The 49,316-nt window shown below is 60.9% G+C and carries 48 protein-coding genes (1 of these 48 only partly in view); 17 read left to right on the forward strand and 31 right to left on the reverse strand.

The features are described from left to right. From glmU to rpmH, 19 genes are all read right to left on the reverse strand, one after another. Positions 1-73: the 5' portion of a bifunctional UDP-N-acetylglucosamine diphosphorylase/glucosamine-1-phosphate N-acetyltransferase GlmU gene (gene glmU, locus HU720_RS04415; protein ID WP_186517572.1), read on the reverse strand. It extends 1,295 nt beyond the left edge of the window; the window shows 73 of its 1,368 coding nt (coding positions 1-73); its start codon is at positions 71-73; its stop codon lies beyond the left edge, outside the window. 123 nt (positions 74-196) lie between these two features. Continuing rightward, positions 197-616 carry a F0F1 ATP synthase subunit epsilon gene (locus HU720_RS04420; RefSeq protein WP_110994045.1) on the reverse strand — a complete coding sequence of 140 codons (420 nt, stop codon included), beginning with the start codon at positions 614-616 and terminating at the stop codon, positions 197-199. Between the two features lie 44 nt (positions 617-660). Then, a complete protein-coding gene (gene atpD, locus HU720_RS04425) occupies positions 661-2,037 on the reverse strand; it encodes a F0F1 ATP synthase subunit beta (RefSeq protein WP_186517574.1) in 1,377 nt (458 codons plus the stop codon). Between the two features lie 27 nt (positions 2,038-2,064). Then, positions 2,065-2,925 (reverse strand): F0F1 ATP synthase subunit gamma, encoded by an 861-nt coding sequence (gene atpG / locus HU720_RS04430; RefSeq protein WP_186517576.1) that lies wholly within the window; start codon positions 2,923-2,925, stop codon positions 2,065-2,067. Positions 2,926-2,973: 48 nt separating this feature from the next. Further along, a complete protein-coding gene (gene atpA, locus HU720_RS04435; protein WP_186517578.1) occupies positions 2,974-4,518 on the reverse strand; it encodes a F0F1 ATP synthase subunit alpha in 1,545 nt (514 codons plus the stop codon). Positions 4,519-4,539: 21 nt separating this feature from the next. Continuing rightward, on the reverse strand, positions 4,540-5,076 hold the full coding sequence (locus HU720_RS04440) for a F0F1 ATP synthase subunit delta (protein WP_186517580.1): 537 nt from the start codon (positions 5,074-5,076) through the stop codon (positions 4,540-4,542). 12 nt (positions 5,077-5,088) lie between these two features. Further along, the gene (locus HU720_RS04445) at positions 5,089-5,559 is read right to left on the reverse strand and encodes a F0F1 ATP synthase subunit B (RefSeq protein WP_186517582.1); all 471 of its coding nucleotides are present in this window, start codon (positions 5,557-5,559) and stop codon (positions 5,089-5,091) included. Positions 5,560-5,617: 58 nt separating this feature from the next. Continuing rightward, complete coding sequence (atpE, locus tag HU720_RS04450; RefSeq protein WP_003097235.1) at positions 5,618-5,875, reverse strand: F0F1 ATP synthase subunit C; 258 nt, start codon at positions 5,873-5,875, stop codon at positions 5,618-5,620. A 146-nt stretch (positions 5,876-6,021) separates the two neighbouring features. After that, entirely contained in the window at positions 6,022-6,891 is an 870-nt protein-coding gene (gene atpB / locus HU720_RS04455; RefSeq protein ID WP_186517584.1) for a F0F1 ATP synthase subunit A, read from the reverse strand. 16 nt (positions 6,892-6,907) lie between these two features. Beyond that, positions 6,908-7,315 carry a F0F1 ATP synthase subunit I gene (locus HU720_RS04460; protein ID WP_186517586.1) on the reverse strand — a complete coding sequence of 136 codons (408 nt, stop codon included), beginning with the start codon at positions 7,313-7,315 and terminating at the stop codon, positions 6,908-6,910. Between the two features lie 149 nt (positions 7,316-7,464). Then, positions 7,465-8,337 carry a ParB/RepB/Spo0J family partition protein gene (locus HU720_RS04465; protein ID WP_186517588.1) on the reverse strand — a complete coding sequence of 291 codons (873 nt, stop codon included), beginning with the start codon at positions 8,335-8,337 and terminating at the stop codon, positions 7,465-7,467. A 9-nt stretch (positions 8,338-8,346) separates the two neighbouring features. Further along, positions 8,347-9,138 carry a ParA family protein gene (locus HU720_RS04470; RefSeq protein WP_186517590.1) on the reverse strand — a complete coding sequence of 264 codons (792 nt, stop codon included), beginning with the start codon at positions 9,136-9,138 and terminating at the stop codon, positions 8,347-8,349. 18 nt (positions 9,139-9,156) lie between these two features. After that, positions 9,157-9,807 (reverse strand): 16S rRNA (guanine(527)-N(7))-methyltransferase RsmG, encoded by a 651-nt coding sequence (gene rsmG / locus HU720_RS04475; protein WP_186517593.1) that lies wholly within the window; start codon positions 9,805-9,807, stop codon positions 9,157-9,159. Further along, the gene (gene mnmG / locus HU720_RS04480; RefSeq protein ID WP_186517595.1) at positions 9,804-11,696 is read right to left on the reverse strand and encodes a tRNA uridine-5-carboxymethylaminomethyl(34) synthesis enzyme MnmG; all 1,893 of its coding nucleotides are present in this window, start codon (positions 11,694-11,696) and stop codon (positions 9,804-9,806) included. The genes rsmG and mnmG overlap by 4 nt, the downstream gene beginning before the upstream one ends. A gap of 496 nt (positions 11,697-12,192) precedes the next feature. Beyond that, positions 12,193-13,563: a tRNA uridine-5-carboxymethylaminomethyl(34) synthesis GTPase MnmE gene (mnmE, locus tag HU720_RS04485; RefSeq protein WP_186517598.1), complete on the reverse strand. Its 1,371-nt coding sequence runs from the start codon at positions 13,561-13,563 to the stop codon at positions 12,193-12,195. A gap of 84 nt (positions 13,564-13,647) precedes the next feature. Further along, positions 13,648-15,321: a membrane protein insertase YidC gene (gene yidC, locus HU720_RS04490; RefSeq protein ID WP_186517600.1), complete on the reverse strand. Its 1,674-nt coding sequence runs from the start codon at positions 15,319-15,321 to the stop codon at positions 13,648-13,650. 2 nt (positions 15,322-15,323) lie between these two features. Then, entirely contained in the window at positions 15,324-15,569 is a 246-nt protein-coding gene (gene yidD, locus HU720_RS04495) for a membrane protein insertion efficiency factor YidD (RefSeq protein WP_078477749.1), read from the reverse strand. Then, complete coding sequence (gene rnpA / locus HU720_RS04500) at positions 15,562-15,966, reverse strand: ribonuclease P protein component (protein WP_186517662.1); 405 nt, start codon at positions 15,964-15,966, stop codon at positions 15,562-15,564. Before rnpA ends, yidD begins: the two co-directional genes overlap by 8 nt. 13 nt (positions 15,967-15,979) lie before the next feature. Beyond that, positions 15,980-16,114 carry a 50S ribosomal protein L34 gene (rpmH, locus tag HU720_RS04505; protein WP_003253163.1) on the reverse strand — a complete coding sequence of 45 codons (135 nt, stop codon included), beginning with the start codon at positions 16,112-16,114 and terminating at the stop codon, positions 15,980-15,982. Positions 16,115-16,723: 609 nt separating this feature from the next. Between rpmH and dnaA the strand changes: the two genes are divergently transcribed. The 9 genes from dnaA (at position 16,724) to HU720_RS04550 (ending at position 27,176) form a co-directional block, all read left to right on the forward strand. Beyond that, the gene (gene dnaA, locus HU720_RS04510) at positions 16,724-18,256 is read left to right on the forward strand and encodes a chromosomal replication initiator protein DnaA (protein ID WP_186517602.1); all 1,533 of its coding nucleotides are present in this window, start codon (positions 16,724-16,726) and stop codon (positions 18,254-18,256) included. A gap of 40 nt (positions 18,257-18,296) precedes the next feature. Next, positions 18,297-19,400 (forward strand): DNA polymerase III subunit beta, encoded by a 1,104-nt coding sequence (gene dnaN, locus HU720_RS04515; protein WP_186517604.1) that lies wholly within the window; start codon positions 18,297-18,299, stop codon positions 19,398-19,400. A gap of 15 nt (positions 19,401-19,415) precedes the next feature. Further along, positions 19,416-20,519, forward strand: a complete 1,104-nt coding sequence (recF, locus tag HU720_RS04520) for a DNA replication/repair protein RecF (protein WP_186517606.1) — start codon at positions 19,416-19,418, stop codon at positions 20,517-20,519. A 4-nt stretch (positions 20,520-20,523) separates the two neighbouring features. Further along, entirely contained in the window at positions 20,524-22,944 is a 2,421-nt protein-coding gene (gene gyrB / locus HU720_RS04525; RefSeq protein ID WP_186517608.1) for a DNA topoisomerase (ATP-hydrolyzing) subunit B, read from the forward strand. Between the two features lie 159 nt (positions 22,945-23,103). Beyond that, positions 23,104-23,874: a MarR family transcriptional regulator gene (locus HU720_RS04530; protein ID WP_186517610.1), complete on the forward strand. Its 771-nt coding sequence runs from the start codon at positions 23,104-23,106 to the stop codon at positions 23,872-23,874. Between the two features lies 1 nt (position 23,875). Then, positions 23,876-24,577, forward strand: coding sequence for a hypothetical protein (locus tag HU720_RS04535; protein WP_186517613.1), 702 nt, complete (start codon positions 23,876-23,878; stop codon positions 24,575-24,577). Between the two features lie 20 nt (positions 24,578-24,597). Continuing rightward, positions 24,598-25,245: a serine/threonine protein phosphatase gene (locus HU720_RS04540; RefSeq protein WP_238337619.1), complete on the forward strand. Its 648-nt coding sequence runs from the start codon at positions 24,598-24,600 to the stop codon at positions 25,243-25,245. 181 nt (positions 25,246-25,426) lie between these two features. Continuing rightward, on the forward strand, positions 25,427-26,311 hold the full coding sequence (locus tag HU720_RS04545) for an MBL fold metallo-hydrolase (RefSeq protein ID WP_186517617.1): 885 nt from the start codon (positions 25,427-25,429) through the stop codon (positions 26,309-26,311). A gap of 46 nt (positions 26,312-26,357) precedes the next feature. Further along, a complete protein-coding gene (locus tag HU720_RS04550) occupies positions 26,358-27,176 on the forward strand; it encodes a sulfite exporter TauE/SafE family protein (protein ID WP_186517619.1) in 819 nt (272 codons plus the stop codon). Here HU720_RS04550 and HU720_RS04555 read toward each other — a convergent pair. Then, the gene (locus HU720_RS04555) at positions 27,165-28,052 is read right to left on the reverse strand and encodes a LysR family transcriptional regulator (protein ID WP_186517621.1); all 888 of its coding nucleotides are present in this window, start codon (positions 28,050-28,052) and stop codon (positions 27,165-27,167) included. The genes HU720_RS04550 and HU720_RS04555 overlap by 12 nt on opposite strands. A 170-nt stretch (positions 28,053-28,222) precedes the next feature. Between HU720_RS04555 and HU720_RS04560 the strand changes: the two genes are divergently transcribed. Together HU720_RS04560 and HU720_RS04565 are read left to right on the forward strand one after the other, a co-directional pair. Continuing rightward, positions 28,223-29,872: a GMC family oxidoreductase N-terminal domain-containing protein gene (locus HU720_RS04560; protein ID WP_186517623.1), complete on the forward strand. Its 1,650-nt coding sequence runs from the start codon at positions 28,223-28,225 to the stop codon at positions 29,870-29,872. 97 nt (positions 29,873-29,969) lie between these two features. Then, positions 29,970-31,589 carry an MFS transporter gene (locus tag HU720_RS04565; RefSeq protein ID WP_186517625.1) on the forward strand — a complete coding sequence of 540 codons (1,620 nt, stop codon included), beginning with the start codon at positions 29,970-29,972 and terminating at the stop codon, positions 31,587-31,589. Between the two features lie 285 nt (positions 31,590-31,874). Here HU720_RS04565 and HU720_RS04570 read toward each other — a convergent pair whose 3' ends face one another. The 4 genes from HU720_RS04570 to glyQ all read right to left on the reverse strand — a co-directional run bounded on the left by HU720_RS04570 (position 31,875) and on the right by glyQ (position 36,240). Then, entirely contained in the window at positions 31,875-32,645 is a 771-nt protein-coding gene (locus HU720_RS04570) for a lysophospholipid acyltransferase family protein (protein ID WP_186517627.1), read from the reverse strand. A 65-nt stretch (positions 32,646-32,710) separates the two neighbouring features. Next, positions 32,711-33,238: a D-glycero-beta-D-manno-heptose 1,7-bisphosphate 7-phosphatase gene (gene gmhB, locus HU720_RS04575; protein ID WP_186517629.1), complete on the reverse strand. Its 528-nt coding sequence runs from the start codon at positions 33,236-33,238 to the stop codon at positions 32,711-32,713. 3 nt (positions 33,239-33,241) lie between these two features. Further along, the gene (gene glyS, locus HU720_RS04580) at positions 33,242-35,296 is read right to left on the reverse strand and encodes a glycine--tRNA ligase subunit beta (protein ID WP_186517631.1); all 2,055 of its coding nucleotides are present in this window, start codon (positions 35,294-35,296) and stop codon (positions 33,242-33,244) included. Continuing rightward, complete coding sequence (glyQ, locus tag HU720_RS04585; RefSeq protein WP_043198565.1) at positions 35,293-36,240, reverse strand: glycine--tRNA ligase subunit alpha; 948 nt, start codon at positions 36,238-36,240, stop codon at positions 35,293-35,295. The genes glyS and glyQ overlap by 4 nt, the downstream gene beginning before the upstream one ends. Positions 36,241-36,323: 83 nt before the next feature. Between glyQ and HU720_RS04590 the strand changes: the two genes are divergently transcribed. Together HU720_RS04590 and HU720_RS04595 are read left to right on the forward strand one after the other, a co-directional pair. Next, the gene (locus HU720_RS04590) at positions 36,324-36,875 is read left to right on the forward strand and encodes a DNA-3-methyladenine glycosylase I (RefSeq protein ID WP_186517633.1); all 552 of its coding nucleotides are present in this window, start codon (positions 36,324-36,326) and stop codon (positions 36,873-36,875) included. Between the two features lie 40 nt (positions 36,876-36,915). Continuing rightward, a complete protein-coding gene (locus HU720_RS04595; RefSeq protein ID WP_186517635.1) occupies positions 36,916-37,803 on the forward strand; it encodes a lysophospholipid acyltransferase in 888 nt (295 codons plus the stop codon). Positions 37,804-37,920: 117 nt separating this feature from the next. Here the strand turns inward: HU720_RS04595 and HU720_RS04600 are convergent, their stop codons facing one another. From HU720_RS04600 to def, 5 genes are read right to left on the reverse strand one after another with little or no spacing between them, the layout of a single operon-like run. Further along, positions 37,921-38,229 carry a tetratricopeptide repeat protein gene (locus HU720_RS04600; protein WP_186517637.1) on the reverse strand — a complete coding sequence of 103 codons (309 nt, stop codon included), beginning with the start codon at positions 38,227-38,229 and terminating at the stop codon, positions 37,921-37,923. Positions 38,230-38,240: 11 nt separating this feature from the next. Next, positions 38,241-39,614 (reverse strand): Trk system potassium transporter TrkA, encoded by a 1,374-nt coding sequence (gene trkA, locus HU720_RS04605; RefSeq protein ID WP_186517639.1) that lies wholly within the window; start codon positions 39,612-39,614, stop codon positions 38,241-38,243. Positions 39,615-39,624: 10 nt separating this feature from the next. After that, positions 39,625-40,935, reverse strand: coding sequence for a 16S rRNA (cytosine(967)-C(5))-methyltransferase RsmB (gene rsmB / locus HU720_RS04610; protein WP_186517641.1), 1,311 nt, complete (start codon positions 40,933-40,935; stop codon positions 39,625-39,627). Further along, complete coding sequence (fmt, locus tag HU720_RS04615; protein WP_186517643.1) at positions 40,932-41,864, reverse strand: methionyl-tRNA formyltransferase; 933 nt, start codon at positions 41,862-41,864, stop codon at positions 40,932-40,934. The genes rsmB and fmt overlap by 4 nt, the downstream gene beginning before the upstream one ends. A 60-nt stretch (positions 41,865-41,924) precedes the next feature. Then, the gene (def, locus tag HU720_RS04620; RefSeq protein ID WP_186517645.1) at positions 41,925-42,431 is read right to left on the reverse strand and encodes a peptide deformylase; all 507 of its coding nucleotides are present in this window, start codon (positions 42,429-42,431) and stop codon (positions 41,925-41,927) included. A 207-nt stretch (positions 42,432-42,638) separates the two neighbouring features. On the opposite strand from def, the gene dprA reads away from it, so the two are divergent. Further along, positions 42,639-43,736 carry a DNA-processing protein DprA gene (gene dprA / locus HU720_RS04625; RefSeq protein ID WP_186517647.1) on the forward strand — a complete coding sequence of 366 codons (1,098 nt, stop codon included), beginning with the start codon at positions 42,639-42,641 and terminating at the stop codon, positions 43,734-43,736. 40 nt (positions 43,737-43,776) lie between these two features. Further along, entirely contained in the window at positions 43,777-44,334 is a 558-nt protein-coding gene (locus HU720_RS04630; protein ID WP_186517648.1) for a Sua5/YciO/YrdC/YwlC family protein, read from the forward strand. 207 nt (positions 44,335-44,541) lie between these two features. Here the strand turns inward: HU720_RS04630 and HU720_RS04635 are convergent, their stop codons facing one another. Next, positions 44,542-45,519: an NADPH:quinone reductase gene (locus HU720_RS04635; protein WP_186517649.1), complete on the reverse strand. Its 978-nt coding sequence runs from the start codon at positions 45,517-45,519 to the stop codon at positions 44,542-44,544. A gap of 133 nt (positions 45,520-45,652) precedes the next feature. Here HU720_RS04635 and hemF point away from each other — a divergent pair, with 133 nt between their 5' ends. Together hemF and aroE are read left to right on the forward strand one after the other, a co-directional pair. Continuing rightward, complete coding sequence (hemF, locus tag HU720_RS04640) at positions 45,653-46,564, forward strand: oxygen-dependent coproporphyrinogen oxidase (protein ID WP_186517650.1); 912 nt, start codon at positions 45,653-45,655, stop codon at positions 46,562-46,564. A gap of 25 nt (positions 46,565-46,589) precedes the next feature. Then, the gene (gene aroE / locus HU720_RS04645; RefSeq protein WP_186517651.1) at positions 46,590-47,414 is read left to right on the forward strand and encodes a shikimate dehydrogenase; all 825 of its coding nucleotides are present in this window, start codon (positions 46,590-46,592) and stop codon (positions 47,412-47,414) included. Positions 47,415-47,642: 228 nt separating this feature from the next. On the opposite strand, the gene HU720_RS04650 is transcribed toward aroE, so the two are convergent. After that, positions 47,643-49,208 (reverse strand): SulP family inorganic anion transporter, encoded by a 1,566-nt coding sequence (locus HU720_RS04650; RefSeq protein WP_186517652.1) that lies wholly within the window; start codon positions 49,206-49,208, stop codon positions 47,643-47,645. Positions 49,209-49,316 lie beyond the last annotated feature (108 nt).

Here is a 49,316-nt window from a genome sequence, read left to right on the forward strand (position 1 = left end):
GCAGCACCTTGGGCAACGCCGAGCGCATGCGGGTGCCTTGGCCTGCGGCGAGAATGACGATATCGAGAGACATTGACTGGCTACCAATCCGGGGCGGTCAGGGGGGTGACCGAGGAATAAAATTCGGAAAAAGAAAAAGGGTAGCCGAGGCTACCCTTTAACTCAATCGCAACGCAGGTTACCGGCCAAAGCCAGATTACTTGCCTTTGCGCATTTGCTGGACAGTGCGCAGCTGAGCTGCAGCTTCGGCCAGGCGTGCCGCAGCAGCACCGTAGTCGAAGTCCGAGCCTTTCGTGTTCAGGGCGTTTTCGGCAGCCTTGAGGGCTTCCTGCGCCTGAGCTTCGTCCAGGTCGGCAGCACGCTGCACGGTGTCGGCAAGAACCTTGACCATGTTCGGCTGCACTTCGAGGAAGCCACCGGAGATGTAGAACACCTCTTGAGTGCCACCCTGCTTGGTCAGCGTGATCGGACCCGGCTTGAGATTGGTGATCAGCGGGGCGTGGCCTGGAGCGATACCAAGATCGCCCAGGTTGCCGTGCGCTACTACCATCTCGACCAGGCCGGAGAAGATCTCTCCTTCCGCGCTGACGATATCGCAATGGACTGTCATAGCCATCTGCTTGCCTCAACCTGATTAGCGCCCCTTGCGGGGCGCCGGGATTACAGTTTCTTGGCTTTCTCGATCGCTTCGTCGATGCTGCCGACCATGTAGAACGCTTGTTCTGGCAAGTGGTCGTAGTCACCTTTGAGGATGCCGCTGAAGCCAGCGATGGTGTCTTTCAGGGAAACGTACTTGCCTGGCGAACCGGTGAAGACTTCGGCCACGAAGAACGGCTGCGACAGGAAGCGCTGGATCTTACGAGCGCGGGCTACCAGTTGCTTGTCGGTCTCGGACAGTTCGTCCATACCCAGGATCGCAATGATGTCCTTCAGCTCTTTGTAGCGCTGCAGAACATACTGGACCTGACGGGCAGTGTCGTAGTGCTCGTTGCCGATCACGTTCGGGTCCAGCTGGCGCGAAGTCGAGTCCAGTGGATCGACCGCTGGGTAGATACCCAGGGAGGCGATGTCACGGGACAGAACGACGGTGGCGTCCAAGTGGGCGAAGGTGGTAGCAGGCGACGGGTCGGTCAAGTCGTCCGCAGGCACGTATACGGCCTGGATCGAGGTGATCGAGCCTTCTTTGGTCGAAGTGATACGTTCTTGCAGAACGCCCATCTCTTCGGCCAGAGTCGGCTGGTAACCTACTGCCGAAGGCATACGGCCCAGCAGTGCGGATACTTCGGTACCGGCCAAGGTGTAACGATAGATGTTGTCGACGAACAGCAGAACGTCGTTACCTTCGTCACGGAACTTCTCAGCCATGGTCAGGCCGGTCAGCGCAACGCGCAGACGGTTTCCTGGTGGCTCGTTCATCTGACCGTAGACCAGCGCTACTTTGTCGAGAACGTTGGAGTCCTTCATCTCGTGGTAGAAGTCGTTACCCTCACGAGTACGCTCACCCACACCGGCGAACACGGAATAACCGCTGTGCTCGATGGCGATGTTACGGATCAGTTCCATCATGTTTACGGTCTTGCCGACACCGGCACCACCGAACAGACCAACCTTGCCACCCTTGGCAAACGGGCAAACCAGGTCGATAACCTTGATGCCGGTTTCCAGCAGGTCGTTGCCGCCTGCCTGGTCAGCGAACGAAGGCGCTGGCTGGTGGATACCGCGACGCTCTTCTTCACCGATCGGGCCGGCTTCGTCGATTGGGTTGCCCAGAACGTCCATGATACGGCCCAGAGTGGCCTTACCAACTGGAACGGAAATGGCCGCGCCGCTATCGACGACGTCCAGACCGCGCTTCAGACCTTCGGTCGAGCCCATCGCAATGGTACGAACCACACCGTCGCCCAGCTGCTGCTGAACTTCGAGAGTGGTTTCCGCGCCTTGTACTTTCAGCGCATTGTAAACACTCGGCACGGCGTCACGTGGGAATTCCACGTCGATGACGGCGCCGATGATTTGAACGATACGTCCGCTACTCATAGCTGGATCCTCTGAATTTTTGAACCGTTAAACCGCGGCAGCGCCGCCGACGATTTCCGAGATCTCCTGGGTGATCGCAGCCTGACGCGCCTTGTTGTAGATCAGCTGAAGTTCGCTGATCAGATCACCGGCGTTGTCTGTGGCGTTTTTCATGGCGATCATCCGGGCTGCTTGTTCAGCAGCGTTGTTCTCGACCACCGCCTGATACACCTGCGACTCCACGTAACGCACCATCAAGCCGTCCAGCAGCTCTTTTGCGTCGGGTTCGTACAGGTAATCCCAGTGGTGCTTGAGTTCTTGATCCGGGGTTGCCTCCAACGGTACCAATTGCTCGACCGTTGGTTGTTGGGTCATGGTGTTGATGAACTTGTTCGAAACCACCGAAAGGCGATCGATACGGCCATCGAGGTAGGCGTCCAGCATCACTTTGACGGAGCCGATCAAATCATTGATCGATGGCTCTTCGCCCAGTTGGCTGATCGCGGCTACAACGTTGCCACCAAAGATACGGAAGAAAGTCGCACCTTTGCTGCCGATCACGCACAGGTCGATTTCAACGCCCTGTTCGCGGTTTGCGTTCATGTCCTTGACCAAGGCCTTGAACAGGTTGGTATTCAAGCCACCGCACAGACCACGGTCACTGCTCACCACGATATAACCGGCGCGCTTTACAGGGCGGTCGATCATGAACGGGTGGCGGTATTCCGGGTTGGCGTTGGCCAGATGACCGATCACCTGGCGGATACGCTCCGCATAAGGACGGCTAGCAGACATGCGCATTTGTGCCCTGCGCATTTTGCTGACCGCCACTTTTTCCATGGCGCTGGTAATTTTTTGCGTGCTTTTGATGCTCGCAATCTTACTGCGAATCTCTTTTGCGCCTGCCATGTATCACCTATCAGGTTAGCAAGCGGGGGCCGGAGCCCCCGCTGCGGCTTACCAGGTCTGGGTGGCCTTGAACTTCTCGATACCGGCTTTCAGGCCAGCGTCGATTTCGTCGTTGAAGTCACCCTTCACATTGATCTTCGCCATCAGGTCGGCGTGATCACGGTTGAAGAAGGCGATCAGCGCTTGTTCGAAGCTACCAATCTTGGAGACTTCCACGTCGGTCAGGAACCCACGCTCAGCGGCGTACAGCGACAGAGCCATGTCAGCGATCGACATCGGCGCGTACTGCTTCTGCTTCATCAGCTCGGTAACGCGCTGACCATGCTCAAGCTGCTTGCGGGTCGCTTCGTCCAGATCGGACGCGAACTGGGCGAATGCCGCCAGTTCACGGTACTGAGCCAGTGCGGTACGAATACCACCGGACAGCTTCTTGATGATCTTGGTCTGAGCGGCACCACCTACGCGGGATACCGAAACACCGGCGTTCACTGCAGGGCGGATGCCCGAGTTGAACATGGCCGATTCCAGGAAGATCTGACCGTCGGTGATGGAAATCACGTTGGTCGGAACGAACGCGGAAACGTCGCCAGCCTGGGTTTCGATGATCGGCAGAGCGGTCAGGGAACCGGTTTTGCCAGTCACTGCGCCGTTGGTGAACTTCTCGACGTACTCTTCCGAAACGCGCGATGCGCGCTCCAGCAGACGGGAGTGGAGATAGAACACGTCGCCTGGGTACGCTTCACGTCCTGGTGGACGGCGCAGCAGCAGGGAGATCTGACGGTAGGCAACGGCCTGCTTGGACAGGTCATCGTAAACGATCAGAGCGTCTTCACCGCGGTCACGGAAGAACTCGCCCATGGTGCAACCGGCGTAAGGCGCCAGGAATTGCAGTGCGGCGGATTCCGAAGCACTGGCAACCACCACGATGGTGTTGGCCAGGGCGCCGTTTTCTTCCAGCTTGCGAACGATGTTGGCAACGGTGGAACGCTTCTGGCCGACAGCAACATAAACGCAGAAAATACCGGAGTCTTTCTGGTTGATGATGGCGTCGATGGCCATGGCGGTCTTGCCGATCTGACGGTCACCGATGATCAGCTCACGCTGGCCACGGCCGACAGGGATCATGGCGTCAACCGATTTGTAGCCAGTCTGTACAGGCTGGTCTACCGACTTACGCCAGATCACGCCTGGAGCAACTTTCTCGACCGCGTCGGTCTCGGTGTTGCCCAACGGACCTTTGCCGTCGATCGGGTTACCCAGTGCGTCGACAACGCGACCCAGCAGTTCCTTACCAACCGGAACCTCCAGGATGCGGCCAGTGCACTTGGCGCTCATGCCCTCGGCGAGGGAGTTGTACGCACCCAGTACCACCGCACCTACGGAGTCTTGCTCCAGGTTCAGTGCCATACCGTATACGCCGCCCGGGAACTCGATCATTTCGCCGTACATGACGTCGGCGAGACCGTGGATACGCACGATACCGTCAGAGACGGATACCACGGTACCTTCGTTACGGGCTTGGGAGCCGACATCGAGTTTCTCGATGCGACCCTTGATGATTTCACTAATTTCGGAAGGATTGAGTTGCTGCATTGCTCTGCTGCCCCTTCAAACTCAAGATTTCAATGCTTCAGCCAGTTTCGCGATTTTGCCGCGAACCGAGCCATCGATTACCAGGTCGCCTGCGCGGATGACGACGCCGCCGATCAGGCTGGCATCCTCCGACGCATGCAGGCGCACTTCCCGGCTGAGCCGTGCACTGAGAACCTTGGCGAGTTTGTCTTGCTGTTCTTGGTTCAACGCAAAAGCACTGGTGACTTCCACGTCCACGGATTTCTCTTGTTCGGCCTTGTACAGCTCGAACAGAGCGGCGATCTCCGGCAGAAGCAGGAGACGGTCGTTTTCCGCGGCAACATGAATGAAATTCTGTGCCTGTACATCGAACTTGTCACCGCACACTTCTAGGAATGCGGCGGCCTTTTCTGCGCTAGTCAGTTGCGGGGCCTTGAGCAGGCGCTGCATGGTGCCGTCTTCCGACACCGCAGCAGCCAGGCCGAGCATGGCTGACCAATTGGCCAGTTGCTGATGGGCCTGGGCGTGCTCAAAGGCCGCCTTAGCGTAAGGTCGGGCCAACGTGGTCAGTTCTGCCATGATCGCCCTCGCTTAAATTTCAGCGGCCAGTTTGTTAACCAGCTCCGCATGCGCGTTTTGATCGATTGTGGCGCCAAGGATCTTTTCAGCACCGCCAACGGCCAGAGCACCCACTTGGGCACGCAGAGCGTCTTTGATGCTGTTCAGTTCCTGTTCGATCTCGGCCTGAGCCTGAGCCTTCACACGGTCAGCTTCGACGCGGGCCTGATCACGGGCTTCCTCGACAAGCTGAGCAGCGCGTTTCTTGCTTTGCTCAATGATTTCAGCTGCCTGTGCTTTCGCTTCACGCAGTTGCTGGCCCGCTTTCTCTTGGGCCAGCTCCAGGTCGCGAGCTGCACGGTTGGCAGCGTCCAAGCCGTCGGCAATCTTCTTTTGACGCTCTTGCAGAGCAGTGATGACCGGAGGCCATACGTACTTCATGCAGAAGAATACAAAAATAAAGAAAGCAACGGATTGGCCAATCAGGGTTGCATTAATGTTCACGCCAACACCTCGCTCGGTCTTTGTTCATCACAGCCATCAACTCGTCGGAAACGAGTGATTAGCCGGCGATCTGACCAACGAAGGGGTTTGCGAAGGTGAAGAACAGAGCAATACCAACGCCGATCATGGTTACGGCGTCGAGCAGGCCGGCAACGATGAACATTTTGACCTGCAGCATCGGAACCATTTCTGGCTGGCGAGCAGCGCCTTCCAGGAATTTGCCGCCCAGCAGGCCGAAACCAATGGCGGTACCCAGAGCACCCAGGCCGATCAGCAGAGCAACAGCGATAGCGGTCAGACCAACTACAGTTTCCATCTTTCCTCCCGACTTTTACGTCGTATTGGTTAGGTTTTTAGTTTGAAGCGGTAAAACAAATCGTTTGGTACAGCATTGCCCTTGCGGACTTTTTAAGCCCTGCCCCCGGGACTGGCGGGCAAGACTATCAGACACGCCAGGCGGTCTTAATGGTTATCTTCGTGAGCCATCGACAGGTAGACGATGGTAAGCATCATGAAGATGAAGGCTTGCAGGGTGATGATCAGGATGTGGAACACCGCCCACGCCCATTGCAGCACCACGCCCAGGCCGGCCAGCCACAGCAGGCCAGAGCCGAACATCACGGCGATCAGGATGAACACCAGCTCGCCGGCATACATGTTGCCGAACAGTCGCAGTGCCAGCGAGATCGGCTTGGCGATCAGAGTGACGAACTCGAGCAGGAAGTTGACCGGGATCAGCAGCGCCTGAACGAACAGGTTCTTGCTGCCGAACGGGTGCAGGGTCAGTTCGCCGATGAAGCCGCCGATGCCCTTGATCTTGATGCTGTAGAAGATGATCAGCGCGAATACGCAGAAGGCCATGGCCAGGGTCGCATTCGGGTCGGTGGTCGGTACGGCACGGAAGAAGATGTGCTCGTTGCCCGACAGCTTCTGTGCAGCCCATGGCAACCAGTCGACCGGTACCAGGTCGATGGCGTTCATCAGGAACACCCAGACGAAGATGGTCAGCGCCAGCGGGGCGATTACCGCGCTGCGGCCGTGGAACGAATCCTTCACGCTACCGTGAACGAAGTCGACCAGCACTTCGACGAAGTTCTGCAAGCCGCCAGGCTGGCCGGAAGTCGCCTTCTTGGCTGCCATGCGGAAGATCAACAGGAAGATCAGACCCATCGCGACGGACCAGCCCAGGGTGTCCAGGTGGAACGCCCAGAAGCCCATTGCCTTGGCTTCTGCAGCCGAATGGGCCAAGCCCCAGCTGCCGTCTGGTAGTTGACCGTAGGTCAGGTTCTGCAAGTGGTGCTGGATATAACCCGAAGCGGTTTCTTCTGCCATGGTTGCCTCAAACGCCCTAAGGTCTCGAAAGTCTTTTATTCATCAGCAGGGGCGCGAACCAGCTGACCCATAAGGTCAGCACGAAGACACCGAATACTGCCAACGGCGCCAACGGCTTCACGCCTGCGAAGGTCAGTGCAAACAGCACTGCCGTCAAAATCATCTTGCCTGCCTCGCCAGCGTAGAACGACTTGACGATGGCCTGCGCCGCCCGGGCTCCGCTGAAGCGAAAAGCCTTCCAGGCGAAATACACATTGGGTAGCCAGGCGATCAGCCCTCCGCAGAGGCCTGAATAACCGCTGACTCCCCCTTTCCACTGCCACAACACCAAGGCTGCCAGCAGCAGTACGACAAATTGAGCCAGTAATACCGGAAAAACTGCCCAGCGATGGAAAGGCAGGCGGTTTGGCGTGCGGATTTCCATCGAAACTGCTCCCCGAAAGTCGACCGCCTCGTCAACATCGACTTGGCATAATTTGTGCCGACAAAATGCGCGCAGAGTATAGGGGTGGATTAACCCCTATTCAACTATCGGGTAGTGATTTCCGACTGCGCGCTACAACAGGAATTGTTTCAGCGGATGTGAGCAAGCACGCCCTGCAACTCATCTAGCGAGTTGTAGCGGATGACAAGTTGCCCCTTGCCCTTGTTGCCGTGGCGGATCTGCACCGCCGAGCCCAGGCGCTCTGCGAGCCGCTGTTCAAGGCGGGTGATGTCCGGATCAGGTTTGCTCGTTTCGACCGGCTCAGGTTTGCCGCTCAGCCACTGGCGCACCAGTGCTTCAGTTTGGCGCACGGTGAGGCCACGTGCGACAACATGACGCGCCCCTTCTTCCTGGCGATCTTCTTCCAGGCCGAGCAATGCACGGGCGTGGCCCATCTCCAAGTCGCCGTGGGCGAGCATGGTCTTGATCGCCTCCGGCAACGAGATCAGGCGCAGCAGGTTGGCCACGGTGACCCGCGACTTGCCGACGGCATCGGCCACTTGCTGCTGGGTCAGCTCGAACTCTTGCTGCAGGCGTTGCAGGGCAAGCGCTTCTTCCAGCGGGTTGAGGTCTTCACGCTGGATGTTCTCGATCAGCGCCATGGCGATGGCGGCTTCGTCGGGCACTTCGCGGACCATGGCCGGAACAGTGTCCAGCCCGGCCTGCTGCGTAGCCCGCCAGCGGCGCTCACCGGCGATGATCTCGTAGCGGTTGTCACCGATCGGACGCACCACGATCGGCTGCATGACGCCGTGGGCACGAATCGAGTGCGCCAGTTCTTCGAGCGCCTGCGGGTCCATGTCACGGCGCGGCTGGTACTTGCCACGCTGGATCAGCTCGACCGGCAGGTGTTGCAGTTCTTTCTGGTCGATCTGCACAGCCTGCTCTTCGAGCGAGCTGACGGAAGGACCACTGAGCAGTGCATCCAACCCACGTCCGAGACCGCGTTTCTTGATGGCCATGCGGATTCCTTAAGTTGTTTGTGCAGTGCGTGAAGGGCGGCGCTGACGGCGAACCAGCTCCCCGGCCAATGCCAGGTAGGCCAGCGCGCCGCGCGACTGCTTGTCGTAGGCCAGCGCCGGCATGCCGAAGCTCGGCGCCTCGGCCAGGCGGATGTTGCGCGGGATCACAGTGTCGTACAGCTGATCGCCGAAGTGTTCCTTGAGCTGCGCCGAAACGTCGTTGTTCAGGCTCAGGCGCGGGTCGTACATGGTACGCAGCAGGCCTTCGATCTTCAGCGCAGGGTTGAGCCTGGCGCCGATGCGCTTGATGTTATCCACAAGGTCGCTCAAGCCTTCCAGCGCGTAGTACTCGCACTGCATGGGGATGATCACGCCATCGGAGGCGACCAACGCATTGAGGGTGAGCATCGACAGCGACGGTGGGCAGTCGATGAGGATGAAATCGTAGTTGTCACGGATCGGCGCCAGCGCATTGCGCAGGCGGCTTTCCTTCATCTGCATTTCCAGCAGCACAACTTCGGCCGCGGTGAGATCGCGGTTGGCCGGCAACAACTGGTAGCCGCCGTGCTCGGAGTACTGCATGGCCTGGGCCAGGTCGCATTCCCCGATCAGCAGGTCGTACACCGATTGCTCGAGCTCGTGTTTATCCACACCGCTGCCCATGGTGGCGTTGCCCTGTGGATCGAGGTCGATCAGCAGCACACGACGCTTGGTCGCAGCCAGCGATGCGGCGAGATTGATACAGGTGGTGGTCTTGCCCACACCACCTTTCTGGTTCGCGATTGCGAATACCTTAGCCATTGTTGCGTGTGTTCCCAGTCATGCCTTGCGGCGCAGTATCAGCAGATGGCGCTGGCCCTGGCAACCTGGAACGGTCAGGGCCTGCTCGCTATCCACTGTGAAGTCTGCGGGCAATGCTACCAGTTCATCGGCAGGATGCAGCCCCTTCATTGCAAGCCATTGCGTGCGGGCGTCACCCAGGTGGCGGGTCCAGTTGGTGAAATTCTCCATGCTGCTGAAGGCGCGGGAGATGATTCCGCAGAACGGCTGCTCGGGCTGAACGTCTTCGACACGGCTGTGGATAACTGTGAGGTTGTCCAGTTTCAGCTCCATTTTCACCTGGGTGAGGAAGCGCGTCTTCTTGCCGTTGCTGTCGAGCACGGTCACCTGCTTGTGCGGATGCAGGATGGCCAATGGGATACCCGGCATGCCGCCACCGCTGCCGACGTCCAGCCAACGCTGGGCGTCCCTGTGGATAAACGGCATGACGCTGAGACTGTCGAGCAGATGGCGTGAAACCATCTCGTCCGGGTTGCGCACGGCGGTCAGGTTGTAGGCCTTGTTCCATTTGATCAACAGGGCCAGGTAGCCGAGCAGCAATTCGTGCTGCTGCGCGCTCAGCTCGACACCGAGCTGACGCGCACCTGTGGACAACTCTTCGGCGTGTTGCGGGGTAACCGGAGAACTCAAGCGCTTTGCTCCAATTCGCGGCCAGCGCCGCGTTTTTTCAGATGAATCAGCAGCAGCGAAATGGCCGCTGGGGTTACGCCAGGAATACGCGACGCTTGGCCGAGGGTCTCAGGGCGGGTCTGGCCGAGCTTGCCCTGGATCTCCTTGGACAGCCCGGAGATCGTCGTGTAGTCGATATCCACAGGCAGGCGCGTGTCTTCGCTGGCACGCAGCCGGGCGATTTCTTCCTGCTGACGGTCGATGTAACCGGCGTATTTGGTCTTGATCTCGACCTGCTCGGCCACCTGCGGGTCAAGCTGCTCGCCGCCAGTGGCCTCGATCAGGCCGGCGTAGTCGATTTCCGGGCGAGCCAGCAGGTTCAACAGGCTGTACTCGTGGGCCAGCGGCGTGCCGAACTTATCCACAATGGCCTGGCCTTGCGCCGTCCCTGGGCGCACCCAGGTGGTCTTCATGCGCTGTTCTTCGCGCTCGATGCCATCGCGCTTGGCGCAGAAGGCGGCCCAGCGCTGGTCGTCGATCAGGCCCAGCTCGCGGCCTTTCTCGGTCAGACGCAGGTCGGCGTTGTCTTCGCGCAGGATCAACCGGTATTCGGCGCGCGAGGTGAACATGCGATACGGCTCCTGGGTACCCAGGGTAATCAGGTCGTCGACCAGCACGCCAATGTAGGCCTCGTCACGCCGTGGGCACCAGCTTTCGCGGCCCTGCGCGCGCAGCGCAGCGTTGGTGCCGGCCAGCAGGCCCTGGGCGCCGGCTTCTTCGTAGCCGGTGGTGCCGTTGATCTGGCCGGCGAAGAACAGGCCGCCGATGACTTTGGTTTCGAGGCTGTATTTCAGGTCACGCGGGTCGAAGTAGTCGTACTCGATGGCGTAGCCCGGGCGCACGATGTGGGCGTTTTCCATGCCGCGGATCGAGCGCACCAACTCCAGCTGCACGTCGAACGGCAGCGAGGTGGAAATACCGTTGGGGTACAGCTCGTGGGTGGTCAGGCCTTCAGGCTCGATGAACACCTGGTGGCTGTCCTTGTCCGCGAAGCGGTGGATCTTGTCTTCGATCGACGGGCAGTAGCGCGGGCCCACGCCTTCGATCACACCGGAGTACATCGGCGAACGGTCGAGGTTCGAGGCGATGATGTCGTGGGTGCGCGCGTTGGTGTGGGTAATCCAGCAGCTGACCTGACGCGGATGCATCTGTGCGTTGCCCATGAACGACATCACCGGAATCGGCGTATCGCCTGGCTGTTCGCTCATCACCGAGAAATCCACAGAACGGCCATCGATACGCGGCGGGGTACCGGTTTTCAGGCGGCCAACACGCAGCGGCAACTCACGCATGCGGTGTGCCAAGGCAATCGACGGTGGGTCACCGGCGCGGCCGCCCGAATGGTTTTGCAAGCCGATGTGGATAAGTCCGCCCAGGAAGGTGCCGGTGGTCAACACGACCGAGTCTGCAAAGAAACGCAGGCCCATTTGCGTGACCACGCCCTTGACCTGGTCCTGCTCGACGATCAAGTCGTCACAGGACTGCTGGAATATCCACAGGTTTGGCTGGTTTTCCAGAATCTCGCGGACCACGGCCTTGTAGATGGCGCGGTCGGCCTGTGCCCGAGTGGCACGTACGGCTGGGCCTTTGCGGTTGTTCAGAACCCGGAACTGGATGCCGCTCTTGTCGGTAGCCAGTGCCATGGCGCCGCCGAGCGCATCGATTTCCTTGACCAGGTGGCTCTTGCCGATGCCACCAATGGCGGGGTTGCAGCTCATGTGACCGAGGGTTTCCACGTTATGGGTCAACAGCAGGGTTTTCACACCCATGCGTGCCGACGCAAGCGCAGCCTCGGTACCGGCATGGCCGCCGCCGATGACGATCACTTCAAAACGGGAAGGGAAATCCACCACGCACCTCGTGCCTGTTTTTGCGAATAGAGAAGGTAAGCCGACAAGTATAGGGACTTAGACCCCTTCAAAGAAACCGTCTGAGCAAAATTTGACCAGTCTGTGGATGAGTGGCAGGTAAAAGTAAACAAAGAGAAAAAATTTATAAAAGCTTTGTTTTTATGTTTATTTATACACAGCACCTTTTCTGTGGATAAAGCTCTACAGGCCAATATCCACAAGGCATGTAGCGTTTCAAAACCCTGTGTCCGACTGGGGTTGAGGGTTCTGGATAGGCGCGTATAGCCTGTGGATGAAACTGATGGTTATCAACAGGTGCCTTTTTCCTCAACAAAAAAGCACGGTTATCAACTGAGCTAAAGGTCGGTTGTCCACAGAGCTTATCCGCGAGTTTTTTCCCTGTTGATGCAATATCACCTGCGTTTCGCGCTCTCGCCTTTCCTGCAGACGAAAAAAAACCGCCCATCAAGGGCGGTTTCATCCACAGCTGCTTGTTCTATTTGCCGATACAGAAGCTCGAGAAGATGCGACCCAGCAAATCATCCGAGCTGAACGCACCGGTAATCTCGCCCAGTGCCTGCTGCGCATGGCGCAGATCTTCAGCCAACAACTCACCTGCACCCGCCAACGTCAGCTGTGCGCGCCCGTGTTCAAGGTGCTCGCTGGCCTGGCGCAGCGCCTCCATGTGCCGGCGACGGGCGCTGAAGCTGCTTTCAGCGGTCTGTTCATAACCCATGCAGGCCTTAAGGTGGTCGCGCAGCAGCTCCAGGCCCACGTCTGAATCACGGGCACTGAGGGTAATCGTCACATGCCCATCTTCGCTTTGCTCAAGGCCCACCCGCTCGCCGCTGAGGTCCGCCTTGTTGCGAATCAGCGTGACTTTGGCCGGGTCTGGCCGTTGATCGAGAAACTCAGGCCACAGGGCAAACGGGTCACTGGCTTCTGGCGCTGTGGAATCCACCACCAGCAGCACCCGATCGGCCTCACCGATAGCTTTCAACGCCCTTTCCACACCAATCTTTTCCACATGGTCGTCGGTATCGCGCAACCCTGCCGTGTCGACCACGTGCAGCGGCATGCCATCGATGTGGATATGTTCGCGAAGGATGTCCCGGGTGGTGCCGGCGATGTCGGTCACGATGGCGGCTTCGCGGCCTGCCAGCTGGTTGAGCAGGCTCGATTTGCCGGCATTCGGCCGCCCGGCAATCACAACCGTCATGCCATCACGCAGCAATGCGCCCTGCCCGGCTTCGCGCTGCACTGTGGATAACTCCGCGCGCACAGTGTCGAGCATGTTCAGCACGTGGCCATCGGCAAGGAAGTCGATTTCTTCCTCGGGGAAATCGATGGCCGCCTCGACGTAGATGCGCAGAGCAATCAGCGCTTCGGTAAGGCTGTGTACACGCTTGGAGAACGCGCCCTGCAGCGAACGCAGGGCATTGCGTGCCGCCTGGGTGGAGCTGGCCTCGATGAGGTCGGCAATCGCTTCTGCCTGGGCCAGGTCGAGCTTGTCGTTGAGGAACGCACGCTCACTGAACTCACCTGGGCGTGCCAGCCGGCAACCAAGCTGCAAACAGCGCTGCAGCAGCATGTCCATGACAATTGGGCCGCCGTGGCCCTGGAGCTCCAGCACATCTTCGCCGGTAAACGAGTTCGGCCCCGGGAAATACAGCGCAATGCCTTCATCCAGCACCAGGCCGTCGGCGTCGCGGAACGGGCCGTAGTGGGCATGGCGCGGTGTCAGCGTGCGCCCCGTGATGGTTTGCCCGGCCTGGCTGGCCAGCGGACCCGACAAACGGACAATGCCGACACCGCCGCGGCCCTGGGCGGTGGCGATGGCAGCGATGGTTTCACGCACAGTGTTCATGCTCGAAGCCTCTAGACGGTTACAACAGATAACAAAAACGCCCCACGAAGGGGCGTTTTATTCACAGGCTAGTTCAGTAGCCCGTCAAGCTGCGGCGTTTTTAGTCGCGGCTTCGATACGGCGAGTGATGTACCACTGCTGCGAAATCGACAGGCAGTTGTTCACAACCCAGTACAGCACCAAGCCAGCTGGGAACCACAGGAAGAAGAAGGTGAAGATGATTGGCATCATTTTCATGACCTTCGCCTGCATCGGATCCGGCGGGGTTGGGTTCAGGCGCTGCTGGATGAACATGGTGGCGCCCATGATGATCGGCAGGATGAAGAACGGATCCTTGATCGACAGGTCGGTAATCCACAGCATCCAGGGGGCCTGGCGCATTTCTACGCTTTCCAGCAGTACCCAGTACAGGGCCAGGAACACCGGCATCTGCACCAGGATCGGCAAGCAGCCACCCAGCGGGTTGATCTTCTCTTTCTTGTACAGCTCCATCATCGCCTGGGACATCTTCTGGCGATCGTCACCGAAGCGTTCCTTGAGCTGGGCAAGCTTCGGCGCTACGGCACGCATGCGCGCCATCGAACGATAGCTGGCAGCCGAGAGCGGGAAGAACAGGCCCTTGATGAGCATGGTCAGAACGATGATCGACCAGCCCCAGTTACCCAGCAGGCTGTGGATATGTTGCAGCAGCCAGAAGATAGGCTGAGCGATGAACCACAGGAAGCCGTAGTCGACGGTCAGTTCCAGGCCTGGGGACAACTCTTTGAGCTTGGACTGGATCTTCGGGCCGGCGTACAGCACGGCGCTGGTTTCGGCCTTGCCGCCGGCAGGGACGCTAAGGGCTGGGCCGGTGTAACCAATGATGTAGTTACCCTGGCTGTCCTTGCGCGTCTGGACGGTGTTGTTGTCCGACTTGGCCGGAATCCACGCAGTCACGAAGTAGTGCTGAAGCCAGGCAACCCAGCCGCCAGCCACAGTTTCTTTCAAACCGCCCTTGTCCATGTCTTTCATCGACACTTTCTTGTACGGCTCGGCAGCTGTCCACAGGGCGGCGCCCAGGTAGGTAGCAGTACCGGTGGCGGTGCTCGACGATGGATCGGAGCTGGCGTCACGCTTGAGCTGGGCAAACAGGTTGCCATTCCAGGCTTGGCTGCTCTGGTTGTCGATCAGGTAGCTGACGGTCAGGTCGTACTCACCGCGCTTGAAGCTGAAGCGCTTGATGTAGTTGACGCCGTTCTCGCTGAACTTCAGGTCCACGACCAGTTGGTCCTGGCCGTCGGCCAGCTGGAAGCTTTTCTGCTCGGCGGCATACAGCGGGCGACCGCCGCTGCGGGCATCAGGGCCGTTGGTACCGGTCAGGCCGGACTGCGCCAGGTAAACACGTTCGCCGCCGTTATCGAACAGCTGGAACGGGATTTCCGGGTGGTCCTGGCGACGCGGGAACTGCGGCAGAGTCAGCTGGACGATGTCACCACCGACTGGGTCGATAGCGAGTTCCAGGACGTCGGTCTTGATCCGGATCAGATCCTTGCTGAGTGCAACCGGGGCGATTTCTGCCGGGGTCGACTCGGCATTGGCGCTTGGTACATCGGCGCTGGTACCGGAATTATTACCGGCAGGCACCGTGTCTGGCAGCGCTGGGGCAGCAGTATGCTGAGTCGGCAAGGCAGCCTGGCCGTAGTCCTGGTTCCACTTGAGGACCATGACGTAGGACACGATTGCCAGGGCGACGATCAGGATCGTGCGTTTAATATCCATGATTACTCGGCTATCGAAGAAGTTCGGGAGGAAGGAGCGGGAGGAACGGGATCGAAACCGCCGTCGTTCCACGGATGACAACGCCCCAGGCGACGAACGGCCAGCCACCCACCACGCCACAAGCCATGGTTTTCGATGGCTTCGTATGCGTAACAGGAGCAGCTGGGATAGAAACGACAGTGACTGGCCATCAGAGGACTGATGGCGTAACGGTAGAACTGGATCGGAACGAGGGCCAGTTTACGCATCGTGACTGTCTACCCCTGCAGGATCGGCATTGACCGCTGGAGAGGGTCGACTGCGGACCAGTCGCTTCCAGAGCTTGCCAAAGTGTTGGTGCAATTCTGGGTTTTCCACTTCGCCCAACCCCTTGCGTGCAACGATCACGATATCCAGCCCAGCCAGCGATTGCTGGTTCAGACGGAACGAATCGCGCATCAGGCGTTTCAGGCGATTGCGCTGAACGGCGAGCTTTACGCTCTTCTTGCCGATCACCAAGCCGAGGCGTGGGTGATCCAGGCCGTTCTCGCGAGCAAGGATAAGCAGGTTTTTCCCTGGAACCTTGCCGGTTGGGGAGTCGAAGACCGCTTTGAAATGCCGGGGTGTAAGCAGTCGCTTTTCCCGACTGAAGTCCTGACTCACCACCTGTGCCGAAAAATCAAATGGCCAGACGCTTACGGCCTTTGGCACGACGACGCGACAGTACGGCGCGGCCGTTCTTAGTTGCCATACGGGCACGGAAACCGTGGGTGCGGGCGCGCTTGATGGTGCTTGGTTGGAAAGTACGTTTCATGGCGTGTTACCTGGGTTTGTCGACGACGGGCCGGAATGGCCCCCTTTTAAGAGACCGGCGATTCTAGAGAAAGCAAGCTCGTAGGTCAATTTCCAACCAGCGTTTCCTTATGGAAGGTCGTTCACGGCCACTGGACGTCGGTTTTGCCTGGGCACGGTTTTTACCCAGGGTACGGGACGGCCATGCAGACAGACACTCAATATGAAAAAAATAAAGAGGCATATAAAAAGCTTTTCTGAAGAACTTATAAAGCTTAAGCAGGCCTTCTTCTGTGGATAACCTATTACAGCCCAGTGTTTTCGGTATGTACAGAGATCCGAAACCTTGTCCGAAACAGGTGCTCTGTCTGTGCTGCGCATGGGTACAACCTGTGTATCGAATGGGTGTTTATCCACAGGGGTTTTATCCACAGGGTTGAACCCAGGGTTGTGCATAGCCCTCAAGTGCCGTTATCCACAGGGCTTATTCACAAGCCGTCTGTGGTATTTCAGTCGCGATTTGACGCTTTTGTCGCGTCCAGAGCTGTCCTCTTATGTGGATAACTGGCTACCGCCCCGGTACAATGGCGGTTTGTTTTGCCTCATCCGGCTTTCAACTCAGGGGATATCCGTGTCAGTGGAACTTTGGCAGCAGTGCGTGGAGCTTCTGCGCGATGAACTGCCTGCCCAGCAATTCAACACCTGGATCCGTCCGCTACAGGTCGAAGCCGAAGGCGACGAGTTGCGCATCTACGCGCCTAACCGCTTTGTGCTCGATTGGGTAAATGAAAAATACCTGGGTCGTCTGCTCGAGCTGTTGGGCGAACACGGCACCGGCATCGCGCCGGCGCTTTCCTTATTAATAGGCAGCCGACGCAGTTCGGCTGCACGTGCAGCTCCCAACGCGCCAGTCAGCGCGGCCATGGCGGCTTCCCTTGCCCAGCAGCCCGCTGCCCAGCCAGCGGCACCGGTTGCCGTGGCCAGCGAGCCGGTTGCAGCGCCCGTTGCCCAGTTGGTGCTCGAAGAAGTCGAACCGCCTACTTCGCGCGACAGCTTTGACAGCATGGGTTCGGCTGGCGGGCCTCCGGTAGCGCCTGGGCGGACCGAGCAACGCACTGTCCAGGTAGAAGGCGCGCTCAAGCACACCAGTTATCTGAACCGCACCTTTACCTTCGAAACCTTCGTCGAAGGTAAATCGAACCAGTTGGCGCGTGCCGCTGCCTGGCAGGTGGCAGACAACCCCAAGCATGGCTACAACCCGCTGTTCCTTTATGGCGGTGTGGGCTTGGGTAAAACCCACTTGATGCACGCTGTGGGTAACCACCTGCTGAAGAAGAACCCGAATGCCAAGGTCGTGTACCTGCATTCGGAGCGCTTCGTCGCCGACATGGTCAAGGCGCTGCAGCTGAACGCGATCAACGAATTCAAACGCTTCTACCGTTCGGTGGATGCGCTGTTGATCGACGATATCCAGTTCTTCGCCCGCAAGGAGCGTTCGCAGGAAGAGTTCTTCCACACCTTCAACGCACTGCTTGAAGGCGGGCAGCAGGTGATTCTCACCAGCGACCGCTACCCCAAGGAGATCGAAGGCCTGGAAGAGCGCTTGAAATCGCGCTTTGGTTGGGGCCTGACGGTGGCTGTAGAGCCGCCTGAGCTTGAAACCCGCGTGGCGATCCTGATGAAGAAGGCCGATCAGGCCAAGGTCGAACTGCCGCACGATGCCGCATTCTTCATCGCCCAGCGTATCCGTTCCAACGTGCGTGAACTCGAAGGCGCACTCAAGCGGGTTATCGCCCACTCGCACTTCATGGGCCGCGACATCACCATCGAGCTGATTCGCGAATCGCTGAAAGACCTGCTGGCGTTGCAGGACAAGCTGGTGAGTGTGGATAACATCCAGCGCACCGTGGCCGAGTACTACAAGATCAAGATCTCCGATCTGTTGTCCAAGCGCCGTTCGCGCTCGGTCGCGCGTCCGCGCCAGGTGGCCATGGCATTGTCGAAAGAGCTCACCAACCACAGCTTGCCGGAAATCGGCGACATGTTTGGTGGTCGCGATCACACCACCGTGCTGCACGCCTGCCGCAAGATCAACGAACTTAAGGAATCCGACGCGGACATCCGCGAGGACTACAAGAACCTGCTGCGTACGCTGACGACCTGATGGCCGTCTGCGCAGCTTATTGAAGGCAAGGGACTAGACCATGCATTTCACCATTCAACGCGAAGCCCTGTTGAAACCCCTGCAACTGGTCGCAGGCGTCGTCGAGCGCCGCCAGACCTTGCCGGTCCTGTCCAACGTCCTGCTGGTCGTCCAAGGTCAGCAACTGTCGTTGACCGGTACCGATCTGGAAGTCGAACTGGTTGGCCGAGTGCAGTTGGAAGAGCCGGCCGAGCCCGGCGAGATCACTGTGCCTGCGCGCAAGCTGATGGACATCTGCAAGAGTCTGCCGAGCGACGTGCTTATCGACATCAAGGTCGACGAGCAGAAGTTGCTGGTCAAAGCCGGTCGCAGCCGTTTCAGCCTGTCGACGCTGCCTGCCAACGACTTCCCGACTGTGGAAGAAGGCCCGGGCTCGCTGACCTGCAACCTGGAGCAAAGCAAGCTGCGCCGTCTGATCGAGCGCACCAGCTTTGCCATGGCCCAGCAGGATGTGCGCTACTACCTCAACGGTATGTTGCTTGAAGTTTCCACCGACACGCTGCGCGCCGTGGCCACCGACGGGCACCGTCTGGCCCTGTGCGCCATGCACGCTGCAATCGGCCAGGCCGACCGTCACCAGGTCATCGTGCCGCGCAAGGGTATCCTTGAGCTGGCGCGCCTGCTGACCGACCCGGAAGGCATGGTCAGTATCGTCCTGGGCCAGCACCACATCCGCGCGACCACCGGTGAGTTCACCTTCACCTCCAAACTGGTCGACGGTAAATTCCCGGACTACGAGCGCGTGCTGCCCAAAGGCGGCGACAAGACTGTGGTCGGCGATCGCCAGGCCCTGCGTGAGGCGTTTAGCCGCACCGCGATTCTGTCCAACGAAAAGTACCGTGGCATTCGCCTGCAGCTGGCCGCCGGCCAACTGAAAATCCAGGCTAACAACCCGGAGCAGGAAGAAGCCGAAGAAGAGATCAGCGTCGAGTACGAAGGCAGTTCGCTGGAGATTGGTTTCAACGTCAGCTACCTGCTGGACGTGCTGGGTGTGATGACGACTGAACAAGTTCGCCTGATTCTGTCCGACTCCAACAGCAGCGCCCTCCTGCAGGAAGCCGGCAATGACGACTCGGCTTACGTTGTCATGCCGATGCGCCTGTAACCTTTAGCAGGCCAAATGTCCCTTCTACGGCTTTCGGTCACCGCGGTGCGCAACCTGCACCCGGTGACCCTCTCTCCCTCCCCCCGCATCAACATCCTGTACGGCGACAACGGCAGCGGTAAAACCAGCGTGCTGGAGGCTGTGCACCTGCTCGGTCTCGCGCGCTCGTTCCGCAGCACTCGTCTGAACCCGGTCATCCAGTACGAACAACCAACCTGCACGGTATTCGGGCAAGTCGCGCTGGCAGAGGGTGGCACCAGTAACCTGGGTGTTTCGCGGGAGCGTCAGGGCGATTTCACTATTCGCATCGATGGCCAGAACGCACGCAGTGCGGCGCAACTGGCCGAGATGCTGCCGCTGCAGTTGATCAACCCGGACAGCTTCCGCTTGCTCGAAGGCGCCCCAAAAATCCGCAGGCAGTTCCTGGATTGGGGAGTGTTCCACGTGGAACCTCGCTTCATGGCCACTTGGCAGCGCCTGCAGAAGGCCCTGCGGCAGCGGAACTCATGGCTCCGGCATGGTACACTTGACGCCGTTTCGCAAGCCGCCTGGGACCGGGAGTTATGTCTGGCCAGTGCGGAAATAGATGAATACCGTCGCACCTACATCGCGGCTTTGAAGCCGGTCTTCGAGCGTACCCTGAGCGAATTGGTCGAGCTGGAAGGTTTGACCCTGAGCTACTACCGCGGCTGGGACAAGGACCGAGAACTCAGTGAAGTCCTCGCAACCTCCGTGCTCCGCGACCAACAGATGGGGCACACCCAAGCTGGCCCGCAGCGCGCAGATTTACGTCTTCGATTGGGCGCCAACAACGCCGCTGACATCCTCTCGCGAGGGCAGCAGAAGCTTGTGGTGTGTGCGCTGCGAATTGCCCAAGGGCACCTGGTGAGCCAGGTCCGCCGCGGTCAGTGTATTTATCTGGTGGATGACTTGCCGTCCGAGTTGGACGAACAGCATCGCCGTGCCCTGTGCCGCTTGCTTGAAGAATTGAACTGCCAGGTGTTCATCACCTGTGTAGACCACGAATTTCTGAGGGAAGGCTGGCAGAAGGAAACGCCAGTTGCTTTGTTCCACGTGGAACAAGGCCGTATCACCCAGACCCACGTCCATCGGGAGTGAAGGCATGAGCGAAAATCAAACGTACGACTCTTCCAGCATTAAAGTGCTGAAAGGTCTGGATGCCGTACGCAAGCGTCCCGGCATGTACATTGGCGACACCGATGACGGTAGCGGCCTGCACCACATGGTGTTCGAGGTGGTCGACAACTCCATCGACGAAGCCTTGGCCGGTCACTGCGACGACATCACCGTCATCATTCACCCGGACGAATCCATCAGCGTCCGTGACAACGGCCGTGGCATCCCGGTCGACGTGCACAAAGAAGAAGGCGTTTCGGCAGCCGAGGTCATCATGACCGTGCTGCACGCCGGCGGTAAGTTCGACGACAACTCCTACAAGGTTTCCGGCGGTCTGCACGGCGTAGGTGTTTCGGTAGTGAACGCCCTGTCCGAGAAACTGGTACTGACCGTTCGCCGTAGCGGCAAGGTCTGGGAACAGACCTACGTGCATGGCGTGCCACAGGCACCGATGGCCATCGTTGGCGAAAGTGAGCACACGGGTACTCACATTCATTTCAAACCTTCGGCCGAAACGTTCAAGAACATTCACTTCAGCTGGGACATCCTCGCCAAGCGTATCCGCGAGCTGTCGTTCCTGAACTCCGGTGTCGGCATCCTGTTGAAGGATGAGCGCAGCGGCAAGGAAGAGTTCTTCAAATACGAAGGTGGCCTGCGCGCGTTCGTTGACTACCTCAACACCAACAAGACCCCGGTTAACTCCCAGATTTTCCACTTCAGCGTGCAGCGTGAAGATGGCGTGGGTGTTGAAGTCGCGTTGCAGTGGAACGACAGCTTCAACGAAAACCTGCTGTGCTTCACCAACAACATTCCGCAGCGCGACGGTGGTACTCACCTGGTCGGCTTCCGCTCTTCGCTGACCCGTAGCTTGAACAGCTACATCGAGCAGGAAGGCCTGGCCAAGAAGAACAAGGTTGCCACCACGGGTGACGATGCCCGCGAAGGCCTGACCGCGATTATCTCGGTCAAAGTGCCGGACCCGAAGTTCAGCTCGCAGACCAAAGACAAGCTGGTTTCCTCGGAGGTGAAAACCGCCGTGGAACAGGAGATGAACAAGTACTTCTCCGACTTCCTGCTGGAAAACCCCAACGAAGCCAAAGCGGTCGTTGGCAAGATGATCGACGCTGCACGCGCCCGTGAAGCTGCGCGCAAGGCGCGTGAAATGACCCGCCGTAAAGGCGCGCTGGACATCGCCGGCTTGCCAGGCAAGTTGGCCGACTGCCAGGAGAAGGACCCTGCCCTTTCCGAACTGTACCTGGTGGAGGGTGACTCCGCAGGTGGTTCGGCCAAGCAAGGCCGTAACCGTCGAACCCAGGCAATCCTGCCGTTGAAGGGCAAGATCCTCAACGTCGAGAAAGCCCGTTTCGACAAGATGATTTCTTCGCAGGAAGTCGGCACGCTGATCACCGCCCTTGGCTGTGGCATTGGCCGTGACGAGTACAACATCGAGAAGCTGCGCTACCACAACATCATCATCATGACCGATGCTGACGTCGATGGTTCGCACATCCGTACCCTGCTGCTGACCTTCTTCTTCCGTCAGTTGCCGGAGCTGGTCGAGCGCGGCTACATCTACATCGCCCAGCCACCACTGTACAAAGTGAAGAAGGGCAAGCAGGAGCAGTACATCAAGGACGACGAGGCCATGGAGGAATACATGACCCAGTCGGCCCTCGAGGATGCCAGCCTGCACCTCGACGAATCGGCTCCACCGGTTTCGGGTGTACAGCTTGAAGCCCTGGTGAACGAATTCCGTTCGGTCACCAAGACCCTCAAGCGCCTTTCGCGCCTGTACGCTGAAGAGCTGACCGAGCACTTCATCTACCTGCCGGAAGTCACCCTGGATCAGTTGGGCGACCATGAGGTCATGAAGGCTTGGTTGGCCAGGCTTCAAGAGCGCCTGAACGGTTGCCAGAAGTCCGGCTTGAGCTATTCGACCAGCCTGCGCGAAGACAAAGAGCGCAACGTCTGGCTGCCGGAAGTCGAAGTGACCTCCCACGGCATGGCCAGCTACGTCACCTTCAACCGCGATTTCTTCGGCAGCAACGACTACCGTACCGTGGTTGCCTTGGGTTCCAGGTTGGCGACCTTGCTGGGTGAAGGTGCCTACGTGCAGCGCGGCGAACGTCGCAAGGCCGTGACCGAGTTCAAAGAGGCCTTGGCCTGGCTGATGAACGAGAGCACCAAGCGTCACAGCATCCAGCGATACAAAGGGCTGGGTGAGATGAACCCGGACCAGCTGTGGGAAACCACCATGGACCCGGCTGTACGCCGCATGCTCAAAGTCACCATCGAAGACGCCATTGGTGCGGACCAACTGTTCAACACCCTGATGGGTGATGCGGTCGAGCCACGCCGTGACTTCATCGAAAGCAACGCATTGTCGGTTTCCAACCTGGACTTCTGATTATCCCGGTAGAACCTGCTGTATGAGAAAGCCCGCGTATGCGGGCTTTTTTTGTGCTCAATTTTCGGCCAAATTACTAGGATCTCTTGACATTCAATTAGAGTAACTCACAATGATGTCCATGTTTCATGGAACGTGGACAGATAAAGGTTTGCGCTTATGAAGAGTCAAGATATTTTTCTTCTGTTCAAATTGGCTAGTCTTCATGCTCAAGAAGAAAATCTGCTGTGGCCTATCGAGGATTATCCTCCTGCTGTTGTGCCGGAAGTCGAGGTTTCAGCAGCACTGCCTAGTGGCGTAAAAGATGCCGGCGCGCTGGCTTGGCTGGCTGTTTACGATAGCTTGGTAGATTCGCAGCAAGACGCTATCGCCGTGCCTGAACTCGAGTCGCCTTCGGCAGACCTTGACCGTTGGGAAGGATGGTCGGATATCGTTACCGGGACTCCCCTTACGAGTTGGCACGAAGGCTATTCCCTACGTGCTCTGTCTGCATCACTTGGCTTCAGTAAAAGCGAAATTTCCAACTCTTTGATTCGCTGCCGCAATGCCGGCTTGCTGACCAGTGATAATGAAACCTCCCTTCCGAAGGTGAATCGTCGCGCACTGCTGAAGATCAGCGAGCATGCGCTTAAGCATTTTTTCCCCGTGAAGCCAGGCGCGATTGTTCGCGGTATTCCTACAGGCTTCGCGGCGCCAGTCCTTGCAAAACGTCTGAAAAGCGCGGGCGAACTTATACCGGTATGGCCCGATCCGTTCGGCAGCGAGCGGGGTCAGTCGATTGTGCCGCTGTACAAGACGGTTATCGAAGCGGTGAAGAAAGACAGGACCCTCTACCACTACCTCGCACTCGTGGATGCAATCCGAGTGGGAGGCCCAAGGGAGTCGGCAGTGGCAGTCCAGATGCTCAAGGCCGGGTTGGGGATAAAATAATATGGCATCGAATGCAGACCACAATCATGCGCTCATCTCATTTGTGGCTGATGGTTTAGGCGACGATTTTCTAGCTGAGTGCGCTTTTGTTGGCGGGTGTACGACGGCGATGTTGGTCACTGACACTGCGGTGCTGGACGATATCCGCTTCACTGACGATGTAGACCTGGTTATCGAGTTGGCAGGTATTTCTGCCTGGGAAAAGCTCACAGTGCGGCTGGCAGCGAAGGGCTTCAAGATTACCGGCGAGGATGAAGTGAACTGCCGGTTCAGGTTCAACGATGTCATTGTCGATGTAATGCCAAGCGATGCTTCCATCCTTGGCTATGCAAACCGTTGGTACATTGAGGGCCTGGAAAAAGCGGTACCGCTCGAACTCCCTGGCGGGCGGGTGATACGAGTCTTTGAGCCGACATTCTTTTTGGCGACCAAGCTCGAAGCTTTCGCTGGCAGAGGCGAAGGCGACCCTTATCACAAAGATGTGGAGGACATCATTATCTTGCTCGACGGGCGCCGAGAACTATTGGCTGAGGTGCGCGACTCGAATGAAGGATTAAAGCGCTACATTGCCTCTGGTATCGGAGCGCTTGCCGAACTCGACGGCATTGATTATGCAATCCAGAGCTCAGGCTCTGTTCGGGCAAACCCAGGGCGTGAAGGGCTCATTCTTCAGCGAATGAAAGACCTGAGCGCGCTTGAATGAGATATCAAGCCAGGACCGTAATGGGTCATGAGCGCGCCGAGAACCACGACTTCGCTCTTGCCGAGGTTGATGAAGTACAAGGGATGTTTGTCGTTGTAGACGGGACTTCCAAGCTGGGCAGTCGCCAACTTGCTCAAGCGCTGGCGCGAGGCGTGATCGAGGGCTATCAGCGCCATATTGCCCAAAGTTCAGATGACTCCAGCCCCGATCGGATTGAACGATTACTCAGCACTATCTTGGTCGATATGCACCGTGAGTTGTTCGCCATCCACACTGGAAGCACTAGCTATCTGATCGGTGTTGTACGGCAAGGGAAACTTACCGTCGCCTATGAAGGGGATTGCGCCTGCGGGATGGCTGCAGCAGACGGCAGGATCGAATGGTTTACTCCTCCTCACTGCCAAGCGAACTGGAACCGAGACCGAACCCATCCGGAGTTGGCGCTCGATCCTGCTCGCAACTTGGTGACTCGAAGCTTTAGGGCAAGTCGCTTTCCACAGCCCGATTTTGTGCGTCAAATGGCACCGGCCGGAACACGGTTTGTGTTCGCCACCGACGGTTTTTGGGCCGAACTCTCTGAGCGTCAACAGGCTGCAGCCCTCAATGATACTCGTAGGGAAATCGCGGTTGTGAGCGATGACATAACGTGGATAGACGTGTGGATGTGAAACCAGCAGTCCTCGCTGCCCCGCAGCCCATCGCGGCGCAAGGCCGCTCCGACAGCGGCCCCGTAGTGCTCGGTATCAATGTTCCACGTGGAACATCGCTATTGGTAAACGATGCAATGTCATACTGGCTGACGAAAAGCTTGCTGCTATAAAGATGGGCCCAGCAGACCTGGAGAGTGCGATGATCATCGGTAACAACCTGCACATCGAAGCACTGTACGACGAAGCAACCTCGACCCTCAGCTACCTGGTAATGGACGCCGCGACTCGAGAGTGCGCATTGATTGACAGCGTGCTGGACTACGATCCGAAATCCGGGCGGACCTCCAGTGCGTCCGCTGATCGCTTGATCGCGCTTGTGGAACACTTAGGCGCCAAGGTGCAATGGATCCTCGAGACCCATGTCCACGCCGACCATCTCTCGGCAGCGGCCTACCTCAAGGGAAAGCTCGGCGGGCATATTGGTATTGGTGCGCAGATTACCCAGGTGCAGAAAACCTTCGGCACGCTGTTCAACGCCGATCCAGGGTTCTCCCGCGACGGCAGTCAGTTCGATGTGCTGTTCGTCGATGAGGAGGGTTTCCGAATCGGAAACCTCCATGCCCGTGCTTTGCACACCCCCGGCCACACCCCGGCATGCATGAGCTACCTGGTGGAAGACGCCGGCGAGAAAGCGCTGTTTGTTGGCGACACGTTGTTCTCGCCCGACTACGGCACGGCGCGCTGTGACTTCCCCGGCGCCAGCGCGCGAACGTTGTACCGTTCGATCAGGCGCCTGTTGGCATTCCCGGACCAGACCCGGATATTTCTCTGCCACGACTATTTGCCCGGTGGGCGTGAGCTGCAATACCACAGCACGGTCGCGGAGCAACGCGCCAGCAATGTCCATATTCATCAAGGCATCAGCGAGGACAGCTTTGTGGCCATGCGCGAAGCACGTGACGCCACCCTCGATATGCCGGTGCTGATTTTGCCTTCGGTGCAGATCAACATGCGCAGCGGGCAGTTTCCCGAGCCTGAAGAAAACGGCGTGAGCTACCTCAAGATCCCTTTGAACACGCTGTAAAGGATGCCTGGACCATGCGCCCTCCCCTCCAGCCTGAGGTTCGGCAGTGATTGAAACGCAACTGCTCGGCGCTGCGCTGGGCGCGATCATCGGTGCGGTTCTGGCGCTGACGGGTGCCGGTGGCGGCATACTGGCAGTGCCACTGCTGGTATTCGGGTTGGGCCTGAGCATGGTCGAGGCGGCGCCGGTTGGCTTGCTGGCCGTGGGTATGGCCGCTGCTGTCGGCGCCGGGCTCGGGTTGCGCCAGGGGTTGGTGCGCTATCGGGCAGCACTGTTTATTGCGGTGATCGGTATTGCCTGTACACCGTTGGGGTTGATACTCGCCCATAAGCTGCCCAACACCCCGCTGGCCATTGGTTTCGCTGCGGTGCTGGTGTACGCCTGCCTGCGCATCTGGCGCAAAGCCGCACGCGAATTGCGCGGCCAGCCGCCGTGCGGTGACCGGCACCTGATGCCCTGCGTACTCAACCCGTTGCAGGGCCGCTTGCGTTGGACCCTGCCCTGCGCCCGGGCGCTGGCGTTTACCGGCATGCTCTCGGGGGTGCTCTCCGGGCTGCTGGGCGTTGGCGGAGGCTTCGTGATTATTCCCGCGCTCAGCCGCTACACCAACCTGGACATGAAAAGCATCGTTGCGACGTCGCTGGCGGTGATCGCCTTGGTCGCGACCGGTAGCGTGATCAGTGCGAGTGTTGCCGGGGTGATGCACTGGCAGGTCGGTGCACCGTTCGCTGCAGGTGCAGTGCTGGGCCTGCTGTCGGCGCGCCCGCTGGCCAGCAAGTTGGCCGGGCCGCGCTTGCAGCAGCTGTTTGCGGTGGTAGGGATGGGTGCTGCGCTGCTGCTAGCAGCCAAGACGCTACTCGGCTAACAGCTCGCCCTGTTCGGCTGCACACACCGCCAGCAGGTAGTCCCACACCACGCGCAGCCGCACCGACTTGTGCAACTCGCGGCGGGTGCAAATCCAGTAGCTGCGCTGGATGGTTTCGCTGGGCAGCACGCGTATGAGCTTCGGGTCGTTCCTGGCCATGTAGTTGGGCAGCACGGCAATACCTAGCCCGGCTTGCGCCGCCTTTTGCTGGGCGATCACGCTGGTGCTGCGAAATACCACGTTGGGTGCCCGACAGAAGCTGTTGAGCAACAGCAACTCCTGGCTGAACAGCAGGTCATCGACATAGCCAATCCAGTTGTGCCGCGCCAGGTCTTCGCGGCTGTTGAGGGGCGGCGCGCGGTCCAGGTAGGCCTGGCTTGCATACAGCGCCAGCCGGTAGTCGGTGAGTTTGCGGGTAATCAGCAGGTCCGCGTTGGGGCGTTCGAGGTGGATGCTGATCTCGGCCTCGCGGTTGAGAATGCTCACAAACCGCGGCACCGCCACCAACTCCACCTCAAGCCCAGGGTAGCGCTCGAACAGCGCGTTCATGCGCGGAGTGAAGAACATGATGCCGATCCCCTCGGTCACCCCCAGGCGAATCTTGCCCAGCGGCGTGATGGCCTGGGTGATTTCTTCCTGTGCCAGCAGCGCGGCGTTCTCCATGGCTTCGGCATGCTTGAGCAGTGCCTGGCCCGACGGCGTCAGTTCATAACCCTGTGCATGTTGCACGAACAGCGCGGTGCCGAGGCTTTGCTCGATGCTTTCTATATGCCGGGCTACGGTGCTGTGGGTGGTGTTCAGGCGTTTGGCGGCAGTGAGCAGCCGGCCGCTGCGCTGCAACTCGAGGAAAAACCGCAGATCATTCCAGTCAAACATTCGGCGTCCTTGGATGTGCAGGCAGGTCTCGGTTGCGAGGCTACCGCCCTTCTGGGCTGTTTGCGTTGTGCTAAAACGCACAACGGCTGCGCAAAATCTCGTGTTTCCTCCGCGAAATTAATCAATAAGATGGACCGGGACAAGAATAATAATCAGGCGCGAGGTTGCACATGCCATCAGCCGATTCTGTGTACGACTACGTGGTCGTAGGCGCCGGGCCCGCCGGTTGCCTGTTGGCCAACCGTTTGTCTGCGGACCCATCCTGCCGTGTCCTGCTGCTCGAAGCCGGTGGGCGCGACAACTACCCCTGGATTCACGTCCCCGTTGGTTACCTGTATTGCATTGGTAACCCACGCACCGACTGGTGCTTCAAGACAGAGCCGCAAGCCGGCCTCAGTGGCCGTGCCCTCGGTTACCCGCGCGGCAAGGTGCTTGGCGGCTGTTCGTCGATCAACGGCATGATCTACATGCGCGGCCAAGCGGCTGACTACGACCGTTGGGCCGAGCAAGGCAACGACGGGTGGGCGTGGAAGGATGTGCTGCCGCTGTTCAAGGCCAGCGAAAACCACTTTGCCGGTGCCAGCGACAGCCATGGCAGCGAAGGTGAATGGCGGGTCGAGCAACAACGCTACAGCTGGCCGATTCTCGATGCTTTCCGTGATGCTGCCGAACAAAGCGGCATCGCCAAGATCGACGACTTCAATACCGGTGACAACGCAGGCTGTGGATACTTTCAGGTCAACCAACGCAGTGGCGTGCGTTGGAACTCGGCCAAAGCGTTCTTGCGGCCTATTCTGAAACGCCCCAACCTCACAGTGCTGACCGGTGTGCAGGTCGATCAGGTACTACTCGACAACACCCGCGCACGTGCGGTGAAGGCTTTGTGGCAAGGCGCCTGGCACGAGTTCGACGCGCGCCGCGAAATCATCCTGTGTGCTGGCGCCCTGGGTTCGCCCGGTATTCTGCAACGCTCAGGCATCGGCCCACGGGCGCTGCTTGAGAACCTTGGCATTGGCGTTCGCCATGACATGCCTGGGGTGGGCGGCAACCTGCAAGACCACCTGCAGCTACGGCTTATCTACCAGATCCAGAACACCCGCACGCTGAACCAGATGGCTAACAGTTTGTGGGGCAAACTGGGCATGGGCCTGCGCTACGCTTACGACCGCACTGGCCCGCTGGCCATGGCACCGAGCCAGTTGGGCGCGTTCGTGCGTTCCGGCCCCGAACAGGCCTCGGCCAACTTGCAGTACCACGTGCAACCGCTGTCGCTTGAGCGCTTCGGCGAACCCCTGCACCGCTTCCCGGCATTCACCGCGTCGGTGTGCAACTTGCGCCCGGCGAGCCGTGGGCGCATCGACATCCGGTCAGCTGACTTGAACGCCGCGCCGCTGATCGACCCCAACTACTTGAGCGACCCGGCTGACCTGAAGGTTGCCGCCGACGCTATCCGCATCACCCGGCGTATCGTTCAGGCCCCTGCCCTGTCAGCGTTCGAGCCACGCGAATACTTGCCCGGTTCTGCGCTGCAAACCGAAGAGGAACTGCACCAGGCCGCCGCGCAGATTGGCACCACCATCTTCCACCCGGTGGGCACCTGCCGCATGGGCGGTGGCGCGCTGGATGTTGTGGATAACCAGCTGCGCGTGCACGGTATCCCCGGGCTGCGGGTGGCTGACGCTTCGATCATGCCGCAGATTGTTTCCGGCAATACCTGTTCACCCACATTGATGATCGCCGAGAAGGCGGCGCAATTGATCCTCAAGGGAGCGCATACCCAGACCCAGCTGAGCGACACCAGCGCGATACCGACGCCCTGACCCGGGTGTGTGCAACACCGATGGCCTGAGGTCAAAGGCCGTCGACAGTGGAACAACAAGAATAATCACTGTGGCCTGCGGGCCGAGGACAGCAACGATGTCGGACTACATCCAAGAGCAAGGCGCTGCTGCCAGCAGCGTAAGCCGCCGTGAAGAACGCAAGATCATCTTCGCGTCATCCCTCGGGACAGTGTTCGAGTGGTATGACTTTTTCCTCTATGGCGCACTGGCCGCGGTCATCAGCAAGCAGTTCTTTGCTGGCGTCAACGACACCACCGCCTTCATCTTCGCCTTGATGGCCTTTGCTGCCGGCTTCCTGGTGCGCCCGTTCGGCGCATTGGTATTCGGCCGTTTGGGCGACATGATCGGGCGCAAGTACACCTTCCTGGTCACCATTGTGCTGATGGGCCTGTCGACCTTCGCGGTCGGGTTGCTGCCTACCTACGCCACCATCGGCATCGCCGCACCGATCATTCTGGTCGTGCTGCGCATGCTTCAAGGCCTGGCGCTGGGGGGGGAGTACGGCGGCGCGGCAACGTATGTTGCCGAGCATGCCCCGCATGGCAAGCGCGGCTTCTACACCGGGTTCATCCAGTCCACCGCGACGCTCGGCTTGCTGCTGTCGCTGGTCGTGGTGTTGGCCAGCCGTTATATCAGCGGTGATCAGTTCGAGACCTGGGGCTGGCGCCTGCCGTTCCTGCTGTCGATCTTCCTGCTGGCGATCTCGACCTGGATCCGCATGAGCATGCACGAGTCGCCGGCCTTCGTGAAAATGAAAGCCCAAGGCAAGGTGAGCAAGGCGCCGATCCGTGAGTCGTTCACCTCGTGGCCAAACCTCAAGGTGGTGCTGACGGCGCTGTTCAGTATCAACGCAGGCCAAGCGGTGACCTTCTACACCGCGCAGTTCTACGTGCTGTTCTTCATGACGCAGATGCTCAAGGTCGACCCGGCCCAGGCGAATACCCTGCTGATTATCAGCGTGGTGATTGGCGCGCCGTTCTTCGTGTTCTTTGGTTGGCTGTCGGACCGGGTCGGGCGTAAACCGATCCTGATGATTGGCCTGCTGCTGGCCACGGTGTGCTACTTCCCGATGTTCAAGGCCCTCAGCCACTACGCCAACCCACAGATCGACGCGGCCAGCCGCCAGGCGCCGATTGTGGTCAACGCCAACCCACAAGGCTGCACCTTCCAGTTCGACCCGGTGGGCAAGGCGCGCTTCGACAGCCCGTGCGACAAGGTCAAGACGTTCCTGGTCAAGCAAGGCCTGCCGTATAGCTCGGTCGCGGTTGCCGGTAACGATGTCAGCGTGAGCATCGGTGACAAGACCATCAACGGCTTTGACGAAGCAGCCATGCGCAGCGCCATCGAGGCTGCGGGCTACCCGGCCAAGGCGGACCCAGCGCAGGTAAATCAGGTGATGGTGGTGGTGCTGATTGTCGCCATGATCCTGATCGCCACCATGACTTACGGGCCACTGGCCGCGGTGATGGTCGAATTGTTCCCCACACGCATCCGCTATACCTCGATGTCCCTGCCCTACCACATCGGCAACGGCTGGTTTGGCGGCTTCCTGCCGACGGTCTCCTTCGCGCTGGTGGTGTACACAGGGGATATCTTCTACGGGCTGTGGTACCCGATCTTGATCACCGGGGTGAGCCTGGTGGTGGGGATCTTCTGCCTTAAAGAAACCAAGGATGTGGATATCGACAAGGTATAAGTGCAGCACACAAAAAAACCGGCTTAAGCGCTAATGCCAGTCAGGCCCATCGCGGGGCAAGCCCGCTCCCACAAAAGCAGCGTTCATGCATTCTGTGGGAGCGGGCTTGCCCCGCGATGGGCCTGACAGACATTGGACTTAAAAGCCGGTTTTTTTATCGCGCAAAAAAACTTATGCACGATTTTCCGAAAATTTACGATTTGAGAAATAACGTTTTATTTCAATTACTTAGGTAGCAATTCAGGCATTTAATCCAAAAATTGCTAACACGTTATCCACAGATCGTCAGGCGATGTTCTGCTCGGCGTTTTCAGGCACTGGCGGCAACGCGCCCATGGCCCGCTGGGTGGCTTCGTTCCAGGCCTGGGCGCGCTCGTTCAGAGCCGCAATTGCGCGGGGCCCGGTGCCTTCGGCATACATCGGTTCGCCGATCACGATCTCGATGGTGCCCGGGCGCTTGCCCCACCCTTCACGTGGCCAGAACTTGCCGGCGTTGTGGGCGATGGGCAGCACGGGCAAACCGGCATTTACCGCAAGCGCAGTACCGCCGCGGGAGAACTTGCCGATCTGGCCGTAAGGCACACGGGTGCCCTCAGGGAAAATCAGTACCCAGGTGCCCTGCTTGAGCAGTTCGTCACCTTGGCTTGCGACCTGGCGCAGGGCTTCTTTCGGGTTGTTGCGGTCGATGGCGATCGGCCGCAGCATGGCCATCGCCCAGCCGAAGAACGGCATGTACAGCAGTTCGCGCTTGAGCACCTGGCTCAGGGGCGAGAAATACGCCGACAGGAAGAACGTCTCCCAGGTGCTCTGGTGATTGGACAGAATCACGCAGGGCTGTTCTGGCACGTTCTCGGCGCCGGTCACGGTGTAGCGGATGCCCAGGATGGTGCGCGCCAGAAACAACGCACAACGGCACCAGTACACGTTAATGAACCGATAGCGCTTGGGGAACGGCAAAAACGGCGCGATGAAAAAGCTCAGCGAGCACCAGAGCATCGAGCTGGTACCCAACAGCAGGTAAAAAAGAAAGATTCTGATCGCCTGCAGGATCGACATAGTGGCATTTACCGTTGCGGGGCATCGCCCGCCTGATGAAAGGTACGCCGCACCGGCGCACCGCTTTAAATGAGTGCTCTGGCAACAGCCGCCAGATCGTCGAAAACCAGCGTGTTTTCAGGCACGCCGTTTTCGAGGGTTTTCTCGCCCTTGCCGGTTTTCACCAACACCGGCTGTGCATCGACGGCCAGCGCCGCCTGCAGGTCACCTTTGCTGTCACCGACGAACCACACGCCGGCCAATGGCACCTGGTAATGCTCGGCAATCGCCAGCAGCATGCCCGGCTTGGGCTTGCGGCAAGCGCAGCCTTCGTCGGGCCCATGCGGGCAATACACAATATGACCCACTTCACCGCCGTGGCCTGCCACCAGCTCGCGCAGACGCGCATGCATGGCATCGAGGGTGGCCTGTGGATAATAGCCACGGGCAATGCCGGACTGGTTGGTGGCAACTGCCACCGTCCAGCCGGCTTTGCTCAACTGCGCAATCGCTTCGACCGAGCCGGGAATGGGCAGCCATTCTTCCAGCGTCTTGATGTAGGCGTCGGAGTCGAAGTTGATCACCCCGTCCCGATCGAGAATCAGCAGTTTCAAGGCTTACCCCAGCAGCGAAATGTCGGCAACGCCCAGGAACAGACCGCGCAGGCGGCTGAGCAGGGCATAACGGTTGGCGCGTACCTTGGCATCTTCGGCGTTCACCAGTACCGCCTCGAAGAAGGCATCGACCGGGTCACGCAGGGCCGCCAGGCGGGTCAGCGCCTCGTTGTACTGGCGCGCAGCAGCCATTGGCTGCACGGCGTGGTCGGCTTGCTGGATGGCCGAGTACAGCGAGAACTCGTTGGCGTTATCGAAGTACTTCGGCTCGACCTGCTCGGCGATAGCGCCTTCGGCCTTGCTCAGCAGGTTCGATACACGCTTGTTCGCAGCGGCCAGGGTGTCGGCTTCTGGCAGCTTGCGGAACGCCTGCACCGCTTGCACGCGCTGGTCGAAGTCCAGGGCAGAGCCCGGCTTCAGGGCACGTACCGACAGGTAGGTGGCAACATCGATACCTTCGTCTTCGTAACGCGCACGCAGGCGGTCGAAGATGAACTCCAGCACCTGCTCGGCAAGGCCGGCAGCCTTGACCTTGGCGCCAAACTGCTTGACCGCGAACTCAACGGCCACGGCCAGGTCGAGGTCGAGCTGCTTGTCGATGAGGATGCGCAGGACACCGAGGGCTGCACGGCGCAGGGCGTATGGGTCTTTGCTGCCGGTAGGCAGCATGCCGATGCCGAAGATGCCGACCAGGGTGTCGAGCTTGTCGGCAATGGCTACGGCAGCACCGGTGAGGGTCTGCGGCAGCTCGGCGCCAGCACCACGCGGCATGTACTGCTCGTTCAGCGCCAGCGCGACGTCTTCCTGCTCGCCATCGTTGAGGGCGTAGTAGTAGCCGGCCACGCCCTGCATTTCTGGGAACTCGCCGACCATTTCGGTGGCCAGGTCGCACTTGGACAGCAGGCCTGCACGCCCGGCGTTGGTGGCGTTGCCACCGATGTACGGGGCAATGAAGGCGGCCAGGCGCGAGATACGCTCGGCTTTCTCGTAGACCGTACCCAGCTGGGCCTGGAACACCACGTTCTTCAGGCGCTCGTTGAAGGTTGCCAGAGGCTGCTTCTTGTCCTGCTTGAAGAAGAACTCGGCGTCGGTCAGGCGTGGGCGCACGACTTTTTCGTTACCTTGCACGATCTGCTGTGGGTCACGGCTTTCGACGTTGGCCACGGTAATGAAGCGCGGCAGCAGCTTGCCTTCGCTGTCCAGCAGGCAGAAGTACTTCTGGTTGTCCTGCATGGTGGTAATCAGGGCTTCTTGCGGCACCTCGAGGAAACGCTCCTCGAAGGAGCACACCAGCGGCACCGGCCACTCGACCAGCGCGGTGACTTCGTCCAGCAGTGCCGGCGGCACGATGGCGCTGCCTTCCTGCTGCATGGCCAGCTCTGCGGTACGCTTGCTGATCAGCTCGCGACGCTCGGCGAAGTCGGCCAGCACGTAGGCTTTGCGCAGGTCTTCGACATAGTTGGCCGGCGCGCTGATGCGCACGTTGTCCGGGTGGTGGAAGCGGTGGCCACGGGATTCACGGCCGGCTTTCTGCGACAGGATGGTGCAATCGACGACGTGGTCGCCAAGCAGCATCACCAGCCACTGGGTTGGGCGCACGAACTCTTCACGGCTGGCGGCCCAGCGCATGCGCTTGGGGATCGGCAGGTCGTTGAGCGAATCTTCGACGATGGTCGGCAGCAGGCTGCTGGTGGCCTTGCCTGGAATGTGCTGCGAGAAACGCAGTTTCGGGCCGCTCTGGTCGATATCGGCCAGCTCTACCCCGCACTTTTTGGCAAAGCCAAGGGCGGCCTGGGTTGGCTGCCCTTCGGCGTTGAACGCCGCTTGCAGGGGCGGGCCGTCGATATTGATGCTGCGGTCCGGCTGCTGCACGTCGAGCTGGCGGATCAGCACAGCCAGGCGGCGTGGAGCGGCGTAGACCTGCTTGCCGGCGTAGTTCAGGCCAGCGGCCTGCAGGCCTTTTTCGATGCCGGCGAGGAACGCATCGCCGAGGGTTGCCAGGGCCTTGGGTGGCAGCTCTTCGGTGCCCAGTTCAACCAGGAAATCTTGAGCACTCATTGTGCAGCCTCCAGCTTAGCCAACACTTCGTCACGCAGTTCAGGGGTGGCCATCGGGAAGCCCATGCGTGCGCGGGCTTGCAGATAGCTTTGCGCCACGTCACGGGCCAGGGTGCGTACGCGCAGGATGTAGCGCTGGCGCTCGGTCACCGAGATGGCGCGGCGGGCATCGAGCAGGTTGAAGGTGTGCGACGCCTTCAGCACCATTTCGTAGGTCGGCAGCGGCAGGTCGAGCTTGATCAGGCGGTTGGCTTCGCTTTCATAGAAGTCGAACAGTTCGAACAGCTTCTCGACGTTGGCGTGCTCGAAGTTGTAGGTCGACTGCTCCACTTCGTTCTGGTGGAACACATCGCCATAGGTGACCTTGCCGAACGGGCCGTCGGCCCACACCAGGTCGTACACCGAATCGACACCCTGGATGTACATGGCCAGGCGTTCCAGGCCATAGGTAATTTCACCGGTAACCGGGTAGCACTCGATGCCGCCCACTTGCTGGAAGTAGGTGAACTGCGTCACCTCCATGCCGTTGAGCCAGATTTCCCAGCCCAGACCCCAGGCGCCGAGGGTCGGCGATTCCCAGTTGTCTTCGACGAAGCGGATATCGTGAACCAGCGGATCCAGGCCGATGGCTTTCAGCGAGCCGAGGTACAGCTCCTGGAAGTTGGCCGGGTTCGGTTTGAGCACTACCTGGAACTGGTAGTAGTGCTGCAGGCGGTTAGGGTTTTCGCCATACCGCCCGTCGGCGGGGCGACGGCTTGGCTGCACATAGGCGGCGTTCCAGGTTTCTGGGCCGACGGCGCGCAGGAATGTCGCGGTATGGAAAGTGCCGGCGCCTACTTCCATATCGTAGGGCTGAAGCACCACACAACCTTGAGCTGCCCAGTAGTTCTGCAGGGCGAGGATCAGGTCTTGGAAGGTACGCACGGCTGGCGTAGGCTGGCTCACGAAATTCACCTGTATCTGGGGATGCGGATGTAAAGAGCGGGAGTATAACCCGATTCGCTTCGCCCTCTACTCATTGGAGCCTTATGCCACGCTGCTTTTGGTGTTCCGACGACCCGTTGTACCAGGCCTACCACGATCAGGAGTGGGGAACGCCGCAGCGTGACCCGGCGTTGCTCTTCGAGATGCTTTTGCTCGAAGGGTTCCAGGCGGGCCTTTCGTGGATCACCGTCCTGCGCAAGCGCGAGCGTTATCGCCAGGTGCTGGACGGCTTCGACCCGGCCAAGTTGGCGCAGCTCAGTGATGAACGCATCGAAGCATTGATGCTCGACGCCGGCATCATCCGTAACCGCCTGAAACTCAAGGCCGTGCGGCGCAATGCGCAGGCGTGGCTGGCTGTGGATAACCCGTCCGAATGGCTGTGGTCGTTCGTGGGCGGCGTGCCCAAGGTCAACCACTTCACTGGCCGCAGCGACGTGCCGGCGGTCACCGACGAGGCCAAGGCGATGAGCAAGGCCTTGCAGAAAGCCGGCTTCACCTTCGTTGGGCCGACCATCTGCTACGCCTTCATGCAGGCGACCGGGATGGTCATGGACCACACCACCGACTGTGATCGCTACGCCGCGCTGGCGCGTTGACGCGGTACAATGCGCGCCTTGCTGAAATAAGGAATTGCCTGTGGAAAAGTTCAAGGGCGCCCTGATGGTCGGGGTGCTGCGTCTGTTTGCCAAGCTGCCCTGGGGCGCGGTGCAGCGCGTCGGCGCCGGTATCGGCTGGCTGATGTGGAAAATCCCCAACGGTTCGCGCAACGTGGTGCGTATCAACCTGGCCAAGTGCTTCCCCGAAATGAACCCGGCCGAGCGTGAGCGCCTGGTTGGCAAGGCGCTGCGTGACATCGGCAAGTCGTTCGTCGAAAGCGCTTGTGCCTGGATCTGGCCGCCGCAGCGCTCGCTGGAGCTGGTCAAGGAGGTGCACGGCCTGGAAGTGCTGGAGCAGGCGCTGGCCTCGGGCAAGGGCGTGGTCGGCATTACCAGCCACCTGGGCAACTGGGAGGTGCTCAACCACTTCTATTGCAGCCAGTGCAAACCGATCATCTTCTTCCGCCCGCCCAAGCTCAAGGCGGTGGATGACCTGCTGCGCGAGCAGCGGGTGCAGATGGGCAACCGTGTGGCGCCGTCGACCAAGGAAGGCATCCTCAGCATCATCAAGGAAGTGCGCCGTGGTGGCCAGGTAGGTATTCCGGCTGACCCGGAGCCTGCGGAGTCGGCGGGTGTGTTCGTGCCGTTTCTCGGCACCCAGGCGCTGACCAGCAAGTTCGTGCCGAACATGCTGGCCGGTGGCAAGGCGGTGGGGGTGTTCCTGCATGCCCTGCGCCTGCCGGATGGGTCGGGGTTCCGGGTCATTCTGGAGGCTGCGCCCGAGGCGATGTACAGCCTTGACGTCACCGAATCGGCGGCGGCGATGAGCAAGGTGGTCGAGCGTTATGTGCGCGAGTATCCGAGCCAGTACATGTGGAGCATGAAGCGCTTCAAGAAGCGCCCGGCGGGCGAGGCGCGCTGGTACTGAGAGTGTGGGGGCGCTGTGCGCCCCTTTCGCGGCACAAGGCCGCTCCTACAGGGGGGCGCGGTCATCTGTAGGAGCGGCCTTGTGCCGCGAAAGGGCTGCAAGGCAGCCCCGGCAATCTCAAACCTTGTCGAGCTTCTTCAAGAACACCGTCATCTCTTTCTCGGCCTGCTTGTCGCCATGGGCCTGCGCCGCTGCAACCCCTTCCTGCCAGGCCTTGCGCGCCGCCGCCAGGTCGCCCTGCAACTGATGCGCCTTGCCCAGCAGCTTCCAGGCGGCCGAGTACTTGGGGTCTTGTGCGACGCACTGCGCCAGATGCAGCGCCGCCTGGGCGCCATCCCCCTCGTCCAGCCAGGCCTTGCCCAGGCCGAAGCGCAGCAGTGGGTTATCCACACCCTTGGCCAGCATCTTTTCCAGCGACTCGCGCATGCGGTCTTCTCCTAGAAGAAACTCAAGCCGACGTGGAACAGCTTCTCCACATCGCGAATATGCTTTTTATCCACAACGAACAGAATCACATGGTCACCCGATTCGATCACCGTGGCGTCGTGGGCGATCATCACCTGGTCTTCGCGGATGATCGCGCCGATGGTGGTGCCCGGCGGCAGGTCGATGTTCTCGATGGCCTTGCCGATCACCTTGCTCGACTTCGAATCACCATGGGCAACCGCCTCGATGGCCTCGGCGGCGCCCCTGCGCAGGGAGTGCACGCTGACGATATCGCCACGGCGCACGTGCGCCAGCAGCGTACCGATGGTAGCCAGCTGCGGGCTGATGGCGATGTCGATTTCGCCCCCCTGCACCAGGTCGACGTAGGCCGGGTTGTTGATGATGGTCATCACCTTGCGCGCGCCCAGGCGCTTGGCCAGCAACGACGACATGATGTTGGCTTCATCATCGTTGGTCAGGGCCAGGAAGATATCGGCATCGGCGATGTTCTCTTCGAGCATCAGGTCCTTGTCCGAAGCGCTGCCCTGCAATACCACGGTGCTTTCCAGGGTGTCGGACAGCTGCCGGCAACGGGCCGGGTTCATCTCGATGATCTTCACCTGGTAGCGGCTTTCGATGGCTTCGGCCAGGCGCTCGCCAATCTGCCCGCCACCGGCGATCACCACCCGCTTGTTGGTTTCGTCGATGCGCCGCAGCTCGCCCATGACCGCACGGATGTCTTTCTTGGCAGCAATGAAGAACACCTCGTCATCGGCCTCGATCACCGTGTCGCCTTGCGGCTTGATCGGCCGGTCGCGGCGGAAGATCGCCGCCACGCGGGTGTCGACGTTGGGCATGTGGGCGCGGATCTGGCGCAGTTGCTGGCCCACCAGCGGGCCGCCGTAGTACGCCTTGACCGCCACTAGTTGCGCCTTGCCCTCGGCGAAGTCGATGACCTGCAGCGCGCCTGGATGCTCGATCAGGCGCTTGATGTAGTTGGTCACCACCTGTTCCGGGCTGATCAGCACATCGACCGGGATGTGGTCGTTGTCGAACAGTTCCTCGCGGGTGAGGTAGGCCGTTTCGCGCACGCGGGCGATCTTGGTCGGGGTGTGGAACAGCGAATACGCCACCTGGCAGGCAACCATGTTGGTTTCATCGCTGTTGGTCACCGCCACCAGCATGTCGGCGTCGTCGGCGCCAGCCTGGCGCAGCACCGTCGGCAGCGAGCCACGGCCCTGCACGGTGCGGATGTCGAGGCGGTCGCCCAGGTCGCGCAGGCGGTCGCCATCGGTATCGACCACGGTAATGTCGTTGGCTTCGCTGGCCAGGTGTTCGGCCAGCGTGCCGCCCACCTGCCCTGCGCCGAGGATGATGATCTTCATCGGCTACTCCCTACCCGCGCGAGGCGGCGATCTTGATCAGCTTGGCATAGTAGAAACCGTCGTGGCCGCCTTCCTGGGCCAGCAACTGCCGGCCGTGGGGCTGGCGCAGGCCGGCTTCGGTGGCCAGGTCCAGCTCGCGGGCACCGGGGGTGCGGGCGAGGAAGGCGGCGATCACCTCGGTGTTCTCGGTGGGCAGGCTCGAGCAGGTGGCGTACAGCAGCATGCCGCCTACTTCAAGCGTCGGCCACAACGCATCGAGCAGCTCGCCTTGCAGCGCGGCCAGGGCCGGGATGTCTTCGGCCTGGCGGGTCAGCTTGATGTCGGGGTGGCGGCGGATGACGCCGGTGGCCGAGCACGGGGCGTCCAGCAGAATGCGCTGGAAGGGTTTGCCGTCCCACCAACTGGCGGTGTCGCGGGCGTCGCAGGCGATCAGCTCGGCGTCCAGTTGCAGGCGTTCGAGGTTTTCGCGCACGCGGGTCAGGCGCTTGGCTTCGAGGTCGATGGCGACCATCTGCGCCAGGCCCGCTTCGGCTTCAAGCAGGTGGCAGGTCTTGCCGCCGGGTGCACAGCAGGCGTCGAGCACGCGCTGGCCGGGGGCCAGTTCGAGCAGGTCGGCAGACAGCTGCGCGGCTTCGTCCTGCACGCTCACCCAACCTTCGGCAAAGCCCGGCAGGCCGCGAACGTCGCAGGCTTCGGCCAGCACGATGCCGTCACGGCTGTACTGGCAGGCGCTGGCGCCGATGCCGGCTTCGGCCAGCAGCGCCAGGTACGCATCGCGGCTGTGGTGGCGGCGGTTGACCCGCAGGATCATCGGCGGGTGCGCGTTGTTGGCGGCGCAGATGGCTTCCCACTGCTCAGGCCAGAACGCCTTGAGCGACTTTTGCAACCAGCGCGGGTGAGCGGTGCGCACCACCGGGTCGCGCTCCATGCTGGCCAGCAGCTCCTGGCCTTCGCGTTGGGCGCGGCGCAGCACGGCATTGAGCAACGCCTTGGCCCACGGCTTTTTCAGCTTGTCGGCGCAGCCCACGGTTTCGCCGATGGCGGCGTGGGCCGGAATACGGGTGTAGAACAGCTGGTACAAACCCACCAGCAGCAACGCCTGCACATCCGCGTCGGCGGCTTTGAAAGGCTTTTGCAGCAGTTGCGCGGCCAACAGGTCCAGGCGCGGCTGCCAGCGGGCGGTGCCGAAGGCCAGGTCCTGGGTCAGGCCCCGGTCGCGTTCATCGACTTTGTCCAACTGCGCCGGCAGCGAGCTGTTCAGCGAGGCCTTGCCGCTGAGGACAGCTGCCAGGGCGCGGGCGGCGGCGAGGCGCGGGTTCATTGGCCAAGTACCTTGCCGCTGGCGAACTTCTCGCGGCGGCTGTTGAACAGGTCACTGAAGTTCAGCGCCTTGCCGCCGGGCAATTGCAGGCGGGTCAGGCTGAGCGCCTGGTCACCACAGGCCACCACCAGGCCGTCTTTGCTGGCGCTGAGGATTTCGCCCGGTGCGCCGTGGCCGCTGGCCAGGCTTGCGGCCAGCACTTTGACGCTCTCGCCATCCAATGTGCTGTGGCACACCGGCCACGGGTTGAAGGCGCGGATCAGGCGCTCAAGCTCGATGGCCGGGCGGCTCCAGTCGATGCGCGCCTCGTCCTTGTTCAGCTTGTGTGCATAAGTGGCCAGGGCGTCGTCCTGCACTTCGCCGTGCAGGCTGCCGTCGGCCAGGCCCGCGATGGCTTGCACCACCGCTGGCGGGCCCATTTGCGCGAGGCGGTCATGCAAGCTGCCACCGGTGTCATCGCTGGTGATTGGGGTGACCACCTTGAGCAGCATGGGGCCTGTGTCCAGGCCGGCTTCCATGCGCATCACGGTAACGCCGCTCTCGGCATCGCCGGCTTCGACGGCGCGCTGGATCGGCGCAGCACCGCGCCAGCGTGGCAGCAGCGAGGCGTGGCTATTGATGCAGCCCAGGCGCGGGATATCCAGCACCGCCTGCGGCAGGATCAAACCATAGGCGACCACTACCATCAGGTCCGGCTGCAGTGCCGCGAGTTCGGCCTGGGCCTCGGCATTGCGCAGGGTTGGCGGCTGCAGCACCGGGATGCCGTGGGCCACGGCCAGTGCCTTGACCGCACTCGGCATGAGCTTCTGGCCACGCCCGGCTGGGCGGTCGGGCTGGGTGTAGACGGCCACGATCTGGTAGGGGCTGTCGAGCAAGGCCTTGAGGTGTTCGGCGGCAAACTCTGGGGTGCCTGCAAAGACGATGCGCATGGAGTTCTCGCTGCAAAAAAGAAAAAGGCTTGCCGGAGCAAGCCTTCAGGGCGGTGGGGGTCAGGCTTGCTGGCGGTGCTGCTTTTCCAGCTTCTTCTTGATCCGGTCGCGTTTGAGTTGGGACAGGTAGTCGACGAACAGCTTGCCGTTCAGGTGATCGAACTCGTGCTGCACGCACACCGCCAACAGGCCTTCGGCTTCGAGCTCGAAAGGCTTGCCGTCGCGGTCCTGGGCCTTGACCCGAACGCGCAGTGGGCGGTCGACGTTCTCGTAGAAGCCGGGCACCGACAGGCAACCTTCCTGGTACTGGCCCATGTCGTCGGTCAGCTCTTCGACGCTGGGGTTGATGAACACCCGCGGCTCGCTGCGATCTTCGCTGAGGTCCATGACCACTACCTGCAGGTGCACGTTGACCTGGGTCGCGGCCAGGCCGATGCCAGGCGCTTCGTACATGGTCTCGAACATGTCGTCGATCAGCTGGCGCAGGGCGTCGTCAAAAACCGTTACCGGTTTGGCAAGGGTGCGCAGGCGCGGGTCCGGGAATTCGAGAATGTTCAAAATAGCCATAGGGTCAGGCAGTCACTGTGCGGTCGGTTGAAAACTGAGCACACATAATAAAGGGAAAAGGTTGGCAAGGCACCTGCGAAAGCTCGGCTAGGGTGTGAATGGTGTGCTTATAGCGCATTTGATGGACAGGTTTTCAAAGCGTTATCAACACAGTTATCCACAGGTTGTGCCATGTCGATGGCCGCCTATCGATCAAGGATGATCCCTATGCCGCTGTTCGATTCTTCGCCGTGCCCGCCTTCGGAACTTGAGGCGCGGCTGCGTCTGCACAGCCTGCCCGATATCGGTTTGCGGCGCTTTCATACGCTCATCGAAGCGTTCGGCAATGCCTCTTCTGCGCTCAGCGCGCCGGCCAGCGCGTGGCGTTCGCTAGGCCTTCCGGCCGCCAGCATCGATGCCCGGCGCAGCCCGCAGGTACGCGACGGCGCACTGGCTGCAATGGCCTGGCTAGAGCGTCCGGGCCAGCATTTACTGATGTGGGACGGGCCGGGCTACCCGGCATTACTGGCCGAAATCGACGACCCGCCGCCGCTGTTGTTCGTCGCTGGTGACCCCACATTACTCGAACAACCGCAGTTGGCCGTGGTGGGTAGCAGGCGTGCGTCGCCCCCTGCGCTGGACACCGCCGGGGCCTTTTCGCGCTGCCTCTCGCTGGCCGGTTTTACCATCACCAGTGGCCTTGCCCTGGGCATCGACGGTGCTGCACACCGGGCAGCATTGAAGGCTGGCGGGCGCACAATCGGGGTGCTCGGCACGGGCCTGCAAAAACTTTATCCACAGCGCCACCGCGACCTCGCCAGGGCCATGCTCGACAGCGGCAGCGCGCTGGTTTCGGAGTACCCCTTGGACGCAGGCCCGCTACCCGGCAACTTCCCCCGCCGCAATCGCATCATCAGCGGCATGTCGCTGGGGGTGCTGGTGGTTGAGGCAAGTTTGGCCAGCGGTTCGCTGATCACCGCACGGCTGGCCGCCGAACAGGGGCGTGAGGTGTATGCCATACCGGGCTCTATCCATCACCCGGGCGCCAAAGGCTGCCACCAGTTGATTCGTGACGGCGCGTTGCTGGTAGAAAGCGTCGAGCAGATTCTGCAAACCCTGCGCGGCTGGCAGAACCTGCCCCCCGCGGCTGTGGACAAACCCGCGCACCCGCTGCTGGCACTGCTGCACGCCGCCCCGCAGACCAGCGAGGGCCTGGCCCATAGCAGTGGCCAGGCGCTGGCGCGGGTGCTGGCCAGCCTCACCGAACTGGAGCTTGAAGGCAGGGTCAGCAGTGAAGGTGGCCGTTGGTTTGCCCGGTCGGGCTAAGTACACTGCGCACCAAGGCTTATAGGCGGAGAGAGACAAAATGGTGAGCAGTTGGCGTGTGCAGCAAGCCGCACGAGAGATCAAGGCCGGCGCGGTGATCGCCTATCCAACCGAAGCGGTCTGGGGCCTGGGCTGCGACCCATGGAACGAAGACGCGGTGTATCGCCTGCTGGCGCTCAAGTCGCGGCCTGTGGATAAAGGCCTGATTCTGGTCGCCGACAACATTCGCCAGTTCGATTTCCTCTTCGAAGACTTCCCTGAAGACTGGATCGACCGCATGGGCAGCACCTGGCCTGGGCCGAACACTTGGCTGGTGCCGCATCAGGACCTGTTGCCCGAGTGGGTGACCGGCCAGCACGACACCGTGGCGCTGCGGGTCAGTGACCACCCGCAGGTGCGTGAACTGTGTTCGCTGGTGGGGCCGCTGATTTCGACCTCCTGCAACCCTGCTGGGCGCCCGGCGGCGAAAACCCGGTTGCGGGTGGAGCAGTATTTCCATCGCCAGCTGGACATGGTGCTCGGCGGCGCCTTGGGTGGGCGCAAGAACCCGAGTGTGATTCGCGACCTGGCTACCGGCCAGGTCGTCCGGGCGGGGTGAGGCCATAGCGGCGGTTCGTGGCGAGCGGGCTTGTCCCGCGTTGGGCTGCACAGCAGCCCTGAGGATTACCCTTGAGTTTTCAGGGCTGCTGCGCAGCCCAACGCGGGACAAGCCCGCTCGCCACAAGGGAACTCGCCACAAGGAGATATGCCTGGCGCCAGCCTGCGATGAGGCCGGTGCAGGGGGCACATAACCGACATGCGGACTTCAAGGCAACAACACAGTCGACCCCACCGTCCGTCGTGCCGACAGCTCAGCCTGGGCCTTGGCCGCTTCACTCAGCGGATAGCGCTGCTGGATATCCACAACCAGCTTGCCGCTGGCGATCATCGCGAACAGGTCGTCGGCCATGGCCTGGGTGTTCTCGGCATTGTTGGCGTAACTGGCAAGGGTCGGGCGGGTCACGTACAGCGAGCCTTTCTGCGAAAGAATGCCCAGGTTCACCCCGCTCACCGCCCCCGAGGCATTGCCGAAACTCACCATCAAGCCGCGCGGCTGCAAGCAGTCCAGCGAAGTCAGCCAGGTGTCGGCACCGACGCCGTCATACACCACCGGGCATTTTTTCCCGTCGGTCAGTTCCAGCACGCGCTGGGCGACGTCTTCGTGGCTGTAGTCGATGGTTGCCCAGGCGCCGAGGGCCTTGGCCCGTTCGGCTTTCTCGGCTGAACTGACGGTGCCGATCAACTTGGCGCCCAGCGCCTTGGCCCATTGGCACGCCAGCGAGCCCACGCCCCCGGCTGCTGCGTGGAACAGGATGATGTCGCCCGGCTGCACGGCGTAGGTCTGCTTGAGCAGGTACTGCGTGGTCAGGCCCTTGAGCATCACCGCAGCTGCCTGTTCGAAGCTGATGCTGTCGGGCAGCTTGACCAGGTTGGCCTCTGGCAACGTATGCACCTCGCTGTAGGCGCCCAGCGGCCCAACGGCATGGGCCACGCGGTCGCCCACCTTGAGCCGGCTGACGCCCTCGCCCACTGCTTCTACAACGCCCGCGGCTTCGGTGCCCAGGCCAGACGGCAGCGCAGGCGGTGCGTACAGCCCGCTGCGGAAATAGGTGTCGATGAAGTTCAGGCCGATGGCATGGTTGCGCACGCGCACCTGCTGCGGGCCGGGCGGAGCCGGGTCGAACTCCACCAGTTGCAGGACTTCCGGGCCACCATGCTGGCTGAACTGGATACGCTTGGCCATTTCACACTCCTGTCGTCGGGCTCGTTAAAGGCCTTCTATCGGACGCCTTTGCTTGATCGCCGTCAACTGCGGCGCGGGGTTGGCCGGTGGTATGCTACGCGGCAAATTTTCCCCACCCGCTCCAGGTGACCCGATGACCAGCCGCACCGAGGCCGTGAAAGCCTACCTGCTCGACCTGCAAGACCGCATCTGCACTGCCCTCGAGACCGAAGACGGCGGCGCCCGCTTCGTCGAGGACGCCTGGGTGCGCGAAGCCGGTGGCGGGGGGCGCACGCGGGTGATCGGCGACGGCAATGTGATCGAGAAAGGCGGCGTGAACTTCAGCCATGTGTTCGGCAGCGGCCTGCCGCCGTCGGCCAGCGCCCACCGCCCGGAGCTGGCTGGGCGTGGCTTCGAGGCGCTGGGCGTATCGCTGGTGATTCACCCGCACAACCCGCATGTTCCGACTTCCCACGCCAATGTGCGGTTTTTCATCGCCGAAAAAGAAGGTGAAGAGGCCGTGTGGTGGTTCGGCGGCGGCTTCGACCTGACCCCGTACTACGGCGTCGAGGAAGACTGCATCCACTGGCACCGCGTTGCCGAGCAGGCCTGCGCGCCGTTTGGCGCCGATGTGTACCCGCGCTACAAAGCCTGGTGCGACCGCTATTTCCACCTCAAGCACCGTGGCGAGCCACGCGGTATTGGCGGGCTGTTCTTCGACGACCTGAACGAGTGGGACTTTGACACCTGCTTCGCGTTCATCCGCGCCATCGGTGATGCCTACGTCGATGCTTACCTGCCGATCATCCAGCGCCGCAAGGCCACGCCGTACACCGCCGAGCAGCGTGAATTCCAGGAATACCGCCGTGGCCGCTACGTCGAATTCAACCTGGTCTACGACCGTGGCACCCTGTTTGGCCTGCAATCGGGCGGGCGCACCGAGTCGATCCTCATGTCGCTGCCACCGCAGGTGCGCTGGGGTTACGATTGGAAGGCGGCGCCAGGCAGCGAAGAAGCGCGCCTGACCGATTACTTCCTGCAGGACCGCGACTGGCTCGCCCAGTAAGCCTGTGGATAAACAAGGAACCGCCATGGACCAGTACGTCGTTTTCGGTAACCCCATCGGCCACAGCAAGTCGCCGCTGATTCACCGCCTGTTCGCCGACCAGACCGGCGAGCAGCTCGAATACGCCACGCTGCTGGCCCCGCTGGACGACTTCAGTGACTGCGCGCTGGGCTTCTTCAAGCAAGGCAGCGGCGCCAACGTCACCGTGCCATTCAAGGAAGAGGCCTACCGCTTGTGCGACAGCCTCACGCCACGGGCGCGGCGTGCCGGGGCGGTGAATACCTTGAGCAAACTGGCCGACGGCACCTTGCAGGGCGATAACACCGATGGTGCGGGGCTTGTGCGTGACCTCACGGTGAACGCCGGGGTGGTGTTGGCGGGCAAGCGCATTCTGATCCTGGGCGCGGGCGGTGCGGTGCGTGGCGTGCTGGAGCCGATGCTGGCGCACAACCCGCAATCGCTGGTCATCGCCAACCGCACGGTAGAAAAGGCCGAGCAACTGGCCCATGAGTTCGATGAACTGGGGCCGGTGGTTGCCAGCGGTTTTGCCTGGTTGCAGGAGCCGGTGGACGTGATTATCAACGCCACCTCGGCAAGCCTTGCCGGCGAGCTGCCGCCGATTGCCGACAGCCTGGTCGAGCCTGGGCGCACGGTGTGTTACGACATGATGTATGGCAAGGAGCCGACGCCGTTCTGCCTGTGGGCCAGCAAGCTTGGCGCGGCCAAGGTGCTGGATGGGCTGGGCATGCTCGCCGAGCAGGCGGCAGAGGCGTTTTACATCTGGCGTGGGGTGCGGCCTGATACCGGGCCGGTGCTGGATGAACTGCGCCGGCAGTTGGCGCGAGGCTGAGGCCCAATCGCAGGGCAGGCGTCAGCGCCCCACAGGACGTGAGCAAGGCCTCGTATTGGGCGCGGTGTTTGTAGGAGCGGCCTTGTGTCGCGAAAGGGCTGCGCAGCAGGCCCAGATTCTTGGCTTCACGCGCAATCGCCGGGGCCGCTGCGCAGCCCTTTCGCGACACAAGGCCGCTCCTACACAAATCAAAAGAGACTGGCCAGAAACCATGGAATCCCCACCTTGTTACTCCTCAAAACGGATCGGGCAGTTTTGCGGCCCTTCCAGCTTGTGCAACTCCTCCACCACCTGCGGCCTGGCCCGCTGCAGGGTCAGGCTGCCGCCACTGCGCAGCAGGCGCCGCGCCTCGCGGTGCAACATATCCACACCCGAATAGTCGATGAAGTTCACCTGCCGCGCATCGATCACCACATGCGGGCCTTCGCAGCGCTGCAAGCGCACCTGCAGGTAATGCGCCGCGCCAAAGAAGATCGACCCGCCTACCCGCAACACATCGGCCTCGCCTTCACGGCTCTGCTGCACCCGTGGCCGCGAGGTGCGTTTCAGGTAGAAAAACAGCGACGCCAGCACCCCGGCATAGATCGCCGTTTGCAGCTCCAGCAGCAGCGTTGCCGCCGCCGTCAGCGCCATCACCAGAAACTCCGAACGGCTGACCCGGAACAGCGCGCGCATGCCGCGGTGGTCAACCAACCCCCAGCAGATCAGCAGGATGCTCCCGGCCATGGCCGGGACCGGCAGGTGCGCGATCAACCCGGCGCCGGTGACTGCGAACAGCGCCAGCCACAATGCCGAGAACACCCCCGCCATGGGCGAGCGGGCACCGGCTTCGAAGCTGAGCCCGGAGCGGGTGAACGAGCCGGACGACAGGTAGCCCGAGAAAAACGCACCGATGATGTTCGACAGGCCCTGCGCACGGATTTCCTGGTCGGCGTCGATCATCTGCTCGGAGCGTGCAGATAGCGACCGGGCGATAGACAGGCTGGTGACCAGCCCAAGCATGCCAACCGCAACCGCACTGGGTAGCAGCCGCAGGATCAGCTCAAGGTCGGTCAGTGGCAGCGGGCTTAGCGGCGGCAGTTGCCCGACGAATGCCGGTACTCGCGGCACATGGCCGAAGATACCCGGTAGAAGCCATGCCGTCAGGCTGACCAGCAATAGACTTATCAACAGGCTCGGCCAGCGTGGGCGCCAGAGTTTCAGCGTAACGCCGATCAGCAGTGTCGCCAGGCCCAGGGCCAGCGATGGCAGGTCGACGTCACCCACGTGCCCGGCCAGTTCCTGCAATGCTTTCAGCGCGGTAGCCTGGCTCGGCAGGTCCAGCCCCAGCAGGTTTGGCAACTGGCCGAGGGCGATAACGATGGCAGCGCCCAAGGTGAACCCCAATACAACCGAGTGGGACACGAAATTGACCACCGCGCCGAAGCGCAGCAGGCCCAACAGCAGCTGGAACACGCCGCCGAGGAAGGTCAGCAGCAGCACCAGGGTGACGTAGTCCTCACTGCCCGCCACCGCCAGCGGGCTGATGCTGGCATACAGGACGATGGAGATGGCAGCGGTAGGGCCGCAGATCAGGTGCCAGGACGAGCCCCACAAGCAGGCGATCAGCACCGGGACAATCGCTGCGTACAGGCCGTATTCCACGGGCAGGCCGGCAATCAAGGCATAGGCGATGGATTGCGGCAGCGCCAGGATCGCCCCGCTCAGGCCCACCAGCAGGTCCTGGCGCAGGCTGCGGCCTGACTGGCGGGGTAGCCAGGTGAGGAACGGCAGCAGGTGGGAAAGGCGATGCATGGGTTTTCTCGTGCTGGTGGGTGTAGGAGCGGCCTTGTGTCGCGATGGGGCGCGAAGCGGCCCCAGGATATGTGCAACTAGTTGATATCGACGGGGGCGCTTCGCGCC

Origin of the sequence: Pseudomonas sp. SWRI51 (assembly GCF_014268825.1) — a bacterium.
GTDB lineage: Bacteria > Pseudomonadota > Gammaproteobacteria > Pseudomonadales > Pseudomonadaceae > Aquipseudomonas > Aquipseudomonas farsensis.

What these genes read in the sequence shown, in the direction of transcription:
- HU720_RS04535 (WP_186517613.1), top strand. Translation starts at nt 23,876, where the DNA reads ATGGCATCGAATGCAGACCACAATCATGCGCTCATCTCATTTGTGGCT.
- gyrB (WP_186517608.1), top strand. Translation starts at nt 20,524, where the DNA reads ATGAGCGAAAATCAAACGTACGACTCTTCCAGCATTAAAGTGCTGAAA.
- HU720_RS04460 (WP_186517586.1), bottom strand. Translation starts at nt 7,315, where the DNA reads ATGGAAATCCGCACGCCAAACCGCCTGCCTTTCCATCGCTGGGCAGTT.
- HU720_RS04465 (WP_186517588.1), bottom strand. Translation starts at nt 8,337, where the DNA reads ATGGCCATCAAGAAACGCGGTCTCGGACGTGGGTTGGATGCACTGCTC.
- atpE (WP_003097235.1), bottom strand. Translation starts at nt 5,875, where the DNA reads ATGGAAACTGTAGTTGGTCTGACCGCTATCGCTGTTGCTCTGCTGATC.
- HU720_RS04545 (WP_186517617.1), top strand. Translation starts at nt 25,427, where the DNA reads ATGATCATCGGTAACAACCTGCACATCGAAGCACTGTACGACGAAGCA.
- dnaN (WP_186517604.1), top strand. Translation starts at nt 18,297, where the DNA reads ATGCATTTCACCATTCAACGCGAAGCCCTGTTGAAACCCCTGCAACTG.
- yidD (WP_078477749.1), bottom strand. Translation starts at nt 15,569, where the DNA reads ATGCGTAAACTGGCCCTCGTTCCGATCCAGTTCTACCGTTACGCCATC.
- rpmH (WP_003253163.1), bottom strand. Translation starts at nt 16,114, where the DNA reads ATGAAACGTACTTTCCAACCAAGCACCATCAAGCGCGCCCGCACCCAC.
- glyS (WP_186517631.1), bottom strand. Translation starts at nt 35,296, where the DNA reads ATGAGTGCTCAAGATTTCCTGGTTGAACTGGGCACCGAAGAGCTGCCA.
- dprA (WP_186517647.1), top strand. Translation starts at nt 42,639, where the DNA reads ATGCCGCTGTTCGATTCTTCGCCGTGCCCGCCTTCGGAACTTGAGGCG.
- HU720_RS04440 (WP_186517580.1), bottom strand. Translation starts at nt 5,076, where the DNA reads ATGGCAGAACTGACCACGTTGGCCCGACCTTACGCTAAGGCGGCCTTT.
- HU720_RS04600 (WP_186517637.1), bottom strand. Translation starts at nt 38,229, where the DNA reads ATGCGCGAGTCGCTGGAAAAGATGCTGGCCAAGGGTGTGGATAACCCA.
- atpG (WP_186517576.1), bottom strand. Translation starts at nt 2,925, where the DNA reads ATGGCAGGCGCAAAAGAGATTCGCAGTAAGATTGCGAGCATCAAAAGC.
- hemF (WP_186517650.1), top strand. Translation starts at nt 45,653, where the DNA reads ATGACCAGCCGCACCGAGGCCGTGAAAGCCTACCTGCTCGACCTGCAA.
- HU720_RS04555 (WP_186517621.1), bottom strand. Translation starts at nt 28,052, where the DNA reads ATGTTTGACTGGAATGATCTGCGGTTTTTCCTCGAGTTGCAGCGCAGC.
- aroE (WP_186517651.1), top strand. Translation starts at nt 46,590, where the DNA reads ATGGACCAGTACGTCGTTTTCGGTAACCCCATCGGCCACAGCAAGTCG.
- yidC (WP_186517600.1), bottom strand. Translation starts at nt 15,321, where the DNA reads ATGGATATTAAACGCACGATCCTGATCGTCGCCCTGGCAATCGTGTCC.
- mnmE (WP_186517598.1), bottom strand. Translation starts at nt 13,563, where the DNA reads ATGAACACTGTGCGTGAAACCATCGCTGCCATCGCCACCGCCCAGGGC.
- HU720_RS04530 (WP_186517610.1), top strand. Translation starts at nt 23,104, where the DNA reads ATGAAGAGTCAAGATATTTTTCTTCTGTTCAAATTGGCTAGTCTTCAT.
- HU720_RS04420 (WP_110994045.1), bottom strand. Translation starts at nt 616, where the DNA reads ATGGCTATGACAGTCCATTGCGATATCGTCAGCGCGGAAGGAGAGATC.
- trkA (WP_186517639.1), bottom strand. Translation starts at nt 39,614, where the DNA reads ATGAAGATCATCATCCTCGGCGCAGGGCAGGTGGGCGGCACGCTGGCC.
- HU720_RS04630 (WP_186517648.1), top strand. Translation starts at nt 43,777, where the DNA reads ATGGTGAGCAGTTGGCGTGTGCAGCAAGCCGCACGAGAGATCAAGGCC.
- atpA (WP_186517578.1), bottom strand. Translation starts at nt 4,518, where the DNA reads ATGCAGCAACTCAATCCTTCCGAAATTAGTGAAATCATCAAGGGTCGC.
- HU720_RS04560 (WP_186517623.1), top strand. Translation starts at nt 28,223, where the DNA reads ATGCCATCAGCCGATTCTGTGTACGACTACGTGGTCGTAGGCGCCGGG.
- HU720_RS04650 (WP_186517652.1), bottom strand. Translation starts at nt 49,208, where the DNA reads ATGCATCGCCTTTCCCACCTGCTGCCGTTCCTCACCTGGCTACCCCGC.
- recF (WP_186517606.1), top strand. Translation starts at nt 19,416, where the DNA reads ATGTCCCTTCTACGGCTTTCGGTCACCGCGGTGCGCAACCTGCACCCG.
- HU720_RS04470 (WP_186517590.1), bottom strand. Translation starts at nt 9,138, where the DNA reads ATGGCTAAGGTATTCGCAATCGCGAACCAGAAAGGTGGTGTGGGCAAG.
- HU720_RS04565 (WP_186517625.1), top strand. Translation starts at nt 29,970, where the DNA reads ATGTCGGACTACATCCAAGAGCAAGGCGCTGCTGCCAGCAGCGTAAGC.
- HU720_RS04635 (WP_186517649.1), bottom strand. Translation starts at nt 45,519, where the DNA reads ATGGCCAAGCGTATCCAGTTCAGCCAGCATGGTGGCCCGGAAGTCCTG.
- def (WP_186517645.1), bottom strand. Translation starts at nt 42,431, where the DNA reads ATGGCTATTTTGAACATTCTCGAATTCCCGGACCCGCGCCTGCGCACC.
- rsmB (WP_186517641.1), bottom strand. Translation starts at nt 40,935, where the DNA reads ATGAACCCGCGCCTCGCCGCCGCCCGCGCCCTGGCAGCTGTCCTCAGC.
- atpB (WP_186517584.1), bottom strand. Translation starts at nt 6,891, where the DNA reads ATGGCAGAAGAAACCGCTTCGGGTTATATCCAGCACCACTTGCAGAAC.
- HU720_RS04570 (WP_186517627.1), bottom strand. Translation starts at nt 32,645, where the DNA reads ATGTCGATCCTGCAGGCGATCAGAATCTTTCTTTTTTACCTGCTGTTG.
- HU720_RS04590 (WP_186517633.1), top strand. Translation starts at nt 36,324, where the DNA reads ATGCCACGCTGCTTTTGGTGTTCCGACGACCCGTTGTACCAGGCCTAC.
- HU720_RS04540 (WP_238337619.1), top strand. Translation starts at nt 24,598, where the DNA reads ATGGGTCATGAGCGCGCCGAGAACCACGACTTCGCTCTTGCCGAGGTT.
- atpD (WP_186517574.1), bottom strand. Translation starts at nt 2,037, where the DNA reads ATGAGTAGCGGACGTATCGTTCAAATCATCGGCGCCGTCATCGACGTG.
- fmt (WP_186517643.1), bottom strand. Translation starts at nt 41,864, where the DNA reads ATGCGCATCGTCTTTGCAGGCACCCCAGAGTTTGCCGCCGAACACCTC.